At 39.2% G+C, this 57,671-nt stretch carries 56 protein-coding genes, 21 pseudogenes and 2 riboswitches; of the genes and pseudogenes, 69 read left to right on the top strand and 8 right to left on the bottom strand.

All coding sequences use genetic code 11. From position 1 onward, the window contains the following. Nucleotides 1–264 precede the first annotated feature (264 nt). From rpsJ to rpsI, 51 genes and pseudogenes are all read left to right on the top strand, one after another. A complete protein-coding gene (gene rpsJ / locus JCM13188_RS10210; protein ID WP_054753888.1) occupies nt 265–573 on the top strand; it encodes a 30S ribosomal protein S10 in 309 nt (102 codons plus the stop codon). Between the two features lie 24 nt (nt 574–597). Beyond that, nucleotides 598–1,226, top strand: a pseudogene (gene rplC / locus JCM13188_RS10205) (50S ribosomal protein L3). 25 nt (nt 1,227–1,251) lie between these two features. Continuing rightward, nucleotides 1,252–1,874 (top strand): annotated as a pseudogene (gene rplD / locus JCM13188_RS10200) (50S ribosomal protein L4). After that, a complete protein-coding gene (rplW, locus tag JCM13188_RS10195; protein WP_054753885.1) occupies nt 1,874–2,164 on the top strand; it encodes a 50S ribosomal protein L23 in 291 nt (96 codons plus the stop codon). The pseudogene rplD and the gene rplW overlap by 1 nt, the downstream one beginning before the upstream one ends. A 39-nt stretch (nt 2,165–2,203) precedes the next feature. Beyond that, entirely contained in the window at nt 2,204–3,037 is an 834-nt protein-coding gene (gene rplB, locus JCM13188_RS10190; RefSeq protein WP_054753883.1) for a 50S ribosomal protein L2, read from the top strand. A 57-nt stretch (nt 3,038–3,094) separates the two neighbouring features. Then, on the top strand, nt 3,095–3,373 hold the full coding sequence (gene rpsS, locus JCM13188_RS10185; RefSeq protein ID WP_054753881.1) for a 30S ribosomal protein S19: 279 nt from the start codon (nt 3,095–3,097) through the stop codon (nt 3,371–3,373). A 19-nt stretch (nt 3,374–3,392) separates the two neighbouring features. Further along, complete coding sequence (rplV, locus tag JCM13188_RS10180) at nt 3,393–3,737, top strand: 50S ribosomal protein L22 (RefSeq protein ID WP_054753879.1); 345 nt, start codon at nt 3,393–3,395, stop codon at nt 3,735–3,737. Between the two features lie 3 nt (nt 3,738–3,740). Continuing rightward, complete coding sequence (gene rpsC / locus JCM13188_RS10175) at nt 3,741–4,385, top strand: 30S ribosomal protein S3 (RefSeq protein WP_054753877.1); 645 nt, start codon at nt 3,741–3,743, stop codon at nt 4,383–4,385. A gap of 18 nt (nt 4,386–4,403) precedes the next feature. Continuing rightward, nucleotides 4,404–4,838 carry a 50S ribosomal protein L16 gene (gene rplP / locus JCM13188_RS10170; protein ID WP_054753875.1) on the top strand — a complete coding sequence of 145 codons (435 nt, stop codon included), beginning with the start codon at nt 4,404–4,406 and terminating at the stop codon, nt 4,836–4,838. Then, nucleotides 4,828–5,030 (top strand): annotated as a pseudogene (rpmC, locus tag JCM13188_RS18950) (50S ribosomal protein L29). The gene rplP and the pseudogene rpmC overlap by 11 nt, the downstream one beginning before the upstream one ends. A gap of 20 nt (nt 5,031–5,050) precedes the next feature. Continuing rightward, nucleotides 5,051–5,314 carry a 30S ribosomal protein S17 gene (rpsQ, locus tag JCM13188_RS10165; RefSeq protein ID WP_054753873.1) on the top strand — a complete coding sequence of 88 codons (264 nt, stop codon included), beginning with the start codon at nt 5,051–5,053 and terminating at the stop codon, nt 5,312–5,314. Between the two features lie 38 nt (nt 5,315–5,352). Then, the gene (rplN, locus tag JCM13188_RS10160; protein ID WP_054753871.1) at nt 5,353–5,721 is read left to right on the top strand and encodes a 50S ribosomal protein L14; all 369 of its coding nucleotides are present in this window, start codon (nt 5,353–5,355) and stop codon (nt 5,719–5,721) included. Between the two features lie 59 nt (nt 5,722–5,780). Beyond that, nucleotides 5,781–6,092 carry a 50S ribosomal protein L24 gene (gene rplX / locus JCM13188_RS10155; RefSeq protein WP_054753869.1) on the top strand — a complete coding sequence of 104 codons (312 nt, stop codon included), beginning with the start codon at nt 5,781–5,783 and terminating at the stop codon, nt 6,090–6,092. 26 nt (nt 6,093–6,118) lie between these two features. Next, nucleotides 6,119–6,659, top strand: a pseudogene (gene rplE / locus JCM13188_RS10150) (50S ribosomal protein L5). A gap of 24 nt (nt 6,660–6,683) precedes the next feature. Continuing rightward, nucleotides 6,684–6,869 carry a type Z 30S ribosomal protein S14 gene (locus JCM13188_RS10145; protein WP_054753865.1) on the top strand — a complete coding sequence of 62 codons (186 nt, stop codon included), beginning with the start codon at nt 6,684–6,686 and terminating at the stop codon, nt 6,867–6,869. A 31-nt stretch (nt 6,870–6,900) separates the two neighbouring features. Continuing rightward, on the top strand, nt 6,901–7,296 hold the full coding sequence (gene rpsH, locus JCM13188_RS10140) for a 30S ribosomal protein S8 (RefSeq protein WP_054753863.1): 396 nt from the start codon (nt 6,901–6,903) through the stop codon (nt 7,294–7,296). A gap of 26 nt (nt 7,297–7,322) precedes the next feature. Next, complete coding sequence (gene rplF, locus JCM13188_RS10135; RefSeq protein WP_054753861.1) at nt 7,323–7,859, top strand: 50S ribosomal protein L6; 537 nt, start codon at nt 7,323–7,325, stop codon at nt 7,857–7,859. A gap of 32 nt (nt 7,860–7,891) precedes the next feature. Next, a pseudogene (gene rplR, locus JCM13188_RS10130) lies at nt 7,892–8,255 on the top strand (50S ribosomal protein L18). Between the two features lie 24 nt (nt 8,256–8,279). Then, nucleotides 8,280–8,783 carry a 30S ribosomal protein S5 gene (rpsE, locus tag JCM13188_RS10125; protein WP_054753858.1) on the top strand — a complete coding sequence of 168 codons (504 nt, stop codon included), beginning with the start codon at nt 8,280–8,282 and terminating at the stop codon, nt 8,781–8,783. A gap of 13 nt (nt 8,784–8,796) precedes the next feature. After that, the gene (gene rpmD / locus JCM13188_RS10120) at nt 8,797–8,979 is read left to right on the top strand and encodes a 50S ribosomal protein L30 (protein WP_054753856.1); all 183 of its coding nucleotides are present in this window, start codon (nt 8,797–8,799) and stop codon (nt 8,977–8,979) included. Between the two features lie 31 nt (nt 8,980–9,010). Next, nucleotides 9,011–9,442 (top strand): 50S ribosomal protein L15, encoded by a 432-nt coding sequence (gene rplO / locus JCM13188_RS10115; RefSeq protein WP_054753854.1) that lies wholly within the window; start codon nt 9,011–9,013, stop codon nt 9,440–9,442. Beyond that, nucleotides 9,442–10,731 carry a preprotein translocase subunit SecY gene (gene secY, locus JCM13188_RS10110; protein WP_054753852.1) on the top strand — a complete coding sequence of 430 codons (1,290 nt, stop codon included), beginning with the start codon at nt 9,442–9,444 and terminating at the stop codon, nt 10,729–10,731. The genes rplO and secY overlap by 1 nt, the downstream gene beginning before the upstream one ends. Nucleotides 10,732–10,767: 36 nt before the next feature. Beyond that, on the top strand, nt 10,768–11,418 hold the full coding sequence (locus JCM13188_RS10105; protein WP_054753850.1) for an adenylate kinase: 651 nt from the start codon (nt 10,768–10,770) through the stop codon (nt 11,416–11,418). Beyond that, nucleotides 11,418–12,164: a type I methionyl aminopeptidase gene (map, locus tag JCM13188_RS10100; protein WP_054753848.1), complete on the top strand. Its 747-nt coding sequence runs from the start codon at nt 11,418–11,420 to the stop codon at nt 12,162–12,164. Before JCM13188_RS10105 ends, map begins: the two co-directional genes overlap by 1 nt. 16 nt (nt 12,165–12,180) lie before the next feature. Next, the gene (locus JCM13188_RS10095; RefSeq protein WP_054753847.1) at nt 12,181–12,510 is read left to right on the top strand and encodes a KOW domain-containing RNA-binding protein; all 330 of its coding nucleotides are present in this window, start codon (nt 12,181–12,183) and stop codon (nt 12,508–12,510) included. Beyond that, the gene (gene infA / locus JCM13188_RS10090; RefSeq protein ID WP_017185218.1) at nt 12,497–12,715 is read left to right on the top strand and encodes a translation initiation factor IF-1; all 219 of its coding nucleotides are present in this window, start codon (nt 12,497–12,499) and stop codon (nt 12,713–12,715) included. The genes JCM13188_RS10095 and infA overlap by 14 nt, the downstream gene beginning before the upstream one ends. A gap of 28 nt (nt 12,716–12,743) precedes the next feature. Then, nucleotides 12,744–12,857: a 50S ribosomal protein L36 gene (gene rpmJ, locus JCM13188_RS10085; protein ID WP_039312872.1), complete on the top strand. Its 114-nt coding sequence runs from the start codon at nt 12,744–12,746 to the stop codon at nt 12,855–12,857. A 23-nt stretch (nt 12,858–12,880) separates the two neighbouring features. After that, nucleotides 12,881–13,246, top strand: coding sequence for a 30S ribosomal protein S13 (gene rpsM / locus JCM13188_RS10080; RefSeq protein ID WP_054753844.1), 366 nt, complete (start codon nt 12,881–12,883; stop codon nt 13,244–13,246). 24 nt (nt 13,247–13,270) lie between these two features. Further along, nucleotides 13,271–13,670, top strand: a pseudogene (gene rpsK / locus JCM13188_RS10075) (30S ribosomal protein S11). Between the two features lie 174 nt (nt 13,671–13,844). After that, complete coding sequence (locus JCM13188_RS10070; RefSeq protein WP_054753841.1) at nt 13,845–14,789, top strand: DNA-directed RNA polymerase subunit alpha; 945 nt, start codon at nt 13,845–13,847, stop codon at nt 14,787–14,789. A gap of 44 nt (nt 14,790–14,833) precedes the next feature. Beyond that, a complete protein-coding gene (gene rplQ, locus JCM13188_RS10065) occupies nt 14,834–15,193 on the top strand; it encodes a 50S ribosomal protein L17 (RefSeq protein WP_054753839.1) in 360 nt (119 codons plus the stop codon). Between the two features lie 237 nt (nt 15,194–15,430). After that, nucleotides 15,431–15,994 carry an ATP-binding cassette domain-containing protein gene (locus JCM13188_RS10060; RefSeq protein WP_369404946.1) on the top strand — a complete coding sequence of 188 codons (564 nt, stop codon included), beginning with the start codon at nt 15,431–15,433 and terminating at the stop codon, nt 15,992–15,994. A 23-nt stretch (nt 15,995–16,017) separates the two neighbouring features. Beyond that, complete coding sequence (locus JCM13188_RS20895) at nt 16,018–16,236, top strand: energy-coupling factor ABC transporter ATP-binding protein (RefSeq protein WP_369404945.1); 219 nt, start codon at nt 16,018–16,020, stop codon at nt 16,234–16,236. Continuing rightward, the gene (locus JCM13188_RS10055) at nt 16,233–17,090 is read left to right on the top strand and encodes an energy-coupling factor transporter ATPase (RefSeq protein ID WP_054753837.1); all 858 of its coding nucleotides are present in this window, start codon (nt 16,233–16,235) and stop codon (nt 17,088–17,090) included. The genes JCM13188_RS20895 and JCM13188_RS10055 overlap by 4 nt, the downstream gene beginning before the upstream one ends. Further along, a complete protein-coding gene (locus tag JCM13188_RS10050) occupies nt 17,084–17,881 on the top strand; it encodes an energy-coupling factor transporter transmembrane component T family protein (RefSeq protein WP_054753835.1) in 798 nt (265 codons plus the stop codon). Before JCM13188_RS10055 ends, JCM13188_RS10050 begins: the two co-directional genes overlap by 7 nt. 11 nt (nt 17,882–17,892) lie before the next feature. After that, entirely contained in the window at nt 17,893–18,633 is a 741-nt protein-coding gene (gene truA, locus JCM13188_RS10045; RefSeq protein WP_054753833.1) for a tRNA pseudouridine(38-40) synthase TruA, read from the top strand. Nucleotides 18,634–18,733: 100 nt separating this feature from the next. Next, nucleotides 18,734–18,835: riboswitch (purine riboswitch) on the top strand. 91 nt (nt 18,836–18,926) lie between these two features. Further along, complete coding sequence (gene purE, locus JCM13188_RS10040; RefSeq protein ID WP_054753831.1) at nt 18,927–19,421, top strand: 5-(carboxyamino)imidazole ribonucleotide mutase; 495 nt, start codon at nt 18,927–18,929, stop codon at nt 19,419–19,421. Continuing rightward, the gene (purK, locus tag JCM13188_RS10035; protein ID WP_054753830.1) at nt 19,415–20,539 is read left to right on the top strand and encodes a 5-(carboxyamino)imidazole ribonucleotide synthase; all 1,125 of its coding nucleotides are present in this window, start codon (nt 19,415–19,417) and stop codon (nt 20,537–20,539) included. The genes purE and purK overlap by 7 nt, the downstream gene beginning before the upstream one ends. 3 nt (nt 20,540–20,542) lie before the next feature. After that, nucleotides 20,543–21,838, top strand: coding sequence for an adenylosuccinate lyase (purB, locus tag JCM13188_RS10030; RefSeq protein WP_054753827.1), 1,296 nt, complete (start codon nt 20,543–20,545; stop codon nt 21,836–21,838). A 12-nt stretch (nt 21,839–21,850) separates the two neighbouring features. After that, nucleotides 21,851–22,572: pseudogene (gene purC, locus JCM13188_RS10025) on the top strand (phosphoribosylaminoimidazolesuccinocarboxamide synthase). After that, nucleotides 22,565–22,813 carry a phosphoribosylformylglycinamidine synthase subunit PurS gene (purS, locus tag JCM13188_RS10020; protein WP_054753825.1) on the top strand — a complete coding sequence of 83 codons (249 nt, stop codon included), beginning with the start codon at nt 22,565–22,567 and terminating at the stop codon, nt 22,811–22,813. Before purC ends, purS begins: the two are co-directional and overlap by 8 nt. Beyond that, complete coding sequence (gene purQ / locus JCM13188_RS10015; protein WP_054753823.1) at nt 22,810–23,493, top strand: phosphoribosylformylglycinamidine synthase subunit PurQ; 684 nt, start codon at nt 22,810–22,812, stop codon at nt 23,491–23,493. The genes purS and purQ overlap by 4 nt, the downstream gene beginning before the upstream one ends. Beyond that, nucleotides 23,477–25,687: pseudogene (gene purL / locus JCM13188_RS10010) on the top strand (phosphoribosylformylglycinamidine synthase subunit PurL). The gene purQ and the pseudogene purL overlap by 17 nt, the downstream one beginning before the upstream one ends. Next, nucleotides 25,663–27,093 (top strand): annotated as a pseudogene (purF, locus tag JCM13188_RS10000) (amidophosphoribosyltransferase). The pseudogenes purL and purF overlap by 25 nt, the downstream one beginning before the upstream one ends. Beyond that, a complete protein-coding gene (gene purM, locus JCM13188_RS09995; RefSeq protein WP_054753820.1) occupies nt 27,093–28,118 on the top strand; it encodes a phosphoribosylformylglycinamidine cyclo-ligase in 1,026 nt (341 codons plus the stop codon). Before purF ends, purM begins: the two are co-directional and overlap by 1 nt. After that, nucleotides 28,115–28,702: a phosphoribosylglycinamide formyltransferase gene (purN, locus tag JCM13188_RS09990; protein WP_054753818.1), complete on the top strand. Its 588-nt coding sequence runs from the start codon at nt 28,115–28,117 to the stop codon at nt 28,700–28,702. The genes purM and purN overlap by 4 nt, the downstream gene beginning before the upstream one ends. Then, nucleotides 28,680–30,208 (top strand): annotated as a pseudogene (purH, locus tag JCM13188_RS09985) (bifunctional phosphoribosylaminoimidazolecarboxamide formyltransferase/IMP cyclohydrolase). The gene purN and the pseudogene purH overlap by 23 nt, the downstream one beginning before the upstream one ends. A gap of 15 nt (nt 30,209–30,223) precedes the next feature. Next, a pseudogene (purD, locus tag JCM13188_RS09980) lies at nt 30,224–31,497 on the top strand (phosphoribosylamine--glycine ligase). Continuing rightward, nucleotides 31,494–31,576, top strand: a riboswitch (ZMP/ZTP riboswitch). (Overlaps the previous pseudogene by 4 nt.) A gap of 88 nt (nt 31,577–31,664) precedes the next feature. Further along, nucleotides 31,665–32,491, top strand: a pseudogene (locus JCM13188_RS09975) (bifunctional 5,10-methylenetetrahydrofolate dehydrogenase/5,10-methenyltetrahydrofolate cyclohydrolase). Nucleotides 32,492–32,647: 156 nt separating this feature from the next. Continuing rightward, the gene (rplM, locus tag JCM13188_RS09970; protein WP_054753816.1) at nt 32,648–33,085 is read left to right on the top strand and encodes a 50S ribosomal protein L13; all 438 of its coding nucleotides are present in this window, start codon (nt 32,648–32,650) and stop codon (nt 33,083–33,085) included. A 20-nt stretch (nt 33,086–33,105) separates the two neighbouring features. Beyond that, entirely contained in the window at nt 33,106–33,498 is a 393-nt protein-coding gene (gene rpsI / locus JCM13188_RS09965) for a 30S ribosomal protein S9 (protein ID WP_054753814.1), read from the top strand. A gap of 105 nt (nt 33,499–33,603) precedes the next feature. Here rpsI and JCM13188_RS09960 read toward each other — a convergent pair whose 3' ends face one another. Then, entirely contained in the window at nt 33,604–34,389 is a 786-nt protein-coding gene (locus tag JCM13188_RS09960) for a mechanosensitive ion channel family protein (protein ID WP_279401687.1), read from the bottom strand. A gap of 127 nt (nt 34,390–34,516) precedes the next feature. Continuing rightward, the gene (locus tag JCM13188_RS09955) at nt 34,517–35,146 is read right to left on the bottom strand and encodes a lytic transglycosylase domain-containing protein (protein WP_054753810.1); all 630 of its coding nucleotides are present in this window, start codon (nt 35,144–35,146) and stop codon (nt 34,517–34,519) included. Between the two features lie 79 nt (nt 35,147–35,225). Between JCM13188_RS09955 and JCM13188_RS18945 the strand changes: the two genes are divergently transcribed. The 7 genes and pseudogenes from JCM13188_RS18945 (at nt 35,226) to JCM13188_RS20885 (ending at nt 41,572) form a co-directional block, all read left to right on the top strand. Next, on the top strand, nt 35,226–35,363 hold the full coding sequence (locus JCM13188_RS18945) for an iron chelate uptake ABC transporter family permease subunit (RefSeq protein WP_279401686.1): 138 nt from the start codon (nt 35,226–35,228) through the stop codon (nt 35,361–35,363). 328 nt (nt 35,364–35,691) lie between these two features. Further along, entirely contained in the window at nt 35,692–36,717 is a 1,026-nt protein-coding gene (locus tag JCM13188_RS09950; RefSeq protein WP_054753808.1) for an ABC transporter ATP-binding protein, read from the top strand. Continuing rightward, on the top strand, nt 36,680–37,687 hold the full coding sequence (locus JCM13188_RS09945) for an ABC transporter ATP-binding protein (protein ID WP_054753806.1): 1,008 nt from the start codon (nt 36,680–36,682) through the stop codon (nt 37,685–37,687). Before JCM13188_RS09950 ends, JCM13188_RS09945 begins: the two co-directional genes overlap by 38 nt. 118 nt (nt 37,688–37,805) lie before the next feature. Continuing rightward, entirely contained in the window at nt 37,806–39,605 is a 1,800-nt protein-coding gene (locus JCM13188_RS09940; protein ID WP_054753804.1) for a peptide-binding protein, read from the top strand. A 73-nt stretch (nt 39,606–39,678) separates the two neighbouring features. Further along, nucleotides 39,679–40,640, top strand: a pseudogene (locus JCM13188_RS09935) (ABC transporter permease). A 148-nt stretch (nt 40,641–40,788) separates the two neighbouring features. Continuing rightward, the gene (locus JCM13188_RS20890; protein ID WP_369404954.1) at nt 40,789–41,130 is read left to right on the top strand and encodes an ABC transporter permease; all 342 of its coding nucleotides are present in this window, start codon (nt 40,789–40,791) and stop codon (nt 41,128–41,130) included. Further along, complete coding sequence (locus JCM13188_RS20885; protein ID WP_369404944.1) at nt 41,048–41,572, top strand: ABC transporter permease; 525 nt, start codon at nt 41,048–41,050, stop codon at nt 41,570–41,572. Before JCM13188_RS20890 ends, JCM13188_RS20885 begins: the two co-directional genes overlap by 83 nt. A 168-nt stretch (nt 41,573–41,740) precedes the next feature. Here the strand turns inward: JCM13188_RS20885 and JCM13188_RS09925 are convergent. Further along, nucleotides 41,741–43,396 (bottom strand): annotated as a pseudogene (locus JCM13188_RS09925) (alpha-glycosidase); the annotation flags it as partial. A gap of 360 nt (nt 43,397–43,756) precedes the next feature. Here JCM13188_RS09925 and JCM13188_RS21800 point away from each other — a divergent pair. From JCM13188_RS21800 to JCM13188_RS09900, 6 genes and pseudogenes are all read left to right on the top strand, one after another. Beyond that, nucleotides 43,757–45,050 (top strand): annotated as a pseudogene (locus tag JCM13188_RS21800) (extracellular solute-binding protein). A 109-nt stretch (nt 45,051–45,159) separates the two neighbouring features. Further along, nucleotides 45,160–46,445 (top strand): annotated as a pseudogene (locus tag JCM13188_RS09915) (carbohydrate ABC transporter permease). A 1-nt stretch (nt 46,446) separates the two neighbouring features. Beyond that, nucleotides 46,447–47,291, top strand: a pseudogene (locus JCM13188_RS09910) (sugar ABC transporter permease). A gap of 268 nt (nt 47,292–47,559) precedes the next feature. Beyond that, on the top strand, nt 47,560–47,955 hold the full coding sequence (locus JCM13188_RS20865) for a hypothetical protein (RefSeq protein WP_369404941.1): 396 nt from the start codon (nt 47,560–47,562) through the stop codon (nt 47,953–47,955). Next, nucleotides 47,952–49,745: a glycoside hydrolase family 31 protein gene (locus tag JCM13188_RS09905; RefSeq protein ID WP_369404940.1), complete on the top strand. Its 1,794-nt coding sequence runs from the start codon at nt 47,952–47,954 to the stop codon at nt 49,743–49,745. The genes JCM13188_RS20865 and JCM13188_RS09905 overlap by 4 nt, the downstream gene beginning before the upstream one ends. 27 nt (nt 49,746–49,772) lie before the next feature. After that, a pseudogene (locus JCM13188_RS09900) lies at nt 49,773–50,791 on the top strand (LacI family DNA-binding transcriptional regulator). A gap of 178 nt (nt 50,792–50,969) precedes the next feature. On the opposite strand, the pseudogene JCM13188_RS09895 reads toward JCM13188_RS09900, so the two are convergent. Then, a pseudogene (locus JCM13188_RS09895) lies at nt 50,970–52,551 on the bottom strand (BCCT family transporter). A 449-nt stretch (nt 52,552–53,000) separates the two neighbouring features. Here JCM13188_RS09895 and JCM13188_RS09890 point away from each other — a divergent pair. After that, a pseudogene (locus JCM13188_RS09890) lies at nt 53,001–53,612 on the top strand (N-acetylmuramoyl-L-alanine amidase). 108 nt (nt 53,613–53,720) lie between these two features. After that, on the top strand, nt 53,721–54,773 hold the full coding sequence (gene salA, locus JCM13188_RS09885; protein ID WP_054753802.1) for an iron-sulfur carrier protein/transcriptional regulator SalA: 1,053 nt from the start codon (nt 53,721–53,723) through the stop codon (nt 54,771–54,773). A gap of 52 nt (nt 54,774–54,825) precedes the next feature. On the opposite strand, the pseudogene JCM13188_RS18940 reads toward salA, so the two are convergent. Both JCM13188_RS18940 and JCM13188_RS18935 read right to left on the bottom strand, forming a co-directional pair. Then, nucleotides 54,826–55,179 (bottom strand): annotated as a pseudogene (locus JCM13188_RS18940) (GerD family protein); the annotation flags it as partial. Further along, nucleotides 55,149–55,481, bottom strand: coding sequence for a hypothetical protein (locus tag JCM13188_RS18935; protein ID WP_279401685.1), 333 nt, complete (start codon nt 55,479–55,481; stop codon nt 55,149–55,151). The gene JCM13188_RS18935 and the pseudogene JCM13188_RS18940, both read right to left, overlap by 31 nt. Nucleotides 55,482–55,635: 154 nt before the next feature. Here JCM13188_RS18935 and JCM13188_RS18930 point away from each other — a divergent pair, with 154 nt between their 5' ends. Beyond that, complete coding sequence (locus tag JCM13188_RS18930) at nt 55,636–55,890, top strand: KinB-signaling pathway activation protein (RefSeq protein WP_279401684.1); 255 nt, start codon at nt 55,636–55,638, stop codon at nt 55,888–55,890. Beyond that, a complete protein-coding gene (locus JCM13188_RS09875; protein WP_369404952.1) occupies nt 55,845–56,351 on the top strand; it encodes a KinB-signaling pathway activation protein in 507 nt (168 codons plus the stop codon). Before JCM13188_RS18930 ends, JCM13188_RS09875 begins: the two co-directional genes overlap by 46 nt. Here JCM13188_RS09875 and JCM13188_RS20860 read toward each other — a convergent pair. Together JCM13188_RS20860 and JCM13188_RS09870 are read right to left on the bottom strand one after the other, a co-directional pair. Continuing rightward, complete coding sequence (locus JCM13188_RS20860) at nt 56,284–56,625, bottom strand: polysaccharide deacetylase family protein (protein WP_369404951.1); 342 nt, start codon at nt 56,623–56,625, stop codon at nt 56,284–56,286. The two genes, JCM13188_RS09875 and JCM13188_RS20860, sit on opposite strands and share 68 nt — an antisense overlap. Next, nucleotides 56,622–57,023 carry a polysaccharide deacetylase family protein gene (locus tag JCM13188_RS09870; RefSeq protein WP_054753801.1) on the bottom strand — a complete coding sequence of 134 codons (402 nt, stop codon included), beginning with the start codon at nt 57,021–57,023 and terminating at the stop codon, nt 56,622–56,624. Before JCM13188_RS09870 ends, JCM13188_RS20860 begins: the two co-directional genes overlap by 4 nt. 173 nt (nt 57,024–57,196) lie before the next feature. Between JCM13188_RS09870 and JCM13188_RS09865 the strand changes: the two genes are divergently transcribed. Continuing rightward, nucleotides 57,197–57,424, top strand: a complete 228-nt coding sequence (locus JCM13188_RS09865) for a hypothetical protein (RefSeq protein ID WP_054753800.1) — start codon at nt 57,197–57,199, stop codon at nt 57,422–57,424. The last annotated feature ends 247 nt before the right edge of the window (nt 57,425–57,671 follow it).

Raw genomic sequence — 57,671 nt, 5'->3', positions numbered from 1 at the left:
ATTATCATAATTTTTCTGAATATTACCCTATTGGTTGAAAGAGGCGCTAAACCTTAGTATAATAACTAAGGTGATTGCAAAGAAACTTATTGAAATTCCTTGCTAATAGCGGGTTTATTCTGTATAATGTTTAATGTTGCAGTCATATCAAAGGCGATGAAGTGGAAGGTTGCTGACACACCCGGCCCCTTTGCCATGGCGAGTGTGGAGGAAATTTTCACGGAGTATGTCTGTTGAAAAGATAGACGAAAAGGAGGGAAAGTAATGGCAAAAGAGAAAATCCGTATCCGCTTAAAAGCTTATGATCACCGTGTGCTTGATCAATCAGCGGAGAAAATCGTAGAAACGGCAAAACGTTCTGGAGCAGAGGTTTCTGGTCCGATCCCATTGCCAACTGAGCGCTCTGTTTACACAATCTTACGTGCAGTTCACAAGTATAAAGATGCTCGTGAACAATTTGAAATGCGCACACACAAACGTTTGATTGACATTCTGAGCCCAACGCCTCAAACAGTTGACTCATTAATGAGATTAGACTTACCATCTGGCGTTGATATTGAAATTAAACTATAAAACAATTTTTAGGAGGTGTAACGGATGGCGAAAGGAATCTTAGGACGCAAAATCGGAATGACTCAACTTTTCTCTGAAAACGGCGAACTAGTACCTGTAACAGTAATTCAAGCTGAAGGTAACGTAGTTCTTCAGAAGAAATCAGTTGAAAACGATGGCTATGAAGCTATTCAAGTAGGTTTTGCGGATCAAAAAGAATCGAATGCGAATAAACCGGCAAAAGGTCATGCAGAGAAGGCCAATACTAAGCCTAAGCGCTTCATTCGCGAAATCCGTAACGTAAATCTTGACGAATATGAAGTAGGTCAAGAGTTAAGTGTGGATGTTTTTGAAGCAGGAGAAAAAATCGACGTAACCGGAACTTCTAAAGGTAAAGGGTTCCAAGGTGCGATTAAACGACATAATCAACAACGTGGACCTATGACTCACGGTTCGCATTATCACCGTGCTCCAGGTGCGATGGGTGTTATTGACCCTATGCGCGTATTCAAAGGTAAAAATTACCTGGGCAAATGGGTGGTCAAACTGTAACTATTCAAAACTTAGAAGTTGTAAAAGTAGATACAGAGAACAACTTGATTCTTGTAAAAGGTAATGTACCTGGTGCGAAGAAATCATATGTTGAAATTTCAAGTGCGGTTAAGGCTAACTAAATATTAAACGAAGGGAGGATATGTCATGCCTAAAGTAGCACTATACAATCAAGCTGGCTCTCAGGTAGGCGATCTTGAGCTTACTGATGGAGTTTTTGGTATTGAACCAAATGAAACGGTTTTAAAAGAAGCAGTTGTGATGCAACAAGCATCTCTACGTCAAGGTACTCACAAAGTGAAAGGTCGCTCTGAAGTATCTGGTGGTGGCCGTAAACCATGGCGCCAAAAGGTACGGGTCGCGCTCGTCAAGGGTCTATCCGTTCTCCACAATGGGTTGGTGGTGGAACTGTATTTGGTCCAACACCGCGTAGCTACAGCTACAAAATGCCTAAAAAAGTACGTCGTTTAGCGCTTCGTTCTGCTTTATCTTCTAAAGTACAAAACGATGAAATTGTAGTTTTAGAAGACTTAAGCATTGAAGCACCTAAAACTAAAGAAGTTGTTCAATTACTAAACAGCTTTGATGTAAACGAAAAAGCTTTAATTGTTACTGCAGATAAAGATGAAAACATCGAGCGTTCTGCTAACAATCTACAAGGCGTGCATGTTCTAACAGTAGAACAAGTTAATGTATTAGATTTACTGAAGTATGACAAGCTGTTCATGACAAAAGAAGCAGCTGAAAAAGCAGGGGAGGTGCTTGCATAATGACAGAACCAAGAGATATCATTAAGCGCCCAATTATCACAGAACACTCTGCAGATTTAATGGCTGAAAATAAATATACGTTTGAAGTGGCTAACAAAGCTAATAAAACGGAAATTAAACATGCCGTTGAAACTATTTTCGGAGTTAAAGTTGATAAAGTTAACACAATCAACTTAAAAGGTAAGAAAAGACGTATGGGTCGTTACGAAGGTTATCGCCCAGATCGTAAAAAAGCTATTGTAACTCTAACGCCTGATAGTAAAGAACTAGATTTCTTTGAAGGTGTTTAAGTCGGATAAATCAACTATTTATTAAAGGAGGGAAAACAGATGGCGATTAAAAAGTATAAACCAACTAGTAACGGGCGTCGTAACATGTCAACTTTAACAAACGAAGAAATTACGACTAATAGCCCGGAAAAATCCCTACTTGCACCTGTCAAAAAACGTGCAGGACGTAATAACCAAGGGAAACTAACGGTTCGTCATCAAGGTGGAGGACACAAGCGCCAATACCGTATCATTGATTTCAAACGTGATAAAGATGGTATACCAGGACGCGTTGCTACGATCGAATATGATCCAAACCGTTCGGCTAACATTGCGTTAATCAACTATGCAGACGGTGAAAAACGCTATATCCTAGCACCTAAAGGCCTAAAAGTAGGTCAAGAAATTTTATCTGGTGAAGGTGCAGACATTAAAGCAGGTAACGCACTACCACTTAATAAAATGCCTGTAGGTACAACTGTTCACAATATCGAGTTAAAACCAGGACGCGGAGGACAGTTAGTTCGTTCAGCAGGTGCACAAGCACAAATCCTAGGTAAAGAAGAAAAATACGTATTAGTCCGATTAGCTTCTGGCGAAACACGTATGATTCTAGGTACTTGCCGTGCAACAATCGGTCAAGTTGGAAACATTGAACATGAACTTGTAAGAGTAGGTAAAGCAGGACGTACTCGTTGGAAAGGTGTTCGTCCAACAGTTCGTGGTTCTGTAATGAACCCAAGCGATCACCCACACGGTGGTGGTGAAGGTCGTGCTCCAATCGGTCTTCCATCTCCTATGTCACCATGGGGTAAACCTACGCTTGGACTTAAAACTCGTAAGCGTAATAAACAATCAGATAAGTTTATTGTACGTCGTCGTAAGAAGAAATAATTTTGATTCAGCTCAATCGTTAATGCGATTGGCGAAAAGACGGAAGGAGGTTTATTCATGGGTCGTAGTTTAAAAAAGGGACCTTTCGTGGATGATCACTTAATGAAAAAAGTTGAAACAATGAACGATGAAAAGAAGAAGTCCGTCATTAAAACATGGTCACGCCGTTCTACAATCTTCCCTAACTTTGTTGGAAACACGATTGCTGTATATGACGGCCGTAAACATGTACCCGTTTATATTACGGAAGACATGGTTGGACATAAATTAGGTGAGTTTGCTCCAACTCGTACGTTTAAAGGTCATTCCGGTGACGATAAGAAAACAAATCGCTAATTGAGAGGAGGTTAGCATGATGCAACAAGCTAAAGCAGTAGCTAAAACAGTTCGTATTGCTCCTCGTAAAGCTCGTTTAGTCATGGATTTAATTCGAGGAAAAGAAGTTGGCGAGGCTTTCGCAATTCTAGCTCACACAAACCGTGCGGCTTCACCAATCATTGAGAAGGTTTTAAAGTCAGCCGTTGCGAATGCTGAGCACAATTATGAACTAGATACGGATAATCTATATATCTCTGAAGCTTATGTAAATGAAGGCGTAACACTTAAACGTTTCCGCCCACGTGCACAAGGTCGCGCAAGCGCGATTAACAAACGTACTAGCCACATTACAGTTGTGGTATCAGAAAAGAAGGAGGGATAATCAGTGGGTCAAAAAATTAACCCTAAAGGTCTTCGTATTGGCGTAATTCGTGACTGGGAATCTAAATGGTACGCAGAAAAAGATTATGCTGATTTATTACACGAAGACATTCAGGTTCGTGAATATATTGAAGAACGTTTAAAAGATTCAGCAGTATCTTCTATTGAAATTGAACGTGCTGCAAATCGTATTAACATTTCTATCCACACAGCGAAACCAGGAATGGTAATTGGTAAAGGTGGATCTGAAGTAGAAGCACTACGTACAAAACTAAGTAACTTAACTGGTAAACGTGTTCATATCAACATCGTTGAGGTGAAAAAGCCAGAATTAGACTCAACTCTAGTAGCTGAAAACATTGCTCGACAACTTGAAAATCGCGTTTCTTTCCGTCGTGTACAGAAGCAAGCGATCCAACGTGCAATGCGTGCTGGAGCAAAAGGTATTAAAACGCAAGTATCTGGTCGTCTAGGCGGTGCAGATATTGCGCGTGCGGAACAATATAACGAAGGAACTGTACCACTTCACACATTACGTGCTGATATCGATTATGGTACGGCAGAAGCCGATACTACTTACGGTAAACTAGGTGTTAAAGTGTGGATTTATCGTGGAGAGGTCCTTCCAACTAAATCTGACAATAAATAAGGAAGGGGGATTCGCAGTATGCTAATGCCTAAACGTGTAAAATTTCGTAGACAACACCGCGCTAGCTTAAAAGGTCGCGCAAAAGGTGGCACACAAGTATCACATGGTGAATTTGGTCTTCAAGCACTTGAAGGAGCTTGGATTACAAGCCGTCAAATCGAGGCTGCTCGTATTGCAATGACTCGTTACATGAAACGTGGCGGTAAAGTTTGGATTAAAATCTTTCCAGACAAACCTAAAACTGCTAAACCTCTAGAAGTTCGTATGGGTTCCGGTAAAGGTTCTCCAGAAGGTTGGGTAGCAGTAGTAAAACCAGGAAAAATCTTATTCGAAGTAGCTGGAGTAAACGAAGAGGTGGCTCGTGAAGCATTACGCTTAGCGTCACACAAACTTCCAGTTAAAACGAAGTTCGTAAAACGTGAAGAAATTGGTGGTGATAGCAATGAAAGCTAACGAAATCAGAGAACTTACCACTGCCGAAATCGAACAAAAATCAAATCTTTAAAAGAAGAACTGTTTAACTTACGCTTTCAACTAGCAACTGGTCAACTTGAAAACACGGTACGTATCCGTGAAGTTAGAAAATCAATTGCTCGTATGAAAACAGTTATTCGTGAAAGAGAAGTCGGCATTAATAATCGATAATTGAGAGGAGGTCTACCTCAATGAGTGAACGTAAAGATCGCAAAGTTTATACTGGACGCGTGATTTCTGACAAAATGGATAAAACCATTACGGTTCTAGTAGAAACTTATAAATTCCACCCGCTTTATGGTAAGCGTGTTAAGTACTCTAAAAAATTCAAAGCGCATGACGAAAACAATCAAGCTAAAAAAGGCGATATCGTTAGCATCATGGAAACTCGTCCATTATCAGCTACGAAACGCTTTCGTTTAGTTGAAATTGTTGAAGAAGCAGTTATTATATAATCGCTCGGTATTGATTCCGAAGGGAGGTAACAAATCCTATGATCCAACAAGAATCTCGTCTAAAAGTTGCTGATAACTCAGGTGCTCGTGAAGTTTCAACTATTAAAGTTCTAGGCGGTTCTGGACGTAAGACAGCTAACATTGGTGATGTAATTGTTTGCTCGGTTAAACAAGCAACACCAGGCGGCGTTGTCAAAAAAGGTGAAGTTGTTAGAGCTGTTATTGTACGTTCTAAGAGCGGTGTTCGCCGTAAAGACGGTTCTTATATCCGTTTTGACGAAAACGCAGCGGTTATTATCCGTGATGATAAAAGCCCGCGTGGAACTCGTATCTTCGGCCCTGTTGCACGTGAACTACGTGAAAGACAGTTTATGAAGATCGTTTCCTTAGCTCCAGAAGTACTATAATTAGTCGCTTATATAGATGTAATTAAGCAAACCATGCCTTGCAAGGAGGTGCACGATTCATGCATGTAAAGAAAGGCGATAAAGTCAAAGTTATTACTGGTAAAGATAAAGGTAAAGAAGGCACAATCTTAGAAGCCTATCCAAAGAAAGAACGCGTTTTGGTTGAAGGTGTTAATTACGTTAAGAAACACGCTAAGCCTTCACAAGAAAATCCACAGGGTGGAATCTTGAACCAAGAAGCGCCAATTCATGTTTCTAATGTTATGCCTATCGATCCTAAATCAGGTGAGCCTACTCGTGTCGGTTATGAAGAGCGCGACGGAAAGAAAGTCCGTATCGCTAAAAATTCAGGTGAACCTTTAGATAAATAGTAGTTGCGTGAAAGGAGGTCTATAAGATGAACGAACTAAAGAAAAAGTACAATGAAGAGATTGTTCCTAGCTTAGTTGAGAAATTTTAACTATAGCTCTGTAATGCAAGCGCCAAAAGTTGAAAAAATCGTGGTCAACATGGGTGTTGGTGACGCTGTTCAAAACGCAAAAGCGCTTGAAAATGCTGTTGAAGAATTAACTCTAATTTCCGGTCAAAAACCAACTGTTACAAAGGCTAAAAAATCAATCGCTGGTTTCCGTCTACGTGAAGGTATGCCAATCGGAGCGAAAGTTACACTACGTGGTGAGCGTATGTACGATTTCCTACAAAAGTTAATCGCCGTTTCACTACCTCGTGTACGTGACTTCCGTGGTATCTCTTCTAGAGCGTTCGACGGTCGCGGTAACTATACTTTAGGTGTTAAAGAACAATTGATTTTCCCGGAAATTGATTACGATAAAGTGAGTAAAGTGCGCGGTATGGATATTGTTATTGTAACGACTGCAGATACTGATGAAGAGGCTCGTGAATTATTAGGTCAGTTCGGTATGCCTTTTAAACAGTAACTTACTGAATAAGGAGGGAAAATTGTGGCTAAAAAATCAATGATCGCAAAACAAAAGCGCCCACAAAAATTTAAAGTGCGCGAATACACTCGTTGTGAACGTTGCGGTCGTCCGCATTCCGTAATTCGCAAATTTAAATTATGCCGTATTTGTTTCCGTGAATTAGCTTACGAAGGACAAATTCCTGGCGTTAAAAAAGCAAGCTGGTAAACCCGATAAATGGGAAGGAGGTAATGTACAAATGATGTCAGATCCAATTGCAGATATGCTAACAAGAATTCGCAATGCGAACATGGTTCGTCATGATCAATTAGAAGTCCCAGCTTCTAAACTTAAAAAAGATATCGTGGATATTTTGAAGCGTGAAGGTTATATTCGCGATTATGAATATATTGAAGACGACAAGCAAGGTGTTTTACGTCTTTTCCTAAAATACGGTGCTAACAATGAGCGCGTTATTAGTGGAATTAAACGTATTAGTAAGCCTGGACGTCGTGTGTATGCAAAATCAGATGAGATCCCTAAAGTTTTAAACGGCTTAGGAATCGCTGTTGTATCCACTTCTAAAGGTGTTTTAACGGATAAAGAAGCTCGCAGCCAGGCTGTAGGCGGCGAAGTAGTAGCTTACGTTTGGTAATACTTGAAAGTCAGGAGGTGTAAGGTATGTCACGTGTAGGTTTAAAAACACTTGAAATCCCAAATGATGTTGAATTTAAATTTGATGGAAATACAGTGACTGTAAAAGGTCCTAAAGGTGAATTAACTCGTACGTTCCACGAAGATATGACAATCAAAGTAGAAGATAATGTGTTAACAGTGGAACGCCCAAGTGAAAATAAAGAACACCGCTCTCTTCACGGTACAACAAGAAGTCTAATCGGTAACATGGTTGAAGGAGTTACAAAAGGCTTCGAAAAATCACTTGAAATTCAAGGTGTTGGTTACCGTGCTCAGATGCAAGGTAAGAAATTGGTTGTAAATGCTGGTTATTCACACCCAGTAGAAATTGACCCAATCGAAGGAATTGACATTGAGACTCCTTCTAACACAAAAGTTGTTGTTAAAGGAATCGATAAAGAAATAGTTGGAGCAGTTGCTGCGAACATTCGCGCTATTCGTCCACCTGAACCTTACAAAGGTAAAGGTATTCGTTACGAAGGCGAGTATGTACGTCGTAAGGAAGGTAAAACTGCTAAATAATATCCGTTAAAAGACAGAAAGGAGTGACCTGAATGATTACGAAAGCAGATAAAAATGTAGTTCGTAAAAAAAACGCCATTCACGTATGCGTCGTACGTTAGCTGGTACAGCTGAACGTCCACGTTTAAACGTTTATCGCTCAAACAAACACATTATGCACAATTAATCGACGATCAAAACGGTCAAACAGTCGCTAGCGCTTCAACCGTTGACCCTGAATTCAAAGGCGATTCTACTGGTAATGTAGAAGCTGCTAAACAAGTTGGGGAACTTATTGGTAAGCGTGCAGTTGACAAAGGATATAAATCAGTAATCTTCGATCGTGGAGGTTACCTTTACCATGGTCGCGTGAAAGCATTAGCAGATGCAGCACGTGAGACAGGATTAGAATTTTAATTGACTGATAAAGGAGGGAAACACATGCGCACAGCAATCGATGCGAGCAAGTTAGATATTGAAGAACGCGTAGTTACAGTTAACCGTGTAGCTAAGGTTGTAAAAGGTGGTCGTCGTTTCCGTTTTACAGCTTTAGTTGTTGTAGGTGACAGAAACGGACACGTTGGTTTTGGTACTGGTAAAGCACAAGAAGTACCAGAAGCAATCCGTAAAGCAGTTGAAGATGGTAAGAAAAACTTAATCCGTGTACCAATCGTTGGCACAACAATCCCACACCAAATTAACGGTGAATTTGGAGCTGGAAACATTCTTTTAAAACCAGCTGCAGAAGGTACTGGAATCATCGCAGGTGGACCAGTTCGTGCGGTATTAGAACTAGCTGGTGTAGGTGACATTTTATCTAAATCACTAGGATCAAATACTCCAATTAACATGGTTCGTGCAACAATCTCAGGATTAGCTAATCTTAAAACAGCAGAAGAAGTTGCTAAACTTCGCGGTAAGTCTGTTGAAGAACTGTTAGGATAAGGAGGGAAAACAGATGGCTAATAAATTAGAAATTACCCTCACTCGTAGTCTTATTGGTCGTAAACAAGACCAACGCGACACAGTCAAAGCATTAGGATTAAATAAAATTCGTCAAACGGTGGTACTAGAAGATACTCCAGCTGTTCGAGGTATGGTTAACAAAGTGTCACATCTCGTTTCAGTAAAAGAAGCTTAGTTTTAACACATGTTAAAGAGGAGGTGCTCACATGAAACTTCACGAACTTAAAGGCTCTCGTAAAGATCGTAACCGCGTAGGTCGTGGTATGGCATCTGGTAACGGAAAAACTTCTGGTCGTGGTCACAAAGGTCAGAAAGCTCGTTCTGGCGGTGGTACGCGCCCAGGTTTTGAAGGTGGCCAAATGCCATTATTCCAACGTTTACCGAAACGTGGATTTACAAACATCAACCGAAAAGAGTATACTATTGTTAATCTAGAAACTTTAAATCGTTTCGAAGACGGTACTGAGGTAACTCCTGAATTACTACAAGAAGCCGGTGTAATCAGCAAAGTGAAATCAGGCGTTAAAGTACTAGGTAACGGTTCTCTAGAGAAGAAGTTAACAGTAAAAGCGCAAAAGTTCTCTGCTTCAGCAAAAGAAGCAATTGAAGCGGCGGGCGGTCAAACTGAGGTGATCTAATGTTTAGTACTTTTGCAAACATGTTCCGTGTTGCTGACATTAGACGTAAAATTCTATTTACCCTTGCAATTCTTGTAGTATTCCGTATTGGTTCATTCATTCCAGTTCCATTTACTAATGGTGATGCAATTGAAGTTATGAATGAGATGAACGCATTTGGGTTCATTGATACATTTGGCGGAGGCGCGTTAAGCCAATATTCAGTCTTCGCTATGGGTATCTTCCCATACATTACAGCTTCCATCATTATGCAGCTGTTGCAAATGGATGTTGTGCCTAAATTTACGGAATGGAGAAAACAAGGGGAAGTAGGACGTCGAAAGTTAGCACAAGTTACACGTTACGGAACAGTAGTCTTAGCATTCATTCAAGCAATTGGTATGTCTATCGGTTTTAACTACATGACTAACGGAACACTTATTCAAGACCCTAACGTCTTTAAATTCCTAGTTATTGCTACAGTTTTAACTGGTGGTACGACATTCTTAATGTGGCTTGGTGAGCAGATTACAGAATACGGGGTTGGAAACGGAATTTCCATCCTAATTTTCGCAGGTATCGTAGCAGCGATTCCTAATGGTGTTAACCAGCTATATGAAACTTATATCGCTGGTGCAGGAGATCAACTATTTTTAAACTTAGTGATCTTGGGAATAATTATGCTGGTCGTAATTGCAGTCATTGTGGGTGTTATTTTCATCCAACAGGCAATTCGTAAAATTCCAATCCAGTATGCAAAACGAACGGTTAATCGTTCACCAGTTGGAGGCCAATCGACACATTTACCTCTAAAAGTAAATGCTGCCGGGGTTATTCCAATTATCTTTGCTATTTCATTTATTATCGCACCTCAGACGATTTCAAACTTCTTTGAAGGGCAAGTAGCATCAACCATCGCTTATATATTCGATTATACTAAGCCGGTTGGTATGACATTATACGTAGCGCTGATTATTGCATTCACGTATTTCTACACATTTGTTCAGGTTAATCCAGAGCAAATGGCGGAAAACTTACAGAAACAAGGCGGTTATGTGCCAGGAATTCGCCCTGGTAAGAACACTGAGACTTATTTAACTCGAGTGATCTACCGTTTAACATTTGTGGGTGCATTATTCTTAGCAGTAGTATCGATTTTCCCTATCATTTTAGGAAGCATTGCAAGCTTGCCAACAGCCGTACAAATTGGTGGAACTAGTCTACTAATCGTTGTTGGTGTTGCATTAAATACAATGAAACAACTAGAAAGTCAATTAGTAAAACGTCATTACAGAGGTTTTATTAAGTAAGACTTTTGAGAGTTATATCGAGAGCGAGGGGACATTATGAATCTGATTTTAATGGGGCTACCAGGTGCTGGTAAAGGTACCCAAGCAGAAAAGATCGTAGAAAAATATGAAATCCCTCATATCTCAACAGGAGATATGTTCCGTTCTGCGATTAAAGAAGGAACAGAACTAGGCAAGAAAGCAAAGTCTTATATGGATGAAGGAGCCCTTGTGCCAGATGAGGTTACAATTGGAATTGTAAAAGAACGTTTAAGCAAGCCAGATTGTGAAAAAGGTTTCTTACTCGACGGATTCCCTCGTACTGTTGCACAGGCTGATGCTCTTGAATCTCTATTAGATGATTTAAATACAAAATTAGATTATGTCCTTCATGTTAACGTACCTGAAGAGAAATTAGTGGAACGTCTAACAGGTCGTCGTATTTGCCCAGAGTGCGGTGCGACATACCATGTTGAGTTTAACCCACCAAAAGAAGAGGGTATTTGTGACCATGATGGGGCAAAACTAATACAACGTGAAGATGATCAACCTGAAACAGTGAAAAATAGATTAAGTGTGAATTCTAAGCAGATGAAACCTCTATTAGATTTCTATAGAGATAAAGGTTATCTAGTAGAAGTGGATGGCGATCAAGACATTAATGTCGTTTTTGAGCAGATCGATGAAAAAATCGGAGGCCTAGCTTAATGATTATTAATAAAACTCCACGAGAAATTGAAATAATGCGACAGGCGGGTAAAATCGTAGCATTAACTCATCAGGAGCTTAAGAAGCATATTCGCCCTGGTGTAACTACGAAAGAACTGGATGACATTGCGGAGAAATTCATTCGCAGTCATGACGCGACACCTTCTTTTAAAGGTTATAACGGCTTTAAAGGTAGTATTTGTGTCTCTGTAAATGAAGAACTTGTACATGGGATTCCAAGTAGCCGTGCATTAGAAGATGGAGATATCATTAGCATCGATATCGGTGCGAATTACCAGGGTTATCATGGTGATTCAGCTTGGACTTATGCTGTAGGAGACATTGATGAAAAAACACAAGAGTTATTAACAGTAACAGAAGCGTCGCTGTTTGAAGGTTTAAAACAAGTTAAACCAGGTAACCGATTGTCTGATATATCTCATGCAATTCAAAAGTATGTAGAGCCATTTGGTTTTACGATTGTTAGGGAATATGGTGGACACGGAATTGGGCAAAACCTTCATGAAGATCCTCACATTTCAAACTTTGGACCTCCTAATAAAGGTCCTAGAATGAAAAAAGGAATGGTTTTAGCCATTGAACCTATGGTTAATATAGGGGAGCGTTATGTTCGGACATTAAGTGACAATTGGACTGTCGTTACTGAAGATAGTAGCAATTGTGCACACTTTGAACACACCGTTGTTGTAACGGATGATGGATACGAAATCTTAACTAAAGTTTAAGTGAAGGTGATGATGATTGGTCGATGGTGAATCTGGAAGTCCCAGAATTGGTCAATTAGTGAGAATCAATCGTGGTCGTGAGGCCGATCAATATGCAATTATCATTGAAGTGCTAGATGAAACATTTGTTTTGTTAGCCGATGGTGATAAACGAAAGTTTGATCGACCGAAACGTAAGAACATTCATCATGTTGATTTATTAGATTATATTTCTCCAGAAGTTGAGAAATCAATGATAGAAACTGGTCGTGTAACCAACGGTAAACTTCGCTTCGCAATATCAAAATTTGTTAACGAAGAGTTAGCAGATTGGAAGAAGGGAGATTCTCTCTATGGCGAAAGATGATGTTATTGAAATGGAAGGTACGGTCCTTGAGACTTTACCGAACGCTATGTTCAAAGTAGAGTTAGAAAATGGCCATGAGATCTTAGCTCATGTGTCGGGTAAAATACGTATGCACTTCATCCGTATTCTACCTGGTGACAAAGTAACCGTTGAAATGTCACCGTATGATTTATCAAGAGGTCGTATCACGTATCGTTATAAATAAAACTCCGATCTAAAAGGAGGTAAGAACAATGAAAGTAAGACCTTCAGTAAAACCGATTTGTGAAAAATGTAAAGTTATTCGTCGTAAAGGCCGCGTAATGGTAATTTGCGAGAATCCTAAACACAAACAGAAACAAGGATAATCTAAAGGAGGTGCAGTGCACACATGGCACGTATTGCAGGTATTGATGTTCCTCGCGATAAACGCGTAGTTATCTCATTAACGTATATCTACGGTATCGGGAAATCAACAGCTCAAGAAATCTTAAAAAATGCTGGTGTCTCAGAAGATACACGTGTTCGTGATCTAACTGAAGATGAATTAGCAAGCATCCGTAAAGCAGTTGAGAATTTCACAGTTGAAGGTGACCTTCGTCGTGAAACATCTCTTAACATTAAACGTCTAATTGAAATCGGTAGTTACAGAGGTATTCGTCATCGTCGCGGACTACCTACGCGTGGACAGAAAACAAAAAACAACTCTCGTACACGTAAAGGCCCACGCCGTACAGTAGCGAATAAGAGAAAATAAGCATTAAAGGAGGTTGGCTAAATCATGGCTCGTAAAGGTAAACAAACCACTACACGCAGAAAGCGTCGTGTGAAAAAGAATATAGAATCCGGTGTTGCTCACATTCGTTCTACTTTTAACAACACAATTGTAACCATTACTGACGATAACGGTAACGCCGTTGCTTGGAGCAGTGCTGGTTCACTTGGTTTTAGAGGTTCACGTAAATCAACACCTTTCGCAGCGCAGATGGCAGCAGAAGTTGCGGCGAAATCAGCACAAGAAAGCGGCATGAAAACTATTGAAGTGGCTGTAAAAGGTCCAGGGGCTGGCCGTGAAGCAGCGATTCGTTCATTACAAGCTGCAGGTCTAGAAATTACTTCAATTATTGATGTAACACCTGTACCACACAATGGTTGCCGCCCACCAACGTCGTCGTGTTTAATACAGGTATATAATTTGTAACCCTGTCTATAATGGGATATGATAGGAAAATAAGGTTTTACACGGTATACGCAGGATTCCATCCCATGTCCTGCATGGGTTCCTGCCTTGAGGAATGTTCGGGGATACGGCTCGGTATCGTCGATGTTTCGACGTTTGAAGGAGGGTTTTGTGAATGATTGAAATTGAAAAACCGAAAGTGGAAACAGTTGAAATTAATGAGGATACTACGTTAGGTAAGTTTGTCATCGAACCGTTAGAGCGCGGTTATGGAACTACAGTAGGTAACTCCTTACGTCGTATCTTATTATCCTCACTTCCTGGAGCTGCGGTCACATCTGTACAAATTGAAGGTGCCCTACATGAGTTTTCAACGTTAGACTATGTCGTTGAGGACGTCACAACGATCGTTCTAAACTTGAAACAACTCGCACTTAAAATTTATTCAGATGATCAAAAGACTCTTGAAATTAATGCTCAAGGAGAAGGAGAAGTATTTGCAAGAGACATTCAACACGATAGCGATGTTGAAATTTTAAACCCTGACTTGAAGATTGCGACAATCTCAGGTAATGGTAAATTAAGTATGAAAATCTTTGCTGAAAGAGGGCGCGGTTACCGTCCAGCAGAAGCAAACAAACATGATGATCAGCCAATAGGTGTTATCCCTATAGATTCAATCTTCACACCGGTTAAACGTGTAACTTATCAAGTTGAGAACACACGTATTGGTCAAGTTACGAATTTTGATAAATTGACTTTAGATGTGTGGACAGATGGAAGTATTCGTCCTGAAGAGGCGATCTCATTAGGCGCTAAAATTTTCACAGAGCACTTGAATGTATTCGTAAGCCTGACGGATGAAGCGCAACAAGCGGAGATTATGGTTGAAAAAGAAGAAGACCAGAAAGAAAAAGTGTTAGAGATGACAATTGAAGAATTAGATCTATCTGTTCGTTCTTACAACTGTCTAAAACGTGCTGGTATTAATACCGTGCATGAACTAACACAAAAATCAGAAGAAGACATGATGAAGGTTCGTAACTTAGGTCGTAAATCACTAGACGAAGTTAAGAATAAACTTAATGATTTAAATTTAGGCCTTCGTAAAGACGACTAATCATCTTACATCGATAGAATTTTCCTATAAAGGAGGTTTTGGGAATGCCAAAGACAAAGTTAGGTCGTACTTCGGAACAACGTAAAGCGTTGTTACGTAACCTTGCTACGGACTTAGTTGTTCATGAGCGCATTGAAACAACTGAAGCGAAAGCTAAAAACCTACGTCCGGTTGTAGAAAAGTTAATCACGCTAGGTAAGCGTGGTGATCTTCACGCTCGTCGCCAAGCAGCTTCTTACTTAAGAGATGCTGAGACGGAAGAAGGTCAAAATGCACTTCAAAAATTATTCTCTGATATTGGTCCGCGCTTTGAAGAACGCCAAGGCGGATATACTCGCATTTTAAAAGTGGGAGAACGTAAAGGTGACGGAGCAAAAACGGTGATTATTGAATTAGTTGACTAATTGAATGACTCATTCAAAAAAAGGAAGGGGGTTCAGGTTCCGGTACATGGAAACTGTTCCCTTTTTATGGCAGACTGTCCTACATAAATTGTAGGGCAGTTTTTTATAATAATGTAGATTAGTGTTTTTGTCCAAGTTGATTGTCAACCACCTATTAAATCCAATTAAACAATATCGACAAATTATGATAAAATAAAGCAAGATTCATTTCCTCGGAAATATAAAGGAGTCATTAAGTTGATAGAATTCAAGAATGTTTTGTTCCATTACTCTAATCAAGGTCCACCTGTTATTAATAATTTCAATTTAACCATCAATAAAGGCGAATGGGTTGCGTTAATTGGTCATAATGGTTCAGGGAAGTCGACTTTGGCTAAGCACATTAATGGTTTATTAATGCCTCAACAGGGGGAGGTGTTGGTGGACAACGAGGTGGTGACAGATGAAGGTATCTGGGAAATTAGGCAAAAGGTTGGCATGGTATTTCAAAATCCTGAGAATCAATTTGTAGGGACTACAGTATTGGATGATGTAGTGTTTGGACTTGAAAATATGCGTTTATCAAGACAGGAGATGGAACGTAGGGTTGATGAAAGTCTAACGTTAGTCGGTTTATCTGATTATAAATGGAAAGAACCATTTAATCTATCAGGTGGGCAAAAGCAGCGGTTAGCTATTGCTGGGATATTAGCCATGTTACCAAGTGTCTTAATACTTGATGAAGCTACAACGATGCTTGATCCAGTAAGTAGAGATGAACTTATTAATACTATTTCGAGACTTCATGAACAAAGGGACTGACTACAGTTTCAATCACACATGATATGAAAGAAGTATTAAAGGCAAATCGTGTAGTCGTATTAAAAGACGGGGAAATATATTTTGACGGAGAACCACTGCAGTTACTAAAAAATGAAACAAAGCTTAGGGAAGTAGGTCTTATGGCACCATACGTAACCAAATTAACAAAAGCTTTTAAAGAGCAAGGGTTTCGTTTTGACCATGAGCCACTTCACATACAAGATTTGGTGAAACAGTTATGAACTTAGACTTTAAGGATGTTAGTTATACATATCAACCTAATACACCACTTGAAAATCGAGCGCTGGAAGATATAAATCTTTCTATACGAAAAGGTTCTTTTACTTGTGTAGCTGGCCGGACAGGTTCTGGTAAGTCGACTATGGTGCAATTAATCAATGGTTTGTTGAGACCAACGCAAGGCGAGATTGTCGCAGGTGATTTTTCTTTAACTCAAGGAAAAAATAAATCAATCAAAGAACTAAGAAAACAAGTGGCTATGGTTTTTCAATATCCTGAACATCAACTTTTTGAAGAAACGGTTAAAAAAGAATTAATATTTGGTCCCAAGAATTTTGGAATAAAAGTAACAGATTCTCAAATTGAGCAAGTAGTTAAGGCAGTAGGTTTATCATCAGAGCTATTAGATCGGTCGCCGTTTGAATTAAGCGGCGGACAGAAACGCCGTGTCGCAATTGCGAGTGCATTAATATTAGACCCATCAGTATTAATTCTAGATGAACCAACAGCAGGATTAGACCCGACTGGACAGAGGCAACTAATGGATTTATTTCAAATATTACAAAGCCAGGGCAAAACAATCATTATGATCACGCACCATATGGAGCATGTTCTTCGCGCTGCTGATCAGTTAATCATTTTTGATCAAGGAAGAATAGCTGTTCAGGGTAAACCAATAGAGGTGTTTTCTGATCAAGAAGTATTAAGAAAATCTGGGTTACAACCTCCAGATGAGTTTTTATTTCTAGATGAATTAAAAAAGCAATTCGATATTGATATTCCATATAAAGGCCAGACATTAGATGAACTGGTAAGTGAAGTCGTAAAGGCTATAAAATTGAGGGATTTATCATGAGCTCATTTATTATCGGTCAATATATGCCTAAGGACTCAATAATTCACCGACTGGATCCAAGAACCAAAATGCTCATCGTATTTTTCTTCGTCATAACGATCTTTATAGCTGACGGTGTGTGGAGTTACTTAATTCTATTAATATTTGCTATATTGACAACGACATTGACAACTATTCCTGTTAAATATATTGCGAAAGGTTTAAAACCTGTTTGGTGGATTATCATTATAACGTTGGTACTTCATCTTATTATTACAAAAGAAGGGCCAACTTTATTTAATGTGATGGGATGGGACATCCATCAGGGTGCCTTCATTAAAGGAGCAAAAATTTCATTAAGGTTCTTCCTACTCATTCTAATGACCACGGTCTTAACATTAACAACACCACCCATTGCAATAACAGATGCCGTCGAGTCTTTGTTAAAGCCCTTAAAGAAAATAAATGTTCCAGTTCATGAATTAGCTCTCATGATGTCAATTTCATTAAGATTTATTCCGACCTTAATGCAAGAGATGGATAAGATTTCTAAAGCACAGGCATCTCGGGGGTTAGATATGAGTACTGGAAAATTAAAGGACCGAGCTCAGGCTATTTTACCATTATTCATTCCCCTTTTTATTAATGCTTTTAGGCGTGCAGAAGACCTCGCAATTGCTATGGAGGCAAGGGGGTACCGAGGCGGTGAATACCGCACTAAGTTTCGCGAGTTAAGGTTCAAAAGACAAGATGTTGTCGTAAGTATCATGTTTTTACTTATGATATTCTTATTTTGTTTAATAGAGTTTTAAGGAGTATGCTTATGAAGCGAATCATGTTACGAGTTGAATATGACGGCACTAACTTCGAAGGGTATCAAGTTCAGCTTGAAAAACGCACCGTTCAGCTAACAATTGAAAAGGCACTTAAGAAAATGCATCACGAGCAGGTTCGAATTCATTCATCTGGCAGGACTGATTCTAAAGTTCATGCCTTGGATCAAGTCATCCATTTCGACACCACCTTAGATTTAGACGAAGCTACCTGGAAGCACGCGTTAACCACCTTACTACCTTTGGATATAAAGGTAAAAGCAGCCCAAGTAGTTGATGGATATTTTCATGCAAGGAAAGATGCTAAACGCAAAACTTATCGCTATATTGTACTCAACAGAAAAGACCATGATTTATTTAGAAGAAACTTTGAGTGGCATGTACCTCAGACATTATCTCTAGAGAAGATAAAGGAAGCGGCTAAAAATATTATTGGAACACATGACTTTACAGCGTTTGCAGCATCAAAGTCTAATGTCAAAGGTGGTAAAGTTAGGACTATCTATGATTTCAAGGTGATGAGTGATGGTGAGCGTATTTATTTTGAGATTACAGGAAATGGTTTTTTAACGCATATGGTTCGGATTATTGTCGGTACACTGATTGAAATAGGCCTTGGCAAAAGAGAAATTTCTTGTATACAAAAAGCCTTTGAAACGTTAGACAGGCGAGTATTAGGTTTGACAGCGCCAGGTCATGGATTGTATTTAAAACAAGTCAGTTATGAGTAAAATCCGAACATTTAATTATAAAATTAAATTTAATTTCGGATTTTTAGATTAGATGGTTGAATATCATCTCCATCATGTTATAATGGTTTTGTAATTACGAACAGTTAAATAAATTAACCCTCATATAACGTTGGGAATATGGCCCAAAAGTCTCTACCCAGTCGCCGTAAACGACTGGACTATGAGGGAAGTATTCTGCATGCGATAAGTTTAGGGTGACGTGTATCCAGACTGCTTTCCTCATATTGGGAAAGCAGTCTGTTTTATTTTCTTAGATATTAAGGAGGACTAACATGCAAGCTCAAGTTGGAGTGATTATGGGAAGCACATCAGATTGGGAAACGATGAAGCATGCTTGTGATGTATTAGAAGAGTTAGGTGTGAGTTATGAGAAGGAAGTGGTATCAGCTCACCGAACTCCTGATAAAATGTTCCACTACGCAGAGACGGCTAAAGACAGAGGTATTAAAGTCATCATTGCTGGAGCTGGAGGAGCAGCACATCTACCGGGGATGGTCGCTTCGAAAACATTAATTCCAGTTATTGGAGTGCCGGTTCAGTCGAAAGCGTTAAATGGTCTAGATTCGTTATTGTCCATCGTTCAGATGCCGGGTGGTGTGCCAGTTGCAACTGTGGCAATTGGTAAAGCGGGAGCTATAAATGCTGGTTTATTAGCTGCTCAGCAACTGGCCGTTTACGATGATGAATTAGCTAGTCGATTACATAATAGAAGAGAAGCATTAAAGGAAAAAGTCGAACATTCAAACGAGGAGCTGCAAACATGGTAAAGCAAATCAAACCAGGCCAAACAATTGGAATATTAGGTGGCGGTCAATTAGGTAGAATGATGGCAATCGCTGCAAAACAAATGGGGTTTCGAATTGCAATTATGGACCCAACTCCAAATTCGCCTACTGGTCAGATTGCTGATGTTGAAATAACAGCATCGTATGATGATCAACTGGCTGCACAAAAACTGCTTGATCAGTCCGACGTCATCACTTACGAATTTGAGAGTATTGATTTAGAAGTTTGTCAGTATCTAGTTCAAAATGGTTACGTCCCTCAAGGCAGTCATTTAATTAAGGTGTCTCAAGACCGAGCATTTGAAAAAGAAGCGATCACTAATAGCGGAGCAAAGGTTGTTCCTTATAAACTAGTCAGTGATCAATCAGACTTATTAAAAGCAATTGATGAAATTGGTTATCCTTGTGTGTTAAAGACAAGAAGAGGTGGCTATGATGGAAAAGGTCAGCAAATACTGAAGAGCTCAGATGATCTTGCTGAAGCAGAGCCTCAATTAAAATCAGGATTATGTATTCTTGAGCAGTTTTTGCCATTTGAAAAAGAAATATCAGTCATGGTTAGTCGCGGTGTGAATGGCGAGGTTAAAACTTTTCCTGCATCAGAAAATATTCATGTTGAGCATATTTTGTTAAAGTCCATTGTTCCTGCGAGAATTACACAAGATGTAGAGGAACAAGCGAAAGAGGCTGCAGTAGAACTTGCTGAATCCATTGGAATGGTCGGAACGTTCGGAGTTGAGATGTTTCTAACTCAAGAAGGTGAAATTTATATTAATGAAGTCGCGCCTAGGCCACACAATTCAGGGCATTATACGTTAGATGCTTGCCGTACATCACAATTTGAACAACACATTAGGGCGATTACAGGAATGAGCTTAGCTGAAACAACATTAAACCACCCAGTTGTCATGATGAATGTGCTAGGTGAACATATACCTGATGTAGTTAAGCGAATCCCTGTGGTCAAAAACGCCAAACTACATTTATATGGTAAAGCTGAAGTTAAACCGAAACGAAAAATGGGTCATGTTAATTTTATTGGAGACCACACAAAAGGGCTCTTGCAACAAATAAAAGATTTAGATATATGGAGGCAATAAACGATGATTGAACGTTATACAAGGGAAGAAATGGGTCAGATTTGGACGGAAGAGAACAAATATCAAGCGTGGCTTGAGGTTGAGATTCTTGCTTGTGAGGCTTGGGCAGAACTAGGTGTGATTCCAAAAGAAGATGTTAAGAAACTAAGAGAAAATGCATCATTTGATGTGAACCGAATTAAAGAAATTGAGGCAGAAACGCGCCATGATGTGGTCGCATTCACACGCGCAGTATCAGAGACATTGGGTGATGAAAAGAAGTGGGTGCACTACGGATTAACCTCAACAGATGTAGTGGATACAGCTTTAGGATACGTCATTAAACAAGCGAATGATATTATACGAAAAGATCTTGTGCGTTTTGTTGAAATTTTAAAAACTAAAGCTTTAGAACACAAATATACAGTTATGATGGGACGCACACACGGTGTGCATGCTGAGCCGACGACATTTGGGTTAAAACTTGGTTTATGGTACGAAGAGATGAAACGTAACTTAGAAAGGTTTGACGCAGCAGCTGACACGATTGGTTATGGCAAAATGTCAGGAGCAGTTGGCACCTATGCCAATATCGATCCATTCGTTGAACAATATGTATGTGAAAAGCTAGGGCTTAAAGCAGCGCCGATATCGACTCAAACGCTTCAGCGTGACCGTCATGCGCATTATATGTCGACGTTAGCGCTAATTGCCACATCAATTGAAAAAATGGCCGTTGAAATTAGAGGTCTTCAAAAAAGTGAAACAAGAGAAGTTGAGGAGTTTTTCGCCAAAGGCCAAAAGGGATCATCAGCCATGCCGCATAAACGAAACCCAATTGGTTCCGAAAATATGGCTGGTATGGCAAGAGTCGTTCGCGGATACATGATGACAGCTTATGAGAATGTTCCGTTATGGCACGAACGAGATATTTCACATTCATCCGCAGAGCGCGTCATATTGCCTGATGCAACGATTGCCTTAAATTACATGCTCAATCGATTTGGGGGCATTGTTGAAAAACTTACCGTCTATGAAGAAAACATGAAGCGTAATATGGATCGTACGTTTGGATTGATTTTCTCACAAAGAGTTCTTCTTTCGTTAATCGATAAAGGCTTATCGCGTGAAAAAGCTTATGATCTTGTTCAACCACTAACTATGCAGGCTTGGGAGGAACAAACATCTTTCCAAGAGCTCGTAAGAAATCATCCAGATATTAAAGAACAAATGACAGAAGCGGAATTGGACGATTGTTTTGATGCTACTTATCACTTGAAAAATGTCGATGTCATTTTTGAAAGAGTCGGTTTAAATTAAGGGGGTCACACTTTGGAAAGTAAACAATTGGTGTATGAAGGTAAGGCGAAAAAGCTATACAAAACAGATGATGCTGATCTGTTACTCGTTCAATATAAAAATGATTTAACAGCGTTTAATGGGCAGAAGAAGGCTACAGAACATGGGAAAGGGGCCTTAAACAATCAAATATCATCGTTGATATTTAACGTTTTACAAACTAAAGGCATTCCGAATCACTGGGTCAAACAACTATCAGAGGATAAGCAACTTGTTAAACATACAAACATTATTCCAATTGAAGTCGTCGTTCGTAATGTTTCTGCAGGTAGTTTAGCCAAACGACTCGGTTTAAGTGAAGGGGATCTTTTAAGCCAGCCAATTGTTGAATTTTATTACAAAGATGATGAGCTAGGTGACCCTCTTATTAATGAAGATCATATTAGATTGCTAGATCTTGTCGAATCTAGTGTTTTACTGAACATGAAAGAGCTAGCTCATCAAGTGAATCTCGTATTAATCGATTATTTTAAACAATGTGATTTAAGGTTAGTAGATTTTAAGCTAGAATTCGGGTTTGATTCAATGGTGAGTTAATGTTATCGGATGAAATTTCACCTGACACATGTAGGCTTTGGGACATTCATACCAATCAGAAGCTTGATAAAGATGTGTTTCGTCAAGGGATTGGAAGTGTAGATGAGGCATACAACGTCGTATTAGAACGCTTAAAGGGGGCTGTTTCGCATGGTTAAAGTAAAAGTACATGTAACGCTAAAAGAAGGGGTGTTAGACCCTCAAGGAAAAGCAGTTGAAAAGGCGCTTCAGGCTAAGGACTTCCACGGCGTCAGTGATATGCGAATTGGAAAATATATGGAGTTTACCCTCGAATCAAGTCAGGTTGAGCGCCAAGTAGAAGAGATGTGCGAGCAGCTTCTTGCTAATCCAGTGATTGAAGATTATCGCTATGAGTTAGAGGAGGTTGTAACGTCGTGAGATTTGCGGTCGTGGTATTCCCTGGCTCTAATTGTGATACGGATATGTTCTACGCTATTAAAGAGGCACTTGGTGAAGACGCCCATTATGTTTCATATCGTGAAAGCAATCTATCAAATTATGATGCAATCTTACTACCTGGAGGCTTTTCTTACGGGGATTATTTACGCTCAGGGTCAATTGCTAGTTTCGCGCCGGTCATGGAAGCTGTTAGAGAGTATGCAGAATTAGGTAAACCTGTCTTAGGTGTCTGCAATGGCTTTCAGATATTACTAGAAACAGGACTTCTTCCAGGTGCTATGAAACGTAATGATCACTTGAAATTCATTTGTGAAACGACTCCGATCATCGTAACGAACAATCAAACGATGTTCTCAAGTGAATACAGACAAGATGAGCGTATCTCGCTACCTATTGCCCACGCAGAAGGCAATTATGAGTGTGATGATCAGACGTTCGATGAGCTTAAGCGTCACAATCAAATCGTTTTTCAATATGCTGATAATCCGAATGGTTCTAAAGGCGATATTGCCGGGATCTGTAATAAGCAAGGAAATGTTCTTGGGATGATGCCTCACCCAGAACGTGCTACTGTCGATTTGTTAGGTTGTGACGACGGGTTAAGACTATTTGAATCGATTCTAGTTAATTGGAGGGAACACCATGCCGTTACTTCTTGAACCAACTGCCCATGAGATCAAAGAGGAAAAGTTATATGCAGAGATGGGTCTAACAGATGAGGAATTTAACAAGATTGAACGTTTACTAGGGCGCACTCCTAACTACACGGAAACTGGAATTTTTTCTGTTATGTGGAGTGAACATTGTAGCTATAAAAATCCAAGCCTCTATTAAGCAAATTCCCAACTAACGGTAAGCGTGTTCTTCAAGGTCCTGGTGAAGGTGCTGGAATAATAGATATTGGTGATGGCCTTGCGGTTGCGTTTAAAATTGAAAGTCATAATCACCCATCCGCGATTGAGCCGTATCAAGGTGCTGCAACGGGTGTTGGCGGGATTTTACGTGATGTGTTTTCGATGGGAGCTCGACCAATCGCCTTGCTGAATTCGTTAAGGTTCGGTGAGTTAGATCATCCGAGAACAAAATACCTCTTAGAAGAAGTTGTTGCTGGAATTGCGGGATACGGTAATTGTGTAGGTGTTCCAACGGTAGGCGGAGAGATTCAGTTTGATGATTGTTATAAAGGCAACCCTCTCGTTAATGCCATGTGTGTAGGCCTTATTAAACATGAGGATATTCAAGTTGGGAAGGCGAAAGGTATTGGAAACACCGTCATGTACATTGGTTCAGCGACAGGACGGGATGGGATTCACGGTGCAACATTTGCATCAGAAGAATTAACTGATGAGTCGGCAGAAGACCGCCCGGCAGTTCAAGTTGGAGATCCTTTCATGGAAAAGCTGCTGATAGAAGCTTGTTTAGAAGTCGTGAAATGTGATGCATTAGTAGGCATTCAGGACATGGGCGCAGCAGGTCTCACATCTTCAGCAAGTGAAATGGCAAGTAAGGCAGGGACCGGAATTGAATTAAACTTAGACTTAGTTCCGCAGCGTGAGCAAGGGATGACGCCATATGAAATGATGCTGTCGGAGTCTCAGGAACGAATGCTTATTGTCGTTGAAAAGGGTAGGGAGCAAGAGATTAAAGACATAGTCGCAAATTATGACCTTGAAGCGGTTGAAGTCGGGGAAGTTATTGAGGAACAGCAGTTCAGACTTCGTTTTAAAGATGAGATTGTAACAGATGTTCCGGTAGATGCCTTAGCAGAGGATGCACCTGTTTATCACTTGCCATCTGCTCAGCCGAAACAATCGGATCAAAAGCCTGCTTCACTTACCATCGACGACCCGAATCAAATTTTAGAAAATCTACTTAAGCAGCCGACTATTGCGAGTAAAGAGTGGGTTTATAGCCAGTATGACTACCAAGTCCAAACGAATACTGTCGTCCAGCCAGGCTCTGATGCTGCGGTGTTAAGAATTCGCGGGACGAATAAAGCGATTGCGATGACGACAGATTGTAATTCACGCTACTTGCATCTTAACCCTAAGGGAGGCGGTCAGATAGCGGTAGCTGAAGCGGCAAGGAATATCGTTTGCTCTGGTGCTGAGCCTGTTGCTATTACGGACTGTTTAAATTTTGGTAATCCGGATAAGCCTGAGGTTTACTGGATGATGCAGCAGGCAACAGAAGGTATGGCAGAAGCGTGTGAGACATTAAGCACACCAGTTATTAGCGGGAACGTGTCACTCTATAATGAAACGAACGGAACGAGTGTCTATCCAACTCCGGTCATTGGGATGGTCGGCTTAATCCATGATCTTAATCATGTGACAACTCAAGAGGCCAAACAAGTGGGAGATTACGTCTATCTCATTGGTGAATCGACTAACGAAGTATCTGGTAGTGAGCTTCAAAAAATGCTATTAGGCTATTATGATGGTGAAGCGCCACAGCTAGACTTAGAGGTTGAAAAGGCGAGGCAAAAAGAGATTTTGAAAGCAATTCAATCAGGACTTGTACAATCTGCTCATGATGTAGCTGAAGGTGGATTAACAGTTGCCTTAGCTGAAAAAAGTCATGACGACGCAATTTGGTCTTCATATTGAATTAGAAGGTCAGGAATTAGCTGAGCTTTTCAGTGAAACGCAATCAAGATTCGTTTTAACGGTAAAACAGGTAAATGCTGATCGTTTTGAAGCGCAAGTTAATGCAACACGAATTGGAACAGTCACGAATGATGGTAAGTTGTCAGTATCGTTTAATGGTGAAAACGTGATTCGTCAATCAGTCGATTACCTAACCGACCATTGGAAAGGGGCTTTACCATGTTTGGTGAAATCAAAGGCTTAAATGAGGAATGCGGAATATTTGGTGTGTTTGGTCACCCTCAAGCAGCACACATGACGTATTACGGCTTACATGCTCTGCAGCACCGAGGTCAAGAAGGAGCAGGTGTCGTTGTATCAGATGGGGTTGATTTAAAACAGTCTAAAGGGGAAGGTCTAGTGACGGACGTTAGATGAAGATGAGTTAATCAGTCTATCAGGTTATGCTGCGATTGGGCATGTTAGGTACTCTACATCAGGCGGTAAGACGGCAGAAAACATACAGCCTCTTCATTTTCGTTCGAGTACCGGTTCGCTTGCTTTGGCTCATAACGGAAACCTAGTTAATGCCACTAAACTTCGCGAGGAATTAGAAGAAACGGGCAGTATTTTTCAAACAACCTCTGATACGGAAGTGATTGCGCACTTGATTAAACGTGCAGGTAGAGGTCCCATTATGGATCGCATTAAGCAAGCGTTAAACGAACTGGAAGGTGCTTACGCGATCGCCATGCTCGATGAAAAACGTTTAATTGCAGCATTAGATCCTCGCGGGATGAGACCATTATCACTTGGTAAAGTTGGCGCTGGATACGTGATCGCTTCAGAAACATGCGCATTTGATGTCGTCGGGGCTGAATATGTGCGTGAAATCGTCCCGGGTGAACTGGTCGTTATTGATGACGAAGGCATTCACTTTGATACCTTTTCAGAGGCTAAAAACAGATCCATTTGCTCGATGGAATATATTTATTTCTCAAGACCAGATAGTAATGTAGATGGCCAAAATATTCATAGCGTACGTAAACGCTTAGGTAAAAAGCTAGCCGAGGTGTCACCAGTTGAAGCAGACGTTGTAACGGGTGTACCTGATTCGAGTATATCAGCTGCGATCGGTTTCGCAGAACAATCTGGAACACCATATGAATTAGGGTTAATAAAAAATCGTTATGTTGGGCGTACGTTTATTCAGCTTCTCAAGCGCTTCGCGAGCGAGGCGTGCAGATGAAGTTATCTGCGGTTAAAAAGATTGTTGAAGGCAAACGGGTCGTGATGGTGGATGATTCCATTGTACGAGGTACCACCTCAAAACGAATCGTCAAAATGTTGAAAGAAGCGGGAGCATCAGAGGTTCATGTTCGTATTAGTTCCCCGCCTATTACGCATCCATGCTTTTACGGCATAGATACGTCTAACTCTGGGGAGTTAATTGCAGCTAATAACTCAGTTGAGGAAATTCAAAAGATCATCGGCGCTGACACTCTATCATTCTTACCAATTGAACATATGGTTAATGCCGTTGACCGTCAAGATGCCAGTCCTAATTGTGGCCATTGCTTGGCATGTTTTACGGGCAAATATCCAACCGATTTATACGAAGATTCCTTGCCGCCCCATGAAAAAGAGAAGCTGATTGGAGTGAGATCTTAATGTCAGATGCCTATAAACAAGCTGGCGTTAATATAGAAGCAGGTTATAAAGCTGTTGACCGAATGAAAGAGCATGTTAAACGAACCAATCGCTTAGGCGTAATGGGAGCTTTAGGAAGCTTTGGCGGCATGTTTGATTTATCACAGTTAAATTATCAAGAACCGGTTTTAATTTCTGGTACGGATGGCGTCGGTACAAAGCTAAAATTAGCTTATGAACTGAATCGCCACGACACCATTGGAATCGATGCAGTTGCGATGTGTGTGAATGATATCGCTGTTCAAGGCGCTGAACCATTATACTTTTTAGACTATATTGGCTTAGGAAAAGCTGACATTGATGTTATCGAACAGATTGTAAAAGGAATCGCAGATGGATGCGAGGAAGCGGGTTGTGCGCTAATTGGCGGTGAAACAGCAGAAATGCCAGGTGTTTACGGTGAGGATGAGTATGATGTGGCAGGGTTTGCTGTCGGAGCTTGTGAGAAACGTGATGTCATTTCTAATGAACAGGTTAAAGCAGGGGATGTGTTAATCGGCCTTCCATCGACAGGCGTCCATAGCAATGGTTTTTCACTTGTCAGAAAGGTTATCGCTGATGCTCACCTTAATATTAATGAAGTTTATGATCTATTTGATCGACCCTTGGGTGACATTTTATTAACGCCAACAAAAATTTATGTCAATGATCTATTAAAGGTAAAGCAAGCGGACCTTCTTAAATCCGCAGCTCATATTACAGGCGGCGGGTTTTACGAAAATATACCAAGAATGCTGCCTAAGGGGCTTGGAGCCAATATTAATTTGTCGGCATTTCCTAGACCGTCAATATTTGATTTCCTTAAAGAACACGGTCATCTTCTTGATGACGATCTGTATCGTGTATTTAATATGGGAATTGGAATGGTGATGGCAGTTGATGGAGCATCCGTTCCAGAGGTGCTGGATTTACTAGATGACGCTTACGTCATTGGCTATGTTAACAATCAAGAAGGCATTGAGTTAGTAGAGGAGGGGACTTCGTGAAACGAGTGGCTGTGTTTGCATCAGGAAATGGATCCAATTTTAATTCGATTGTTGAAGGAGAAGATGAATCCTATCAGGTAGCACTCTTGTTCTCAGATCAGCCTCAGTCATATGCATTAACAAGAGCAATTGACATAGGTGTCAAAAGTGAAAGTCTATCACCTAAAGACTACCCAGATAAACTAGCTTATGAAGCTGATTTATTAGCTTTATTAATCAGAAACCACATAGATTTTATTGTGCTGGCAGGCTATATGAGGTTAATTGGTCCCACTATTTTAAAGTATTATAAAGACAAAATCGTTAATATTCATCCTTCTCTATTACCTGAATTTCCTGGATTAAATGCGATCGGTCAGGCATTAGATGCTGGAGTGAGGGAAACAGGCGTTACGATTCATTATGTGGATGAAGGAATGGATACAGGACCTATCATAAAACAAGAGAAAGTTTTAATAGAGAAAGCAGATACATACGAAAGTTTACAAAAGAAAGTACAGAAAGTCGAACACCGTCTTTACCCAGAGACATTGAAAGAGTTACTTAGAAAGGATGAGGTTGTTGCCGAAGCGAGCGTTAATTAGTGTATCAGACAAAACAGGTATTGTTGAATTTGCGAGGCATTTAGATGAGCAAGGCATTGAGATTATTTCTACAGGTGGAACGAAAAAGGTGCTAGAAGAAGCGGGTGTAAATGTAACTGGTATATCAGATGTGACGGATTTTCCTGAGATTCTAAATGGCAGGGTTAAAACGCTTCACCCAAACGTTCATGCTGGCTTACTCGCCAAACGCTCTGAGCAAGCACATATTAACCAACTAGAAGAACACCGAATTGAACCGATTGATTTTGTGATCGTTAACCTTTATCCCTTCAAAGAAACAATCTCTAATCCAGATGTTTCATATGATGAGGCAATTGAAAACATTGATATTGGCGGTCCGACCATGCTTAGGTCAGCGGCTAAAAATCATGAGGACGTGACCGTTATTGTCGACCCGAAAGATTACGTGCGTGTGTTAGAGGATATGAAAAATGAAGAAGTCTCTAAAGAGTTAAAACGAGAGTTAGCGGCTAAGGTTTTTAGACATACGGCACATTACGATGCTTTAATTGCAGAGTATTTAACGGGGAAAACAGAGGCAAACTTCCCTGAGACTAAAACGGTTACCTATGAACTGAAACAAACATTACGTTACGGAGAAAACCCTCACCAAAAGCTGCGTTTTATGCTGCCCCTTTTGCAGAAGAATCAACGTTAGTAAAAGCGAAGCAGTTACACGGTAAAGAACTATCTTACAACAATATTCAAGATGCTGATTCAGCCCTTCAGATCGCAAAAGAGTTCGAGCAACCAGCAGCTGTCGCTGTCAAGCATATGAACCCGTGCGGCGTTGGGATCGGCGAAACAATCTATGAGGCTTACCAGCACGCATATGAAGCAGATTCCACATCAATTTTCGGTGGCATTGTTGCACTTAATCGAGCAGTAGACGCTAAAACGGCAGAAGAAATGAGTCAAATTTTCTTAGAAATCATTTTAGCACCGGAGTTTACAGATGAAGCTTTAGACATCTTAACGAAGAAGAAAAATATTCGCTTAATTGAGGTGAGCACTGAACAAAGTCAGGTTGAAAGGCAAGTCAAATCAGTAGGCGGCGGGGTGCTTATTCAAGATGAGGATCGCTTTGAGCTTAGTGAAGTAGATTATCACGTTGTTACCGAAACAGAGCCAACAGAAGATGAGTGGAAGGGTTTGAAGTTTGCATGGAACGTCGTCAAACACGTCAAATCGAACGCTATTTTACTCGCCAAAGATTCGCAAACGATTGGTATTGGAGCTGGTCAAATGAACCGAGTAGGAGCAGCGAACATTGCCATCCAGCAAGCGGGTGTGAAAGCGAAAGGGGCTGTTATGGCATCGGATGCCTTTTTCCCAATGGACGATACAGTAGAGGCTGCTTACCAGGCAGGCGTGACCGCTATTATTCAACCTGGTGGCTCTAAACGGGATCAAGATTCGATTGATAAGTGTAATGCATATGGAATCGCGATGGTCTTTACAGGTGTACGTCACTTTAAGCATTAATAAGAGGAGGTCCTTATGAAGAAGGTACTCGTTGTTGGCCGTGGTGGCAGAGAACATGTTCTAGCATGGAAGCTCAAGCAAAGTGTAAGTGTTGAAGGGGTTTATGTAGCTCCTGGTAATGATGGCATGGCTGATGTTGCAACACAAGTAGACATTTCAGAGACGGATGTTCAAGGGCTAATTGAATTTGCAAAAACCGATCCATCGACCTCACGATTGTTGGCCCAGAAGCCCCATTAACGGAAGGCATCGTTAATCGGTTTAAAGAAGAAGGTTTAAAAATCTTTGGGCCGACTAAGGAAGCGGCGCTAATTGAAGGTAGTAAACAATTTGCAAAACAAATGATGCAAGCTTACAACATTCCAACCGCAGCCTATAAGACGTTTTCAAATGAACAAGATGCTAAAGCATATGTTGATAAAACAGGTGTTCCAATCGTGATTAAAGCTGATGGACTCGCTGCTGGAAAAGGAGTAGTCGTCGCCTCGACGGCGCAAGAAGCAAATGCGGCAATTGAAGATTTTTTATGTAACCAAAAGTTCGGAGAAGCAAGTCGAACGATTGTCATTGAAGAATTTCTAGAAGGCGAAGAGTTTTCATTAATGGCTTTTGTAAATGGAGATGCGGTTTATCCAATGGACATTTCTCAGGATCATAAGCGAGCTTTTGACGGGGATGAAGGCCCGAATACTGGAGGAATGGGAGCTTATTCACCAGTTTCGCAAATTAGTGATTCAGTTCAGAAGCGAGCGGTTTATGAGATTTTGAAACCCGCAGCAGAAGCACTCGTTAAGGAAGGTAGGCCGTATCAAGGAATTTTATATGTAGGCTTGATTAATACGGATGACGGACCTAAAGTGATAGAGTTTAACGCACGCTTTGGCGACCCTGAGGCTCAGGTGGTATTACCTAGACTGGAAAATGATTTATTACAGGTCATGGAAGATGTCATGAATCAAAAGCCTGTGAAATTGAGCTGGAAGGACGAAGCTTGTGTAGGCGTGGTGTTAGCTTCTAGCGGTTATCCTGACACTTATGACAAGGGCCAAGAGCTACCGAATTTAGATCGAATTCACTCGAATGCACACGTATTCCACGCAGGAACAAAACTCAAGCAAGGTAAATGGACGACAAATGGTGGAAGATTGTTATTAGTTGCAGCTGAGAATTCAAGTTTAGAAAAGGCACGAGAACAAGTATATGAAGAGATGAAAAAGTTAAATTCTGATCACACTTTCTACAGAAAAGATATTGCACAGAAAGCGTTTTACTGTAAGACAATAAGTTAGCATGCAGTGACTGACGACAAAATGGAATGAACCATATGGGAGCTGCGTGTTTATTAAGTCGGTCGTCTGGGCGGGAGAGTATTCTCTCTTAATCAACAGGAGGGTATAAATTGAATCCATTGATACTAGACGGAAGAAAAGTAGCACAGTCGGTGAAAGATGAGCTTATGGCTCAAATTTGTGAACTTAAAGGAAAAGGTGTAACTCCTAAGCTTGCAACAATCTTAGTAGGAAATGATGAAGCCTCAAAAACATATGTTCAAATGAAAGCTAATACATGTCACAAACTAGGTATGGAATCTGAACGTGTCTTTTTACCTGAAGAGACGACAACTGATGAGTTATTAGATGTCATTCAACGCTTAAATAGTGACCATCAAGTGCATGGGATTTTACTTCAGCACCCAGTACCAAGCCATATAGATGAACGAAAAGCATTTGATGAAATTGCATTAGAAAAGGATGTAGATGGCGTCACCTCTCACGGATTCGGAGCAACGACATTCCAGTTAGGCGCTATCCTTGCTGCACTCCAGCAGCTATTCTACAAGTGATTGATTATTATAACTTGGAACTAGAAGGTAAACACGCAGTTATTATTGGTCGTAGCCCTATTTTAGGGAAACCGGTATCGATGATGCTTTTAAATCGCAACGCAACAGTGACGATTTGTCACTCAAGAACGGAAAACTTAGATCAAATCGTGAAGCAGGCTGATGTCGTTGTGGCAGCAGTTGGTCGCCCTAAATTTGTTAAAGGTGAATGGCTTAAAGAAGGGTCAATCGTACTTGATGCAGGTTATAACCCAGGCAATATAGGTGACGCAGACTACGAATCGTGTTATCCTAAATCATCAGCGATTACGCCCGTCCCTGGTGGAATAGGGCCTGTAACGATTTCAATGCTATTAAAGCATACAGTTGAAGCGGCGCAAAGACAGCTGAATACAACAAAACACATTCAAACGTCTCATAGGGTAAAATTAACAGTATAAAATCATAAATATAAACGAATTTTGCTTGACATCTATGCCATAGATATTATAATATATTCTATGGCATTTTATCATAACCACGACTAGCCCCGGAACTATTCGTGTTGAAGATAAAAAAAATGTTCGAGTAATTCGATTGAATTAGGAGGGAAAACAATGCGCACAACTTTCATGGCTAATGAAAACAACGTTGAGCGTAAATGGTATGTAGTTGATGCGGAAGGACAAACGTTAGGTCGTTTGGCTACAGAAGTAGCAACAATCCTACGCGGTAAAAACAAACCAACTTACACACCACACGTTGATACTGGTGATCACGTTATTATCGTGAATGCAGATAAAGTTCATTTAACTGGTAAAAAATTAAACGATAAAATTTACTACCGCCATTCAAACTATCCTGGTGGTTTAAAACAACGTACAGCAAACGAAATGCGTACAAAATACCCTGAGCAAATGCTTGAGATTGCTATTAAAGGTATGCTACCAAAGAACAAACTTGGTCGTAAAATGGCTAAAAAGCTTCACGTTTACCGTGGACCTGAACACAAACATCAAGCACAAAATCCAGAAGTTTACGAACTTCGCGGGTAAGTAAAAGGAGGTAAAGAACTTTGGCACAAGTACAATACTACGGAACAGGTCGTCGTAAAAGCTCTGTTGCTCGTGTACGTCTAGTTCCTGGAAGCGGAAAAGTTATTGTTAATGATGTAGATGCAAAAGATTACTTCCCACACGAAACGTTACGCTTAGTCATCAACCAACCTTTAGAAGCAACTGAAAACGTTGGTAACTATGATGTACTAGTGAACGTTAACGGTGGTGGATATACTGGTCAAGCAGGAGCAATTCGTTTAGGCGTTGCTCGTGCACTACTAGAAGCAGATCCTGATTATCGCCCAACATTAAAGCGCGCAGGATTCCTAACTCGTGACGCACGTGAGAAAGAACGTAAGAAATACGGTCTTAAAGGCGCTCGTCGTGCACCACAGTTCTCAAAACGTTAATTTTTCAAGTATACAATACTCTCATTCCTTCGGGTTTGAGAGTTTTTTGTTGAAAAAAGTTAAAACATAAAAAACACGAGGCCTTTAATACCTCGTGTTTAATGCTTATTGGTTAACATGAACATCCATTTGTGGATATGGAATTGAGATTTTCTCTTGATCGAAGCGAGTTTTCACTTGTTCTAAGATATCGAAGTGAACATCCCAGAAATCCTCTGCATTAACCCATACACGAACGGTATATTCAACTGCGCTATCACCGTGTGCCGATAAACGAACGAACGGTTCTGGGTCATCTAAAGTAGATGGATGGTTTTCGACGATTTGATGTAGCGTACGAAGGACGTGTTGTGTGTCAGTTTCGTAGCCAACGCCAAATTTGAAATCCACACGTCGTTGGTCTTTGGCTGAATAGTTAACAATTCCAGAGTTAGATAAGTTACCATTTGGAACGAAAATGACTTTATTATCAGGCGTTACAAGTTCTGTGTAAAGAATTTGAATTGCCTCAACTGTGCCTGAATACCCATTACCTTCAATGTAATCACCGACTCTAAATGGACGAAGTGAGAGTAGTAAGATCCCTCCAGCAAAATTAGACAGTGACCCTTGAAAGGCTAGTCCAACTGCGAAACTTGCTGCAGCTAATACAGCAACAAATGACGTCATATCTGCACCTAGTATACTTACAACTGATAACACTAATAATATTTTCAATATCGCACTTGTTAAAGATTTTAAAAATGGCTTCAAACTATTATCAAGCTTGGATCTTTCAATTTGTTTACCAACAAATTTTGTAATCATTTTTATTACGGCTAGTCCGACTACTAATGTAATTATTGCTAGTGCAATGTTTACAAGGTAGGGCCAAATTACACTTAAATCCATTATTTTCATCCTTTCTGTGTTGAGAAGTAGATTATTTTGTTTCATTTTATCGAAACTGCTAAGGTTATTCAATGGAAATCTCAACATAAAAAAAGAAAGGCGAGTTTATATTACCTGCCTTTCAGATTTAACCTAATATTTTTCTAACGTATTGTTGCGTCTCTTCAAAAGGCGGAATGCCTTGGTACTGATCAACATTGCCTGGACCTGCATTATAGGCTGCTAGTGCTAAACTCAAATTCCCACCGTAGCGATCGACCATTTGTTTTAAATACTTAGCCCCACCCTCAACGTTTTGCGCAGGGTCAAATACATTGTTAACACCCAATGCTTGTGCAGTTGCTGGCATGAGCTGCATTAAACCAGCTGCTCCAGCTCCGCTCACCGCATTAGGGTCATAATTCGATTCTGTTTCAATCACTTTATGTAAAAGATTTGAATCTAAACCATATTTCTCAGCTGTTTGATTAATTAATTGATCTAATCCGCTAGCTTCTTGAGTAGAGCTTAATTGTTTAAGTGCAACAGGTGACACCGTGCTGTGTGTATAAGGTAACTGATTTGATCCAGACATCGTTTGCGATTCATTCAATTGTGGATTTAATGCTGACTGGCTCTGTTGTCCACTTAAATATGAACTGAATAGTTGAATAAATAAATTGCTCGTATTACTAGCTTGCGTGCCTTGGTTGAATAGACTAGATTGCATGACTTTGCGATAATTCATCATCGCTTCAAATAGACTAGGTTGGATCATCACGTTCACCTGCTTTTCGCTTCGTTAACTAAATTGTACCATAATCATCCAATAATCTGTTTAAGAATTAAGCATTTCTTTGATAGATTTCACACTATTAATTATGGCTGGCACACCAGGACAAATCTCGTTTTATATAGGCACCATCCCAGCAGGAATCGTGGTTGCTTTAATCGGTGCACCATATTTTATCTATCTACTAATTAAAAATCAATAATAAGCATGTTTAAAATCCTTAACTCATAATCTTATAGAGTTAAGGATTTTTTATTACTTCTGTAAACGAAATGTATTAATTTCGTAATATTCGAACTTCGAAAAAGCAGTTTGTTTAGGCTATTCGACCTTACTTTCGACTTTTTCAACAAAAAAGACAAAGTATCTGAAAATTAGTCAAATTTACAATATTGAAAAAATTACGAAAGTCTGTTTATATTAATGCATGGTTATAAATTTTACCTGAATTAATAATTATTTTGCACTATTTTTTAAGTAAGAACAAACAAAAATACATATGATCGGATTAAAAAATGGGGTGTTGCTAGGTGTCAAACGAACCAGTATTACAGGTGAAAGATTTGAAGACATATTTCTATTTGGATGATAACCAAGTAGCAAGAGCAGTGGATGATGTTGACCTAACAGTGAGAGCTGGTGAAACAGTTGCATTAGTTGGAGAGTCAGGAAGTGGTAAGAGTATTACGTCACTGTCCATTATGCAGTTAATTAACAAACCTGGAAAGATTGTAGATGGTGAGATTAGTCTATTAGGTCGCAACTTACTCGATCTTTCAGATAAGCAAATGACAAAAGTTCGAGGCAATGATGTAGCGATGATATTCCAAGAACCAATGACAGCTCTTAACCCTGTTTATACGGTCGGTAATCAAATTATAGAAGTTCTTAGAAAACATAAGAAGATGAGCAAAAAACAGGCGCGTCTAAGAGCCGTAGAATTATTGAAATTAGTTGGATTTCCTAGGGCTGAAGAGACAATAGATGAATACCCTCATCAATTATCTGGTGGAATGAGGCAAAGAGCGATGATTGCCATTGCCATTTCGTGTGACCCTAAGTTATTAATCGCTGATGAACCAACTACGGCACTTGATGTCACGATCCAAGCTCAAATATTAGATTTAATGTCAAAAATGAAAGAGCAACTTAATATGGGACTATTACTTATTACCCATGATTTAGGTGTAGTCGCTGAGTATGCTGATCGCGTTCTAGTTATGTATGGGGGACAAATAGTAGAAACATCACCGAAGTATGATTTATTCAAAGGTCCTAAACACCCTTATACGCAAGGTTTATTAGAAAGTCTACCAAGTGTTCATAAAGAATTGAATCGTTTAGGGACGATTAGAGGAACCGTTCCACCTGCGCATAAATTTCCCACAGGGTGCCGTTTCTCAAGCCGTTGCCCTCATGTGATGGAGCAATGTCTTGAGAAGAACCCAGATTTGATTGATATAGAGCCTGAACGATCGGTTCGTTGTTATTTATACACAGGAGATGAGGGGGCAAAGCATGGCGGCGATAGAAGAGAAACAAGTCATTCAAACTGATCAAGAATCAATAGTCAAAATTGAAGATTTGAAGAAGTACTTCCCAATTAAGGGCGGAATTCTTAAACGAACCGTCGGACATGTTAAAGCGGTTGATGGAGTCACATTTGATATAAGAAAGGGAGAAACCCTAGGCATTGTTGGTGAATCAGGATCAGGCAAATCGACTTTAGGCAGGATGATTTTAAGATTGCTTGAACCGACTGATGGCGAAATATTATTCCAAGATCATGACATCACACACTTGAGAAATAAGCATATGAGGCCTTTTCGGAAAGATATGCAAATCATATTTCAAGATCCATTTGCTTCTTTAAATACGAAAATGAGTGTCGAGCAATTAATTGAAGAGCCATTATTAGTTCAGACCAAGTTAAGTAAGAAGGAGCGAAAAGAAAAGGTTAAGGAGTTACTTGAAAAGGTAGGCCTTAGAGCGAGTGACCGTTTAAAATATCCGCATGAATTTTCAGGCGGTCAGCGTCAACGAATTAGTATTGCAAGAGCGTTAGCTATTAATCCGAAACTAGTCATCGCAGATGAGGCTGTCTCCGCATTGGACGTGTCAATCCAAGCTCAGGTGTTAAATCTAATGTCCGATTTGCAAGATGAATTCGGATTAACCTATTTGTTTATTTCACACGATTTAAGTGTGGTCAAACATATTAGTGATCGAGTCGGTGTTATGTATTTGGGGAGACTCGCTGAAATTGCACCGAAAAAGAATATTTATGAGGATCCATTACACCCATATACCCAAGCGTTATTATCATCGATTCCAGATACCGATGTCGATCGTGAAAGAGATTCAGTTCACTTAGATGGAGATTTGCCTAGTCCATCAAACCCACCTAGCGGGTGTGCGTTTAGAACTCGGTGTCCAATGGCGCATGAAAGGTGTGCTGAAGAAAGACCCGAACTTCAAGAAGTTAAAGATGGGCATTATGTAGCTTGTCATTTATATGATGAGTGATGCCTTTGTCTATATTTTAGGAGGTGATGAGCCTAGCTGCATAATCTTAGTTTCATTTTGTTTTCTCTAACTAAAACCAAAGGGGGGATTACGTTTTGTTAAACAAAAGTTTTGGTATGTGTTGTTGGTTTTAACGTTATTTGCTTTTCTATTAGCAGCTTGTAATAGTGAAAGTGGGGAAGATCCTGGTGCGGAAGAGGATCCGGGAACTGAGGAACAAGAAGAGAATAACGAGCAAGAAGAGGAAGAAGAGGAGACCGAGCAGGAAGGTCCTGTTGAGGGTGGTTCAATTGTAGGTGCGATGGACACTGCACCTGCTGGTGTGTTTAACCCTATTTTCTATTCAGAGGCTTATGAAGCTAATATTTTAGACTTTACTCATGAAGCATTAGTTAGTCAAAATAATAGTTTAGAGTTTATCCCTTCATTAGCACACGACTGGGAAATTAACGAAGATCAGACTGAAATCACGTTATTCTTAGAAGAAGGCGTTAAGTGGCATGATGGTGAAGACTTTACGGCTGATGATGTTGTCTTCACTTACAAATCAATTGCTTCTCCAGGCTATACTGAAGCAGGTGGTATTCGTACAGAGTATGTAACACCACTTAAAGGTTATGAAGCGTTTAATGCAGGTGAGACTGAAGAGTTTGAAGGTGTAACAGCTGTAGATGATTATACAGTTAAATTCACATTTGCTGAACCAAACGTTAACCCACTATATTATGTAGGATTCCCAATCATTCCTGAGCATGTGTTTGCTGATGTAGCAATCGCTGATATGCCAACACATGAAGCGACTTTAAATCCAGGTAAAGTTATTGGTACTGGTCCATTTGCGTTTACAGATATGGTTGAACGTGAGCAGTATGTGTTAACTCGTAACGAAGACTATTGGAAAGGTAAACCTTACCTTGAGCAAATCACGTGGAAGGTGGTTGACCAGTCGGTAATTACTAGTTTATTAGAAACTGGCGAAATTGATTTCGTTGCAGATCCAAACGGTGTTCCAGCTGCAGACTATGAAATGGTTGCAGGTTATGAGAATGTTGAGATGATTGAACAAACAGACTTTGGTTATCAGTTAATGGGGTTCAAGCTTAACTACCGTACAAAAGAAGATGTTGAATCAGGAGCTATTAACCCTGATAACTGGGAGGAAAATCCTGATGTAGCAGATCAAAAGGTACGTCAAGCTATTGCTTATGCAATTGATCGCCCAGGTTTAGTTGAAGGTCTATTATATGGACGCGGAAGTGTAATTAATGCTCCAATTGCACAGCAGTTCTGGGCTTATACAGAGGATGTACCTCAGTATGAACACAGCACTGAAGAGGCAGAAGCTTTATTAGATGAAGCTGGTTATGTGGATACGAATGATGATGGTTTCCGCGAGAACCCAGATGGCGAAGAGTGGGTACTTGAATTAGCTTACCCTACTGGAAACAAAATTCGTGAGCGTTCTGCACCAGTTATTCAAGAGAACTTAGAAGCTGTTGGTATTAAAGTTAACTTGCAACAGCCAAAAGAAATGTCAGCATATATCAATGATATTATGACGAAAGATACGAATAATGGAGTTGACCTTTATTTACTAGGTTGGTCATTAGGTAGTGGAGATCCAGATCCAAGTGGATTATGGAATATTGAAGCAGCTTACAATATTTCTCGCTGGAATAACCCTGAATCTGATGAGCTTATCTTTAAAGCGTTAGAAGCTCCGGATGCATTTGATCAAGAGTTCCGAAAGAAAACATATCAAGAGTGGCAAGAGCTATTTGCGACAGATTTACCAGCTGTCCTACTTTACGCTCAAAACAAGATTTACGCATTTAATAAACGTCTTAATGGTATTGAACCATTACCATATAGCATGATTAATGATCCGCACTTATGGTGGGTTGATGACGCTCAGTAATGGTTAATGGCTTTTGGGTATGTGAACACTATTATGTCACATACCCATCCCTTTTTGAACAGGGAGGAATAATATGTATAAGTATATCATTCGTAGAATATTAGTATTCATACCGATGTTATTTGCACTATCCATCATTGTGTTTGCACTAGCCAAAGCAGCCCCTGGAGATCCCTTTACAACTATGCTTGACCCTAATGTTGACAGGCAAGTATATGAGGATCGGAAAGAAGCGCTTGGGTTAAATGATCCAGTACCTGTTCAATATGCACGCTGGATTGGTAAGGCTGTGCAAGGGGATTTTGGAGAATCGATTGTCTATAATGGTAGGCCAGTGATGGATTTAATTAGTGCAAGGTTCTGGAATACAATTTATCTTGGATTAGTTGCTTTGTTCTTTACTATAATTGTCGCAATACCTATAGGGATTTATTCTGCTAGAAATCCCTATTCATTACTAGATTATGCAGCAACTGGATTTGGTTTTATTGGTTTAGCTATACCAAACTTCTTCTTTGGATTGTTAGCCATTTATTTTTTATCCATTCAATTTGGTTGGTTCCCCGCGCAAGGAACGGTTAGTGGGAATGAAGTGTCAGGTTTAAAAGAATTTTTGGATCGTTTGCATCACATGTTTTTACCTGGTATCACACTTGGGCTTGCTAGTACGGCTACATACATGCGCTATATGAGGTCAGAGGTCTTAGATGTTTTAGGAAGTGACTATATTCGAACAGCTAAGGCGAAAGGAATGGCCGACCGCAATGTATTATACAAGCATACTTTAAGAAATGCGTTAATCCCGATTATCACACTTATGGGATTTGAATTTGGTGTATTAGTTGGAGGGGCCGTTATCACTGAGAGAGTATTCAATTATCCTGGTCTCGGAACGTTATTTTTAGATGCCATTATTAACCGTGATTATCCGATTGTTATGGCACTGACCCTTATTTTGGTGTATTCATATTAGTTGGAAATTTACTTGCGGATATATTCTATAGCATCGTCGATCCGAGAATTCGTTATGATTAGAGGTGAATGACATGGAAATGGAAACGCTGAAAACACCTAACTCAAACCCAGAATACTCTGAGCATGAAGAAACTAAAAGTAAAAGCCCTTATCAATTAGCTTTAAGACGTTTATGAAAAACAAGCTAGCAGTTCTTGGTGTGCTTACGATGGTAATTATACTTGCGATGTCTTTCTCAGCACCATTATTAACGGATCACAATCCTACTGAAACAAATATGTTAATGGTTGAACAACCTCCGAGTGATGAACACATTCTAGGTACAGACGGATCCGGACGAGATAACTGGTCACGTTTACTGTATGGTTCAAGAGTATCATTAATTGTTGGTTTTAGTGCCATGTTCTTTACAGTATTAATTGGTGTTATATTAGGCTCTTTATCAGGATACTATGGTGGTTTAGTGGATGCGTTTTATTATGAGGTTTACGGATCTCATTTTAGCACTCCCTTTCCTTGTATTAGCCTTAACTATTATGTCTTTAGTTGAAAATATTACCGTCACTCTGTTTGTGGCAATTATTGCTTTAGTGAGCTGGCCAACATTAACTAGGATTGTTAGAGGTTCGTTTTTATCATTACGTGAACAAGAATTTGTTTTAGGAGCGAAAGCAATCGGGTCATCTGATAGACGGATTGTGTTTAGACATATGATTCCAAATGCGATTGGGCCTATTGTAGTTAATGCGACACTTATGGTTGCGATTATGATTATAGCAGAAGCGGGATTGAGCTTTATCGGTATGGGGATTCCGCAGCCTCAACCAACCTGGGGTAATATGCTTAATGAAGCGTTAAGTGTTCGAATTCTAAGGCAGCACTGGTATACCTGGATTCCACCAGGATTGTGCATTTTAATTACGGTTTTAGCGATTAACTTTATAGGTGACGGGTTAAGAGATGCCTTTGATCCGAAAAGTAATCAACGATAATCCTGCTGAATTTTCAGTAGGATTTTTTATTTCCTTTAAAAAAGCCTCACTAACATACGTTAGGAGGCAAAAATAGAGTTATACTACGCTTTTAGCACTTTAAAACCAAATGCATCTAAATTCATAGTGTAGTCTATCTTTTTTCTGTCCACAAATCTATAGCATGATGATAGTTTTTGGTAACTCTATTTGTTGAGTTTGGCTACTATTATTGAGTGCAACAAGAATGGTTTCATTCTCATTTTTTCGTTCGTAAATGACATAGTTTTGTTCGTCATTCGCTTCTATGAAACTAAACTGACCTTCACCGCGTAAAAGAGGTTCCTGGTGTCTTAATTCAATCATCTTTTTAAAGAATAACAACATGTCTTGATCTTGTTTGTCTTCATCCCAAACCATACATTTACGGCAGCCAGGGTCTTCTCCACCTGTCATAGCAATTTCATCGCCGTAATAAATACATGGTGTTCCGATAAACGTTAATTGGAAGACGTACATGAGCTTAGCCAAATTCTTATCACCTTTAGTTTGCGTTAAAACACGAGGTGTGTCATGGCTACCTAGTAAGTTGAACGCGACTTCATTAACACTTTCAGGATAAGCTGCTAAGACTTGATTTATTTGATGTGAAAATTGTTTTGAATGAATCGTTCGACGGGCAAAAAGTTAAGCGTAGCTTCTGTAAAGGGGTAATTCATGACGGCATCGAATTGATCCCCTTGAAGCCAAGGCATTGAATCATGCCAGATTTCACCCAGAATATAAACGTCATCTTTCACAGTCTTAACTTCCTGTCTAAACTCACGCCAAAATGATGATCGATTTCATTTGCGACATCTAAACGCCAACCATCGATATCAAATTCCTCGATCCAATATTTTGCGACATCTAGTAGATATTGTTTAACTGCAGCATTCTCTGTATTTAGTTTTGGCATTTCAGGTACAAAGCCAAACGTATCATAATTAGGACGAGGTTCAAACTGTAACGGAAATTCTTTTATATGAAACCAATCTTTATATTTCGATTTTTCACCGTGTTTAAGTACGTCTTGAAAAGGTTCAAAATAGTAACCGCTATGATTAAATACGGCATCAAGCATGACACGTATACCCCGTTCATGACACTTTTGAATTAGTTCACGGAATGTTTCTTTATCCCCAAATTGCGGATCAATTTCAAAATAATCTATGGTGTCATATTTATGATTTGATGTGGCTTTAAATATGGGCGTGAAGTAGATACCAGTAATACCTAGTTCCTCTAAATAGTCAAGGTGATCGATCACCCCTTGGAAGTCTCCGCCAAAAATTGGATGGTGATGGGTCTTTGCTACCCCATTTTAGCGTTCCTTCTGGGTCATTCGAATGGTCACCATTAGCAAAGCGTTCGGGAAATATCTGATACCAAACCGTATCTTTAACCCACTTAGGTGCCTTGAAGACATCAATTGGATTTAAAAATGGCACTTTAAAAAAAGCAAGGCGGACATTGCTTAGGTACTTCTTTAAAATAACCACGTTCACTATAAATAATAGAATCACTGTTTTCATCATCTTTTAATGAGAAAACATAATGTGTACGTCTATTAATCGTTTTAATAGAGGTAAACCAGTAATCGTAAAGTTCATCTTGATAAACCACTTGCATATTGGACTCATAGAGGATCGGTTCTTCGTTTGACCAGTCGAATGGGTCTCCGTATATGAGTGTGACACTATTAAGGTCATTCTTTTTGGAACGTAATTTTATATGTAAAGTCTCATCATCGTAAGGGTATGCGTAGTTATTTTTAGGCCGATGATCAATCGCTTCTTTAAACATATTTTGACTCCTTCCAACAATATTTGTGCAATCGTTTTCACTTGAACTCATCATGTCATAAATCAAACATGGCCGCAAGAAAATTTTTATTTTCTGAAATCTTTTTATTCTTATAAAAACCTTTCAGGTTCAGGTACACAGCCCGTCTAATAGAAGTAAGGAAGAATATAATTTGGAAAATAGTCTTGCAATTTTGTAGATTAATTGATTATAATATACTTAAATTGTGCAAACGTTTTCATTACATAAACATACAATTGAAATCGCTTTCCTATCTTAGAGTAATGCAAACGATTGCGTAACTCATTTTTATCAATATTAAGGGGGATTTATATTTATGAAGAAGAGTCTATTTTGTTTATGGCTTTGCTCGCTTCACTTATGTTAGTGCTAGCAGCGTGCGGGCCAGACCGTGAATCTTCTGAAGGTCAGGAAGAAGGTCAGTCAGAAGAAACAGGTAGTGAAACCAATGAAGAAGCTTCTGAAGGTGAAGGAGAAGCGGATAAACCTGAACAGCTTAAAGTTTGGGCAGATGAGAAGAAGTCAGTAGGTATTGAAGATGCTGTAGCCGCTTTTGAAGAAGAGCACGGAATTGAAGTTGTTGTAGAGGAATTAGAGATGGCGACTAAGCAAAAGAACAGCTACGCTTAGATGGTCCTGCAGGTACAGGCCCAGATGTTATCACAATTCCGCACGATCAAATCGGTCAGCTAGCTTCAGAGGGAAGTATTGCACCACTTGAAGTTGATCAGTCAGTTTTAGATATTTATACTGATTCTGCATTACAAGCGGTAACGTTTGAAGGTGAGGTTTACGGCTTACCAAAAGCAACTGAAACACCAATCTTCTTGTACAATAAAGAGCATTTAGATGAAGCTCCTGAAACGTTTGAAGAGCTATATGAATTCTCTAAAGAATTTAATGATGGAGAAAAATACGGATTTTTAGCACTTTGGGATAACTATTATTTCGCACATGGAATTCTAGCAACTTATGATGGATACGTATTCAAGGATAATGGAGGAACACTAGATTCGTCGGACATCGGCCTTAACAATGAAGGTGCTGTAGAAGGTGCAGAATACATTCAAAAATGGTATGAAGAAGGTCTATTCCCAGAAGGAATCATTGGGGAGAGTGGTGGCTCTACATTAACAGGTCTTTTTGAAGATGGTAGAGTCGCTTCTAAGATGGATGGTCCTTGGTCAGTTCAAGGCATGAAAGATGCTGGTATTGACTTTGGTGCAGCGCCAATGCCTAAGCTACCAAATGGCGAATATGCACAAACATTCGTTGGGGTAAAATCTTGGAACGTTAGTAACCACTCAGAAAACAAAGAGTGGGCAACTAAGTTAATCACATTCTTAGCTAATGAAGAAAACTCTAAGAAACGTTTGAAGTTACAGCTGAAATTCCACCTGTAAAGTCACTTATTGAGGATCCAATTATTGCTGATGATGAGGTGGCAAAAGCAGTAGCTGTTCAGTCACAACGTGGTGTGCCGATGCCAAACATTCCTGAAATGGGTCAGGTTTGGGAACCAATGGCACAAGCGTTACAGTTAATTGCTATGGGTGAGCAAGAGCCTAAACCAGCGTTAGATGATGCGGTAAAAGCAATTAAAGAAAACATTGAAGCAAGTAAGAGTGAATAATAAAAAGAATGGGCGGTACAGTTGTGCTGCCCGTTCATTTATACATAACTTTTTAGCGAATTAAGTTTTGATTTTCCCTCTATGATGAGTTGGAAAGGGAGTATCTATTATGGACATATCAGAAGCTAGAACGAATCATAGAAAATTAGCCATGTACTTATCTGTTATACCGGGAGCCGGCCAATTTTATAATAAGCAGTATATTAGAGGATTCGCTTATCTGTTTTTAACAGTTATTTTTCTTTCTGCTTTTTGGGATTTAATTGATATCGGGTTGTGGGGAATTGTGACTTTAGGTGAGATTCCAATGGAAGACCACTCAATCTTCCTACTTGTACAAGGGATTATCGCTCTATTAGTCATTGCTATAGGTATCACCATTTACATTATGAATTTAGTTGATGCTTATAAAAACGGTAAGAGGCGTGATCTTGGTTTAGAAAGAAACTCGGTCCGAAAGCAATACCAGAATTTGATCGACACAGGTTTTCCTTATTTAATGCTATCACCAGGATTCTTTCTATTAATCTTTGTTGTTATTTTCCCGATCCTATTTGTTATATTGCTATCATTTACAAACTATAGCATTAATAACACGCCGCCTGCTAGCTTAGTTGATTGGGTTGGATTTCAAAACTATATTGAGATCTTCCAAATGGACACGTGGAGAAATACATTTTTTAATGTATTTAAATGGACGATTATTTGGACGTTTGCCGCAACAACTCTGCAGATTGCTGTAGGTATTTTCCTAGCTGTATTAGTTAATCAAAAGGATTTAAAGTTTAAGAAAATCATTCGTACCATTTTATCTTACCTTGGGCAGTTCCTGCATTCGTGTCTATCTTGGTGTTTGCAGGTATGTTTAATAATACCTTTGGTACGATTAATAACGATATTCTAGCATTTTTGGGTATTGACCCAATTTCATGGATGACAGATGCATTCTGGACAAAATTCGCACTTATTATGATTCAGTCTTGGTTAGGTTTCCCGTTTATTTTCGTTATGGTGACTGGGGTCTTACAGTCTATTCCGAATGAATTGTACGAAGCTGCGACTGTTGATGGGGCATCGATGTGGCAGAAATTTAAGACGATCACATTTCCAATTGTCATGTACGCAACAGCACCTATTATGATCACTCAATATACATTTAACTTTAACAACTTTAACGTTATTTTCCTATTTAACGGGGGTGACCCAGCTGTAGCTGGACAAAATGGAGCTGGATCTACCGACATTCTAATCTCCTGGATATACAAATTGACGTTAGAAGTTGGCCAGTATGGGAAAGCTGCCGCTATCACCATGATGTTATCACTCGTTGTTATTACGGTAGCAATTTGGCAGTTTAGAAGAACGAAATCATTCCAAGAAGAGGATATGATGTAATATGAATATGAAAACTCAAAAGATGATTAGATTAACGTTAACCTACTTTGCTATTGGGATTACGACATTAATCATATTATACCCTGTTCTATGGATTTTTGGGTCATCATTAAATCCAGGAAATAGTTTATCAGGGTCGAGCATGATTCCTGAAGATGCGACGTTTAAACATTATAAAGAATTATTTAATACCGAGAAAAGCGATTACTTAATTTGGTACTGGAATACACTTAAAATTTGTTTATTAACGATGATTATAACGGTTGTGATGATTGCGTTCATGGCATACTCGTTCTCTAGATATCGTTTTATTGGACGTAAATATGGATTAATGACGTTTTTTTAATCCTTCAAATGATTCCGAACTTTGCAGCCTTAATTGCGATTTATGTGCTTGCTGTTATTACAGGACTTATTGATACACATATCGCACTTATTTTGATCTATGTTGGTGGTTTGCTACCAATGAATACTTGGTTAGCTAAGGGTTACTTCGAAACGATTCCTAAAGAACTTGATGAATCAGCGAAAATGGATGGAGCTGGTCATTTTAGGATCTTTTGGACAATTATCCTTCCATTAGTTAAGCCAATCCTAGCTGTTATTGCGTTATTTGCGTTTATTACACCATTTACGGACTTTATCTTAGCTCGAGTCATCCTAAGAAGTAAGGAAAATTACACTCTAGCTGTTGGGCTGTATGATTTAGTAGCGAATAACTTTGGGGCTGAATTTACTAAGTTCGCGGCGGGCGCGGTCTTAATTGCTATTCCAATTTCGATTTTATTCCTATCATTACAACGTTATCTCATTTCAGGATTAACATCTGGTGGTACAAAGGGATAATCGAATAGCTTTCCTAATCCCGGTTATATCCGGGATTGATCATTTTGAACAGAAGTAACATCGATATAGTATTTTCATAGAGTAGGTGAGGACATGCAGGATACAAGCTTTGCAATACATCCAGGCAAACAAAAACATCAAACGATTCGACATTCCAAGACATTGGAAGTTTAGTTGAATTTAATCAAAGCAATTATTTTATTCATTTAAAACTGAACGTGCTCATATAAGTGTGTTATTTTACCGAAATGACATTGTTCGAGTGGTCATGAACCCATACAACGAACCTGAACTTGGTGGGAGCTATACACTCGAATTAAAACCACAGGATGTGGATGTGAAGGTCGAAGAACATGATGAGGAAATCTTTCTATCAACTCAGAAAATGAAAGTGGAAGTGCAAAAAAGTCCATTACGCATTAATGTTTATGATGCTGAGGGTCAGTCAATTGTTTCTGAAGGTAAGCAAGGGATGGCTTTCAATCGTGAAGGGCATGTCATTTGTTATAAGGAAGCATTTGCGAATGACCATTATTATGGATTTGGGGAAAAGACAGGTTTTCTAGATAAACGAGGAGAAAAATATACGATGTGGAATACGGATGTCTATGCTCCTCACAACCCTGAAACTGATCCACTTTACGAATCCATTCCTTTTTTATGACATTAAGAGATGGCCAAACATCTGGTATTTTCTTTGATAATACGTTTAAATCAACTTTTGATATGAGAGTTGACCAAACAGATTATTATAGCTTTAAAGCTGAAGGTGGTCAGCTAGATTACTATATTTGCGCTGGTCCGTCACCTAAACACGTGATGGAGCAGTATACGTCCTTGACTGGAAGAATGCCTTTACCACCTAAGTGGGGATTAGGCTACCATCAGTCTCGTTATAGTTATGAAACAGAAGAAGAAGTAAGAGAACTTATTAAAACGTTTAGTGAAAAAGACATTCCAGTCGATGCGATTCACCTTGATATTCATTATATGAATGGATATCGTGTGTTCACGTTTGACGGTAGTCGTTTCCCTAATCCAGAAAAATTAATTTCTGACATGAAGGAGAAAGGAATTCGAATTGTTCCTATTGTCGACCCAGGTGTCAAAGTGGATGCAGAATATCCTATATACCAAGAGGGTGTGACGAACGATTTATTCTGTAAGTATATAGAAGGAAACATTTTCTTTGGGGACGTCTGGCCTGGTAAGAGTGCTTTTCCTGACTTCACAAAAGAACAGGCTCGCAAATGGTGGGGGAAAAAGCACGAATTCTATACAGATAAAGGCATTGAAGGAATCTGGAATGACATGAATGAACCTGCCGTCTTTAATGAAACAAAAACAATGGATGTTGAGGTTATGCATGATAACGACGGAGATCCTAAAACGCACCGTGAGCTACATAATGTCTACGGGTATTTAATGGGAGAAGCAACCTATGAAGGAATGAAAGATTTATTAAATGGAAAGCGTCCGTTCTTACTAACTCGTGCGGGTTATGCCGGTGTTCAGAAGTACGCTGCTGTGTGGACGGGGGATAACCGTAGCTTCTGGGAGCATTTAGAGATGGCTATTCCGATGTGTTTAAATCTAGGGCTCTCAGGCGTTGCTTATTCAGGGCCTGATGTCGGAGGGTTTGCGCACGATTCAAACGGAGAATTATTAGCGCGCTGGACGCAATTCGGTGCTTTTACCCCATTTTTCCGAAACCATAGTGCCATTGAATTCGTCTATCAAGAACCATGGCAATTTGGTGAGAAGTATGAAGAGGTAATTAAAAAATATATTCAGCTACGTTATAAGTGGCTACCGCACTTGTACAAATTATTTAAAGATGCATCTGAGACAGGGGTTCCGGTCATGCGCCCTCTCTTCATGGAATATCCGAATGATGAAGAGACTTACCAGTTATTTGATCAATTCTTAATTGGCTCAAATGTCATGATTGCTCCGGTCTTAAGACCAGGTGTAAACGATCGGATGGTCTATTTACCAGAAGGTGTTTGGTACGATTACTGGACAGGCGACAAGCTAGAAGGCGGCAAGAGAATCATTGCTCATGCAGAATTAGATCATTTACCGATCTATGTGAAAAGCGGCACGATCTTACCTGAGGCAAATGTGAAACCATCGACAGCCCACGAGGTCGACCATATGACGATTCATATTTATCCAGATGAAGCTTCGACATCTTATGATCTTTATGATGATGATGGTGAAACATTTAATTATGAGCAGGACGATTATTTTTCGTTAAATATAACAGTTAATCATGAGGATGGTAACGTGAGTGTTGACACTACTGTAAACAATCAACAGTACCAACCAAAGTGGAAAGATATTACGTATGTGGTCCATGGTATTTCTTCAGATGTTCAGTTAGTATATAATGGGCAAAAAGTTGATTTTGAAGAACGTAATGGAACATTATCTTTTAATAAATCATGGTAGATAAGAGCATAGAGGGGAGAAAGAGTCATGACACCAACGATTAAAGATGTGGCTAAACTAGCTAACGTGTCACCATCAACCGTGTCACGTGTCATTGCGAATAATCCTAAAATTACACCGCGTACAAAGGAAATAGTGCGTGAAGCGATGGATCAATTAGGTTATCACCCGAATTACACAGCTAGAAGTTTAGTTAGTAAAAGTACACAAACCATTGGACTTGTGATGCCGAGTTCAGGTGACAAAGTCTTTCAAAACCCTTTCTTCCCTGAAGTCATTCGAGGCATAAGCACGATCTCCCATGATAAAACTATGGTATTTACATGACAACGGGCAACTCTGAGGAAGAAATAGCCCAAGGTGTTTGTGATATCGTCCAGGGCCGGAGAGTTGATGGATTAATTTTGCTAGCATCAAAAGTGAATGATCCGATGCATGATTATTTATTAGAACGTAATTTTCCGTTTACGATTATCGGTAAACCAGATCAACATGAAACGAACATTTCTTTTGTAGATAATGACAATATAAAAGCTGCATATGAAGCCACCATGCACTTGATTCGCCTTGGGCATAAGCGAATCGCATTTGTCGGTGGTGGAATGGAACTAGTAGTGACTGTTGATCGAATGAATGGGTATTTTAAAGCTTTAAAAGATGCGGGTATAGAACAGAAAGATGAATATATCGTCCACCACGAATTTTTAAGAGAAGGTGGACGTGATGCCGTTAACGAATTAATGCTTCTTGATGAACCACCTACAGGACTTGTGGTTACTGATGATGTGATGGCATTCGGAATCGTTAATACACTTGAACAGATGGGCCAAAAGGTTAAAAAGGATATTTCGATTGTAAGCTTTAATAACGTCATTTTTTCTCAACTAGCGAACCCTTCATTAACGTCCGTTGATATTAATATATTTAAATTAGGCTATGAAGCGGGCCAGTGTCTATTTGATCAAATTGAACAGCCTGACTTATTGCCGAGGAGAATTACGATTCCTCATCAGTTAGTGGTTAGAGATTCATGCGGTGAAGTTTAAAAAGTTTTAAGCAAATGTTGGGATGATCGAACATTTACTTCTAATTTAGTTGGTTAACCCAAGTATCTTTATCAAATTATTAGAAAATAACCTACACCACAACAAATATTGCAGAGCCGAAATATAAAAGCCGAGCCTTAGGAAAAAAAACGACCTTAAGCTCGGCTTTAAACTTTAATTATTTGTTTTGATCTTCATCATTATTTTCTAACTCTTGTGCTTCGTAACGTTCTCTCATGCGTTTATATCGTTTCATGTCTCGATTGGTAATCGGCACAATATCTGTCCGCACCAGCTTAACGATCGCAAATACCATCGTTAGCATCAGGATAGTAAATGGTAAGGCTGCAACAAGTGACGCAGTCTGCAGCGCCTCAAGGCCTCCAGCAAATAGTAGAACCCCTGCAATAGCAGAAATTAATACACCCCATACCATTTTAGCTGTCATGCTAGGATCTAAGCTTCCGCGAGAAGTCATACTACCAAGAATATAAGCTGCTGAATCGGCTGATGTAATCAAGAACGTTGCAATTAATAAAATAGCAAGTAGTGACATGATCGTTGATAACGGTAAGATGTTAAACAACTCAAATAGTGCAACGGTAACATCGGCATCAACTGCTTCTGCGATTGCTGTTCCATTGTTTAAGTCACTGTATAGTGCTGTTCCGCCAAATGAAGCAAACCATAAACAAGAAATTAATGGTGGTACAATCATAACACCAAATACGAACTCACGGATTGAACGTCCTCTTGATATTCGAGCTACGAAGGCACCAACAAATGGTGACCAAGCAATTACCCAGGCCCAATAGAAAATCGTCCAATCAATAGCCCATGTACCTCCCTCATAAGGAGTCAACCTTAGACTATAAGATACGAAGTTGGCTAAATAATCTCCAAGCCCTACTGTAAAAGTATTTAAGATAAATAAAGTTGGTCCTGCGAAAAACACAAATATTAATAGCAGTAAGACAAGCGTCATGTTTACATTACTTAAATACTTGATTCCTTTGTGCAAGCCTGTCGTGGAAGAAATCATGTAAGCAACGAATACACCTGCAATAATGAGTAATTGCATCCAACCGGCATTAGGTACACCAAACACGGCGTTTAACCCGCCGTTCATCTGCATAACACCGAGTCCAATAGATGTCGCAATTCCCATCACTGTTGCAATCACTGAAAGTGAATCAATCGTGTTTTTTATAGTTGTATTTTTACCTGTAATTGGTTCAAGCGCAGTAGATACAAGGCCATCTTGTTTTTTACGGTACTGCAAGTAAGCAATCACTAAACCAACGATGGCGAAGATCGACCACTGACTAGCGCCCCAGTGGAAAAAGGCGTAACTCATCGCAACACGTGCGGATTCTTCCGTTTTGTCGGGGATATCAGTAAACGGTGAGTTGAAATAGTGACTTAATGGTTCTGCAACCCCCCCAGAATACTAACCCTACACCTAAACCTGCTGAGAACAGCATACCGATCCAAGTGTAAAAAGGAAATTCGGGTTTCTCTTTATCTCCACCTAAACGAATACGACCGTATTTCGTAAAGGCTAGAACCAGCAAGAATATTGTAAAAATAAAGACTGCAATTAAGTATAGCCAACCAAAATTATATGTCGTGAACTCATACAAAACGCCTGCTACGTTGCTAAAACCTTTTGGATTAATGGCACCTAATATAACTAAAATTCCAACCACAAATGCTGAAATTGAAAATACAGGATTTTTCAATAAATCTCTCGTTTTCATTTATAGATCTCCTCACTCGTAAATAGTATTTTTATTTATAGAATTTAATTTATACATCACAAATAATCTTTGTAGAGGAGAATAATATTAGAGTCATCGTCCACTTACTCAAAACCCCCTATTGTATTTTTGTACATAAATTACTTTATTATTAATTTTTTTAAAAATTCAAATATGATTTATACATTTGAACGGATAAAAATGAGAGCTATTTCGAGGATGTTCATTCTAAGTTAACAAATTAAAAAAGATTTAATGATTCATACCCTTTTTATGAGAATTTGAAACACTAAATCATATTTTGAGTTCCTTGTCCATATAGTTAGACGAGGAGGTTTGAAGATGAAAAAATCATATACATATTACTTTGGGTATTAGCATTTATTCTATTATACAATTTATTAAAGTTGCCCCTTCCGGATCCAGATTCTAATCCGAGTGACGTTACGATGCCTTTAGCCGGACAAGTCATCGTGTTAGATCCAGGGCACGGTGGTGTTGATGGCGGGACAGATTATGGTGATGTGAAAGAAAAATCGATTGTTCTAAATACAACGTTATATTTAAAGGATTATTTATTAGCTGCAGGAGCAGAGGTTCATTTAACTAGGGATAAAGATTATGATTTAGCTCCTAAAGATATGAAAGGTTATTCCAAACGGAAAGCATATGATATAAGAAGAAGGGTTAATTTTATTCAAGACAAAAATGCTGACATCTTTATTAGTTTACACCTTAATTCCATGACAAATGAAAAATGGAAAGGTGGGCAGTCTTTTATTATCCAGGTGAAGATAACGAGGTTTTAGCAAAGTCAATCCAAGAACGTATAAGAGAAAACGACGAATACAAATAGGAGTGCTTTTTCAACTTCTAATATTTATATATTGAAACGGGCAGAAACAACTGGAGCGTTAGTTGAACTAGGTTTCTTATCAAACGCATCTGAACGCGAGAGGTTGTTAACAGAAGATTACCAAAGAGAGCTTGCTTTTTCAGTGTATCAAGGAATTATTGAGTACGTACAAGGGGGACAAGAAGCAGGGAATCAAGTTAACTGAGAGTTTAGTTATTTTATGTTATACTAGGCAATGGAAGTTAGGAAACTCGTCTTATGGACGAGTTTTATTTAGCATAAAATTTTGCAAACTCAAAGGAAGGTGTCGTTGTTGATTACAGAAGAGCGTGTTAGAGAGTTGCTCCAACCTGTAAAGGACCCTCATATACATAAAACATTTGAGGAAACCGGAGCAATTGAGAATATAAAAGTTAAAGAAGATAAGAACCATGTAAGTGTGAAAATTGCACTAGCTGAGCCTAACTCTGCTGAGCAAATGCAGCTTCAACAAGAAATCGTTGGAATGCTTAAAAAGGAAGGTGTTGCAACAGTAGGTCTTCGCTTTACTGAACTTCCTGAAGAGAAACGTGAAGAGTACGTGAGTGCAGCTAATGAAGAAAAAGAAGCAAATCTCATTGGACAAACAGGAACTAAATTTATTTCTATTGCGAGTGGTAAAGGTGGCGTTGGTAAATCTACTGTTACGGTTAACCTTGCTGTAGCGTTAGCCCGTTTAGGTAAAAAAGTTGGTATTGTCGATGCTGATATTTATGGATTCAGTGTTCCGGATATGATGGGAATTGAAAATCGCCCGCAAGTTCGCGGTGAGAAAATTATTCCCGTAGAACGCTTTGGTGTACAAGTCATCTCAATGGGCTTCTTTGTTGAAGACAACTCACCAATTATATGGAGAGGTCCTATGCTTGGAAAAATGTTAACGAGTTTCTTTAAAGAAGTTGAATGGGGTGATCTAGACTATCTATTATTAGATCTGCCACCAGGGACTGGTGATATCGCTTTAGATGTACAAGAACTGCTACCTTCATCTAAACAAGTAATCGTCACAACGCCTCACCCAACGGCAGCGTTTGTTGCAGCGCGTGCCGGCCAGATGGCGCTAAAGGCTGATCATGATATTATTGGTATTGTTGAAAACATGTCTTATTTTGAAAGTGCCATCACAGGTCAGCGTGAGTATGTCTTTGGTGAAGGTGGAGGCGACAAACTTGCTGAAGTGTTAGATACTGAAGTATTAGGTAGGCTTCCATTACAACAACCTTATGATGATGAAGATGTATTTGCACCTGGGGTTTATCAAGAGGATCATCCAACAGGGAAAATCTTCTTAAGTGTTGCAAACAAATTAATTAAGCGCAGTAAATAATGAAAGTCTGTCCGACCTGAGTTCGGACAGACTTTTTTTGATACATAAAATACTAACTGCTTGAGCCGCCACTACTTTGGCCTTCTTGTTGGCCGCCGCCACCACTGTCGCCGCCCCCGCCGCTTTGTTGCTGTTGGCCTTGATCTTGGCTTTGTCCCTCTTGTGATTTCTTAGCTTCTTCTGCAGCTTTTAATAATACTTCTTGCATTTGAGCTTTAAATAAAGGACTGCTTAAAGTTTCTTGAATCGTATCTTCTAAATAAGACTTGAATTGTTGACTTTTTAAGGCGGACTGAATCATTTTCTGCATCTCTTCATTTTGAAATAGCTGAATCATTTGTGCTTGATACGTTGAATCATTCATCAAGCCTTTCATTAATTTTTGGTCAGCTTCTTTTGTTGCTTCAACATAGGCTTTAACGAAAGAAGGGTCTTCAAATAATTTTTTGAAAAACTCTTTACCTTTTTACTTGTGACACTTTGTTCAACGCTCTGTTTAACTAGGTCTGAATTGAGAACAAGCTGCTGCTTCATCTCTTCTTCAGACAAGATTTCTTTGACGGCCTTCTTTCCGTCATCTGTCTTTAATATATCAACAACCATCTTTTTAGTGGCCTCATACTCAGGGCTTTGCTGTGAATTGCCTTGTCCTTGACTGCACCCGACTAATAATATGGTGAACACTAATATAAAGTGAAAAAATTTCATCATAATGACTCCTTTTAAAAGAGTTACTTACTTGTTAATATTAGATGGATGTGAAAAAATATACACAATTGAAGCAAGCAATAAAAGGCAATTAGTGATAAAATACGTTATGGTAAGGATAAGATTTAGGGGGAAAGATTGTGACAATACGTAAGTGGTTAAAATTCTTTTTAGTATCACTTGTTATAGGGGCTGTCACAACAGTTATAACAAGTTTTTTGTACAAACACATGCCTATACACCTTATTTAGAGCAAATAGATCTCTGGAATTTACTTGGCGCGATCTTATGGTTTATCGGATGGGGTTTAGTATATAGTGTTATTAGTCAAATGGGCTTCTTTGCTTATTTAACCGTCCATCAATTTGGACGTGGCTTTTTGGTTACTTTTGGAATCATGTACAGGTAGTTCTTATTTTATTCGTACTATTTGATCTTGTTTATTTTAGGTATACAAGGGCAGAAGACCCAGGCAGTTTATTTCCATATATAGTAGTGCCAGCGATGTTACTCATTTATTCATATGCGGTTGCGAAGGTTAAAGCTAAGGAAACACACCCTAGAGCATTTTTGCCAGCCTTGTTTTTTATGATTGTAGTGACAACGGTTGAGTGGATTCCGGCTTTAAGAATAGATGAACGTGAATGGATTATGCTAATGATTGTACCATTATTAGCTGTCAATACTTATCAGCTTTTAACCCTTCATAAGATAGTAGGATTTAATGAAGGACCGTCTGAACATCAATCTAAGCAAATAAAAAAGGGTAGCTTTTGCTGCCCTTTAATTGATTGGATTGAGTTTAATTTTGCAGGTGATAACAATTCCGTGACCGTGACAAATTTAAAATCCTCACCTTTTTTGCCTTAATAATGTTCTTTATAACTTTAGGTGTTGCCGTTAAATGATCCTGCGCACTAAATAAGACAATATCACCTTTCGATAATTCACCCGATATGCTTTTTGCTTTTTGGTTTGCATCTGTACTTTGCTGAATATGAGCATAAACACTCCAAAAAACAGTTCTGTACCCTAAATTGTTAATGTGCTTTACAACATCCTTGTTGTATTGGTTTTCTGGAGGTCGAACTAATGTAAGTGGCTCATAATCCAACCGTTTTAATGTTGATTCTCCATTTTTTATATCCTCAGTAATCTTCTCTTGAGGTAAGTTTCTGTAAGGTTCATCATAAAACCTAACAAACCAACCTCGTGATTTTCTTCAATAATTAATTTTGCTACTTCTTCATTTCTTAACGCCCATTCACCATTTATGAAAAAAGTTGCTTTAACCTTTTCTTCTCTTAATACATCTAAAATATCTATGATGACATCATCACCCCATGAAACGTTTACAGTCAGAGCGACTTCCTTTTCATCTTTTACAGCTTTACTTATTCCTCCTGCATACTGAACTTGTGATTGTGGCTCTAACACGTATATTGATGAAAGCTGGTAAGAGAAATAAACAATGCCTATTAGTAACCCAATGAATACCCACTTTTTCCAACTTGTCCAATTTAATGCAAAAACATATTTCACCCAACCTTTGCTTCATATTTTCTAGTGAAATGTATATGAAACTGAGTAACTGCTTATATTGATAAATACGCAGCAATAAAAGAGCTCAATTAATGTTATGCAATAACTATCTATTTTAGAAGGACAAGTTACAAATAAGTTGTTAAAAATCGTAGTGTTAGGGTGTGAATGAGTTGTTAGGATTAATGATTAAAGAACAAGAACAAAAAGAGTTAGAGTATTTGTTGAAAAGAGAAATGGATGAACTGATCTTTGACTTTAATTATGAAAACATGGATGGTCAGGTTAAAGAAGCCATAAAGGAAAGATACACTTTACTTTTTAATATATTTAAAAGACTGGCTAGTCATTCAACCTGTGTTCGTTACATACCAAGAAAAAACTTCCCAAATGTTAAGTGATCTAACTGCTTAATAATTATAAGAAAATTTTCAATTAATAAAATCAAAAATTACATATTGTCATGCACATACCTCTGTGATAATATAACTTTGTCGTCAAAAACGACACATCAAAAAACAAATCAAAATCAATTTAAAAAGTTGCTCAAAACTTATTGACAATGGTTTGTTGCTGTGATAAATTTAATTTCGTCGTCAAAACACGACACACATTTTGAACCTTGAAAACTAAACAAAATAGCCTGTG

It is taken from the genome of Piscibacillus salipiscarius JCM 13188, assembly GCF_001311865.1.
GTDB lineage: Bacteria > Bacillota > Bacilli > Bacillales > Alkalibacillaceae > Piscibacillus > Piscibacillus salipiscarius.
This window is presented reverse-complemented; position numbering and strand designations above follow the sequence as displayed.

Coding starts and splice junctions, on each gene's coding strand:
- JCM13188_RS20885 (WP_369404944.1), top strand. CDS start 41,048: ATGCGTTTTATTATGAGGTTTACGGATCTCATTTTAGCACTCCCTTTC.
- rpsE (WP_054753858.1), top strand. CDS start 8,280: ATGCGCACAGCAATCGATGCGAGCAAGTTAGATATTGAAGAACGCGTA.
- rpmJ (WP_039312872.1), top strand. CDS start 12,744: ATGAAAGTAAGACCTTCAGTAAAACCGATTTGTGAAAAATGTAAAGTT.
- purE (WP_054753831.1), top strand. CDS start 18,927: ATGCAAGCTCAAGTTGGAGTGATTATGGGAAGCACATCAGATTGGGAA.
- JCM13188_RS20895 (WP_369404945.1), top strand. CDS start 16,018: ATGAAAGAAGTATTAAAGGCAAATCGTGTAGTCGTATTAAAAGACGGG.
- infA (WP_017185218.1), top strand. CDS start 12,497: ATGGCGAAAGATGATGTTATTGAAATGGAAGGTACGGTCCTTGAGACT.
- JCM13188_RS09955 (WP_054753810.1), bottom strand. CDS start 35,146: ATGATCCAACCTAGTCTATTTGAAGCGATGATGAATTATCGCAAAGTC.
- rpsQ (WP_054753873.1), top strand. CDS start 5,051: ATGAGTGAACGTAAAGATCGCAAAGTTTATACTGGACGCGTGATTTCT.
- rplW (WP_054753885.1), top strand. CDS start 1,874: ATGACAGAACCAAGAGATATCATTAAGCGCCCAATTATCACAGAACAC.
- JCM13188_RS20865 (WP_369404941.1), top strand. CDS start 47,560: ATGAACCCATACAACGAACCTGAACTTGGTGGGAGCTATACACTCGAA.
- rplX (WP_054753869.1), top strand. CDS start 5,781: ATGCATGTAAAGAAAGGCGATAAAGTCAAAGTTATTACTGGTAAAGAT.
- JCM13188_RS09945 (WP_054753806.1), top strand. CDS start 36,680: ATGGCGGCGATAGAAGAGAAACAAGTCATTCAAACTGATCAAGAATCA.
- rplP (WP_054753875.1), top strand. CDS start 4,404: ATGCTAATGCCTAAACGTGTAAAATTTCGTAGACAACACCGCGCTAGC.
- purS (WP_054753825.1), top strand. CDS start 22,565: ATGGTTAAAGTAAAAGTACATGTAACGCTAAAAGAAGGGGTGTTAGAC.
- JCM13188_RS10055 (WP_054753837.1), top strand. CDS start 16,233: ATGAACTTAGACTTTAAGGATGTTAGTTATACATATCAACCTAATACA.
- JCM13188_RS20890 (WP_369404954.1), top strand. CDS start 40,789: ATGGTAATTATACTTGCGATGTCTTTCTCAGCACCATTATTAACGGAT.
- JCM13188_RS10105 (WP_054753850.1), top strand. CDS start 10,768: ATGAATCTGATTTTAATGGGGCTACCAGGTGCTGGTAAAGGTACCCAA.
- rplV (WP_054753879.1), top strand. CDS start 3,393: ATGCAACAAGCTAAAGCAGTAGCTAAAACAGTTCGTATTGCTCCTCGT.
- secY (WP_054753852.1), top strand. CDS start 9,442: ATGTTTAGTACTTTTGCAAACATGTTCCGTGTTGCTGACATTAGACGT.
- map (WP_054753848.1), top strand. CDS start 11,418: ATGATTATTAATAAAACTCCACGAGAAATTGAAATAATGCGACAGGCG.
- rpsH (WP_054753863.1), top strand. CDS start 6,901: ATGATGTCAGATCCAATTGCAGATATGCTAACAAGAATTCGCAATGCG.
- rpsM (WP_054753844.1), top strand. CDS start 12,881: ATGGCACGTATTGCAGGTATTGATGTTCCTCGCGATAAACGCGTAGTT.
- purK (WP_054753830.1), top strand. CDS start 19,415: ATGGTAAAGCAAATCAAACCAGGCCAAACAATTGGAATATTAGGTGGC.
- JCM13188_RS09960 (WP_279401687.1), bottom strand. CDS start 34,389: ATGGATTTAAGTGTAATTTGGCCCTACCTTGTAAACATTGCACTAGCA.
- rplQ (WP_054753839.1), top strand. CDS start 14,834: ATGCCAAAGACAAAGTTAGGTCGTACTTCGGAACAACGTAAAGCGTTG.
- rpsS (WP_054753881.1), top strand. CDS start 3,095: ATGGGTCGTAGTTTAAAAAAGGGACCTTTCGTGGATGATCACTTAATG.
- rplO (WP_054753854.1), top strand. CDS start 9,011: ATGAAACTTCACGAACTTAAAGGCTCTCGTAAAGATCGTAACCGCGTA.
- JCM13188_RS18935 (WP_279401685.1), bottom strand. CDS start 55,481: ATGAAATTTTTTCACTTTATATTAGTGTTCACCATATTATTAGTCGGG.
- rplN (WP_054753871.1), top strand. CDS start 5,353: ATGATCCAACAAGAATCTCGTCTAAAAGTTGCTGATAACTCAGGTGCT.
- rpmD (WP_054753856.1), top strand. CDS start 8,797: ATGGCTAATAAATTAGAAATTACCCTCACTCGTAGTCTTATTGGTCGT.
- rpsJ (WP_054753888.1), top strand. CDS start 265: ATGGCAAAAGAGAAAATCCGTATCCGCTTAAAAGCTTATGATCACCGT.
- purB (WP_054753827.1), top strand. CDS start 20,543: ATGATTGAACGTTATACAAGGGAAGAAATGGGTCAGATTTGGACGGAA.
- rplF (WP_054753861.1), top strand. CDS start 7,323: ATGTCACGTGTAGGTTTAAAAACACTTGAAATCCCAAATGATGTTGAA.
- rplM (WP_054753816.1), top strand. CDS start 32,648: ATGCGCACAACTTTCATGGCTAATGAAAACAACGTTGAGCGTAAATGG.
- JCM13188_RS09905 (WP_369404940.1), top strand. CDS start 47,952: ATGACATTAAGAGATGGCCAAACATCTGGTATTTTCTTTGATAATACG.
- purM (WP_054753820.1), top strand. CDS start 27,093: ATGTCAGATGCCTATAAACAAGCTGGCGTTAATATAGAAGCAGGTTAT.
- rplB (WP_054753883.1), top strand. CDS start 2,204: ATGGCGATTAAAAAGTATAAACCAACTAGTAACGGGCGTCGTAACATG.
- JCM13188_RS10070 (WP_054753841.1), top strand. CDS start 13,845: ATGATTGAAATTGAAAAACCGAAAGTGGAAACAGTTGAAATTAATGAG.
- truA (WP_054753833.1), top strand. CDS start 17,893: ATGAAGCGAATCATGTTACGAGTTGAATATGACGGCACTAACTTCGAA.